Below are 56009 nucleotides of genomic sequence, written 5' to 3' on the forward strand. Positions count from 1 at the left end.
GATCCTGGGCAAGCTGGGCGGCAACGATGAGCTCCTGGACATCGCGATGCGCCTCGAAGAGAAGGCCCTTGCGGACGACTACTTCATCCAGCGCAAGCTCTACCCGAACGTCGACTTCTACACCGGCCTGATCTACAAGGCCATGGGCTTCCCCGAGAAGATGTTCACCGTGCTGTTCGCGATCGGCCGACTCCCCGGCTGGATTGCCCAGTGGCGCGAAATGATCAACGATCCCCAGACGAAGATCGGCCGTCCGCGGCAGCTCTACACAGGAGAGCCGGAGCGCGACTACCCGGCGGTCTAATCCCCGCCGGTGTGGGCCCAGCACGCGGGGTCACTTACAGCCCGTCCCAAGGGACATTATGGGCCGTAAGTGACCCCGCGTTGCACTTTAAGAGCTGTAGCCGAGAGGGTTGTTCTTCTGCCAGCGCCAGTGGTCTTCGCACATCTGGTCCACGGTCTTCGTGGTGGACCAGCTCAGGTCGGCCAGGGCGGAGGAGGCGTCGGCCCAGAACGCGGGCAGGTCTCCCGCCCGGCGGCCCGTGATCTCGTACGGCAGCGGGTGGCCCACGGCCTGTTCGAAGGCGTGGAGCATCTCCAGTACGGACGTGCCTTTCCCGGAGCCAAGGTTCCAGCGGTGAACGCCGGGGCGCTCCGCAACGTAGTCCAATGCGGCGACGTGGCCACCGGCGAGGTCGACGACGTGGATGTAGTCCCGCAGGCAGGTGCCGTCCGGGGTGTCGTAGTCTCCGCCGAAGACCATGAGCTTTTCGCGGCGGCCGACGGCGACCTGGGCGATGTAGGGGACCAGGTTGTTGGGGATACCCTGGGGGTCCTCGCCGATCCGGCCCGAGGGGTGTGCGCCCACCGGGTTGAAATAGCGCAACAAGGCGATGTGCCAGCGTTCGTCCGCGGCGCCGAGGTCCGTGAGGATGTCCTCGATCTGTTCCTTGGTACGGCCGTAGGGGTTGTTCGCCCCGATCTCCATCTTCTCGATGTAGGGGATGGGGTTGTGCTCGCCGTATACCGTGGCGGAGGAACTGAAAACGATCGACCGGACCCCGTGCTTGTCCATGGCGCGGAGCAGGTTCAGCGTGCCGACGATGTTGTTGTAGTAGTAGTTCAGGGGTTCCTGCACGGATTCGCCAACTGCCTTGAGCCCGGCGAAGTGGATGACGGCGTCGATGCTGTGCTGATCGAACACGGCTTCAACCGCGGCCTCGTCCACCAGATCCACTTTATGGAACGCCGCCGTCTTTCCCGCCAGCTCACCGACGCGGCGCAGGGACTCTTCGCTTGAGTTCACGAGGTTGTCCAGCACGACCACTTCGTGTCCGGTTTCCAGCAGGGACAGGACGGTGTGCGATCCGATGTAGCCGGTGCCACCCGTGACAAGAATTCTCATGCAAGCAACGCTAGCCGAACTTGCCAAGGCTCGCTCAGTGTTGCGTGCGCCACAGTCCCGCAGTTCCGGTGCGCCGGGCGGTACCGTTCAAGCACGTTCGTGCTAAAAAGATCTGTGCCCAAGATTGTTGATGCCGAAGCCCGGCGCCAGGAAGTAGTCGAAGCTGTCTTCAGGATCATCGCCTCGGATGGCCTGGAACGTGCCTCCTTGCGGGAGGTGGCCGACGAAGCCGGGCTCGCCGTCGGCTCGGTCCGGCATTACTTTGCCAGCAGCGATGAACTGCTGGTCCACTCCTTTGCCGTGGTCATCGACAGGATCGCCGCGCGGCTTGAGGACGCGTTCGCCGTCGTCGAATCCTTGGATCCGGATTCGGCGGAACACGGCGCCGCCGTCTTAACCCTGGTGGGCCAATTCCTTCCGCTCGACGAGGAACTGGCCGTCGACGCCTGTGTCTGGATGGCATTCCGGCACGCGGCCCGAATCCGGCCAGTACTCGAACAGGAAGCGGCACGCAGCCACCGGGCCGTGGCCGCCGTCGTCGGCCGCTTGGTGATGCGGCTGATGCCCGACGGCGGATCCGGCCAGGAGCGCCTGGTGACCGAGGCCGAGCGCCTTCTGGCCACCCTCGACGGACTGTGCATGCACGCCCTGCTGCAGCCTGAGTGGATGACGGCCGAGGTCTGCCGCGACGTTCTGACCGCGCACCTGCAGACTCTGGTTGCGGTCCCGTCCAACCGTTAACGTCGAGGCTCAACGGGAATAGACTGGAACCCTGAGTGGGCACCTGCCAAGGGAGGCAATCGGATGCATGACACAGGCGGTCAGGGGTGGCGAATCACAATGGACACCTCCGGACCGATGCTCATTGCCTTGTATCTGAGAGACGTTGCTGGATTGGACGGAGCCGGTACGCCAACGTTGTCCCACGCCACACCCAAAGTCAGGCACGCGGACCACACGCACCTCACTGCCGAGGTAGGCGGGGTGCCGGCCCTCAAGACAGAGTGGGAGGCCTGGTGGGAGCAGCTGTTGAGGGCGTATCCGGATGCCGCGCCGGAGCTTTCACCCCCGGGATTCAACGCCTTCGGCAATTCGCCTGCCCTGCGCAGAGTATTGCAGGCACACTTCGGAGCCGCCCTGACCTGGGCCCGTGAGCGCCTTGAAGAGTACGAAAAACTGGAGGCTGAACGCGAAGCGAGCGGCGCCACGTTGCTTCTGGGGGACATGGTGGAGGACCGGCTGCTGGAAGTCGGACGGAGTTCCCGGGACTTCCAGCTGACGATCATCGAGCTACCCCTCAACGAGCCAAGGGCCTGGTATCTTGAGCCGGACAAGATGATCATGAGCCACCGGCTCTTGTCCGAGCCGGATATCTTCCGCAGCTACGTCCAGCCGGTGGTTGAACTACTGGTCTGAGGCCAGGCACCGCCGAGGCCCCGCCCAAAACTAGGTCTTCGGAGCCGAAACCGTGATGGTCACAGACCCCGATGCTGCCGCTGAATCCTGCCAGCCCTTGTGGTCCTGCCGGTTCCAGGTGGCGCCAGCCACGTCAACCTGCGTCACGGAAAGGTCCTTGGCATTCGCCACGGCCCACTGGGCCACAGCCCACGCCTGCGCACCGCTGATGTTCAACTGGACCGTGCGGCCCTGGGCCGCGGCCGGCAGGGCGCCGAACTCCGTGGTCATGGCGGCCACGACGGCGTTCGGGTCGCCGGCGGTGTCCGCGGCCCGGACCGTGCAGTCGAGGGCCCGTTCGGAATGTCCGGTGAGCGCCGACGCATACGCCCGGCCCATGGGTTCCTGCTGCGCGTATGCCTGGGGGTAGGCGGAATGCTGGACCGCTTGCGCCGCATCAGTGATCGCCATTGTTTCGTAGCCGGGTATTTTCACAAGGTGGTCATAGAAAGCGTTCGTCGCGTAGACGGGATCCATGACCTCGGCTTCGGTGCCCCAGCCCTGGGAGGGGCGCTGCTGGAACAGGCCCCGCGAATCGGGGCCAACCTCGTCACCGTGCCCGATGTTGCGAAGCTTGGATTCCTGCATGGCTGTGGCCACGGCGATTGTGGCCGCGCGCGGAGGCAGCCCCCGCTGCACGGCAATGGCGGTGATGAGGGCGGCATTCGCGGCCTGGTCCGTCGCCAGCTCGTACGAGTCCGAGCCCACGACGGCGACGCAGCGTTCCGTAACCAAGGTTTCGGAATGCTGCAGTACAGTCACCACGGCGTAGATGGCACCGGCCACCAAGGCAAGCGCCAGCAACAAGATGATGGTGCGTCGGAGACGGCGCATCCAGGTATCAGCTAGTTGGCGTGGAGGGCTTCGTTGAGTTCCACCGTCTGGCCCTTGCGGGGAAGGACCTCGACTTCGCCAGTTGTGGAATTGCGGCGGAACAAAAGGTTCGGCACGCCGGAGAGCTCAACAGCCTTGATGATGCTGCTGGTGTCTTCCCCGTTGGCGTCCTTCGGGCCGGGGATGCGCACGCGGGTTCCAGCCGTGACGTAGAGGCCTGCTTCGACCACGGAGTCGTCGCCGATGCTGATGCCCACGCCGGAGTTGGCACCCAGGAGCACGCGCTCACCCAGGGCGATCTTTTCCTTGCCGCCACCGGAGAGGGTCCCCATGATGGAGGCGCCGCCACCGACGTCGGTGCCGTCACCGGCAACAACACCTGCCGAGATGCGCCCTTCCACCATGGACGTGCCGAGCGTGCCGGCGTTGAAGTTCACGAAGCCCTCGTGCATGACCGTGGTGCCTTCGGAGAGGTAGGCGCCCAGGCGGACCCGGTCGGCGTCGGCGATCCTGACCCCGGTGGGAACGACGTAGTCCACCATGCGCGGGAACTTGTCCACTCCGTAGACCGTGACGGCGCCGTGCTTACGCAAGCGGGCGCGGGTCAATTCGAAGCCGTCCACTGCTGCGGGGCCGAAGTTCGTCCACACAACGTTCGGGAGCTTGCCGAAGATCCCGTCCAGGTTGATGCTGTTGGGCTTGACGAGCCGGTGCGAAAGCAAGTGCAGGCGCAGGTAGGCGTCAACGGTGTCGGCAGGTGCCTCGTCCAGGTTGATCTGGGCAAAGACCACCTTCTGTTCGGTCCGGCGGTCGGCGTCGTGGCTTTCAGCTGCGAGAGCAGTCAGCGACTCGTCGGCGTGCTCCACGGCGCGCAGGGATGCGGCAGCTTCGCCCAATGCCGGTGCCGGAAACCAGACGTCCAGCACTGTCGCTTCTCCGGCGTCGGAGGTGGCGATGGTGGCCAGGCCAAAGCCGTAGGCGGAGCGATCGTTGTCAGAAGCGCTATCGAGAGCGGCAGAGGCAGCGGTTTCAGTCATGGCGCAAGTCTATCGAGAGCCACTGCTTCCCTTGAAACCGTGTGTGGACCGAGGGGTCGCAATTCGCTCGGGATACAGTGGAGAGGTGACCGTTGAAACTACCCCGATCCTTCTTGACATCAGGCAAGACGTTGCGCTGCTGACCGCGGCGCTGATGGACATCAACAGCGTGTCCGGCAACGAAGCCGCGCTTGCAGACGCCGTTGAATCCGCGCTTCGTACGATCCCCGGCCTGCAGCTTGTGCGGGACGGCGACGCCATCATTGCCCGGACCGAGCTGGGACGCCCGGAGCGCGTGATCTTGGCCGGCCACCTCGATACCGTGCCGTTGCCCACCGTGGAGGGTTCGCTCGGCACCGTGCCCGCCACGTGGGAGTCCGGCGTCCCCGGGACGGGAACCTTGTATGGACGCGGAGCCACCGACATGAAGGGCGGGGTCGCGGTGCAGCTTGCGCTCGCCGCGACAATGTTCGACGGCGGCGCCGAGCCGGGCAAAGACGTCACCTTCGTCTTCTATGACCATGAGGAAGTTGAAGCGGTCAAGAGCGGCCTCGGCCGCTTGGTACGGAACCATGGCCATCTCCTGGAGGGGGACTTCGCGATCCTGCTCGAACCCACGGACGGCACGGTGGAAGGCGGTTGCAACGGCACCAGCCGCTTCGAAGCCACCACGGTCGGGGAAGCGGCGCACTCCGCCCGGGCGTGGATGGGCAGCAACGCCATCCACGCAGCCGCTCCCATCCTGAGCCGCTTGGCCTCCTACGAACCTCGCACCGTCAACGTGGACGGGCTGGACTACCGGGAAAGCCTCAATGCCGTGAAGATCAACGGCGGCACTGCGGGCAACGTCATCCCGGACCGCTGTGTCGTGGAGATCAACTACCGCTTCGCGCCGGACAAGACCCCGGACCAGGCCGAAGCCCACGTCCGGGAACTCTTGGACGGCTTCGACGTCGTCCGCACCGACGCTGCCGCCGGGGCGCGGCCGGGCCTCAACCACCCGGCTGCGGCGTCCTTCATTGCCGCCGTCGGTGCCGAGCCCAAACCCAAGTACGGTTGGACCGACGTCGCGCGCTTCAGCGAGCTAGGCGTTCCCGCGGTCAACTTCGGACCGGGCGATCCGCTTCTTGCGCACAAAGACAACGAACACGTCGACGCCGACGCCATCCGTGAGTGCCTCCGGGCGTTGCGGTCGTGGCTGGCCGACTAGGTGGAGTGACCCTATTTTTGCTTGAGAATGCGGGTGTGGCCCGTGGGCTTGGTTCCGGAACCAAGCCCACGGGCCACACCCACGTTTGCGACGTTCTTGCGACTAGCCCTCGATTGCCACAATCTCCGACTTGGCCACCTTCACCACTTTGACGTTGCGGCGCATCCGGCCTTCAAGCCACTTGGCGATTCCGGCCAGGATCAGGCACATCCCGACGTACAGCACACCGGCAATGATCGCGGAAGGAATGATGGGCGAACCGTACTGGGCCTGGCTTCCGAAGTACTTGGCCTGGAAGAGGATCTCGTTGTAGGTGACGATGAAGCCCAATGCGGTGTCCTTGAGGATGACCACGAGTTGGGAAATGATCACCGGGAGCATCGAGCGGACCGCCTGCGGCAGCAGGATGTTTGTCATGACCGCGCTCTTCGGCAAGCCGATGGCGTAGCCGGCCTCGCTCTGGCCACGGGGGAGCGATTCGATGCCGGCCCGGAAGACTTCCGCGAGCACCGATCCGTTGTAGAGCACCAGGCCCGCAACGACTGCCGTGAAAGGCGTGATCCCCTGGACGCCGAGGGGAGGGAGCCCGTAGTAGAAGATCATCATGAGGATCAGCAACGGAATGGCACGGAAGAGCTCCGTGAACCCATAGCAAGGCAAGCTGATCCACTTGCGGTCGGAGAGCCTCCCGAAGGCCAGGAAGACACCCAGCACCAAGCTGAGCACGGCCGCCGTGGCAAACGCTGAAAGCGTGGCGCCCACGGATTGGATGATGGTCTGCTGGACCAGCGGGAAAGTGAACAAATGCCACTTCTTCTCGTCGAACTGGCCGCTTTGGGCGAAACGAAGGACGATGAATCCGACGATGGCGAGAATGACCAGGGCGGTCACGACGCCGAGAATCCGGTAGCGTGCGCGGGCCTTCGGGCCCGGAGCGTCAAAAAGGACCGAGCTCATCGGGCCACCTTCCATTTCTTTTCAAGCTTCCGCTGGACGAAGGAAAGGATGAAAACGAGCAGAACGAAGATCAGTGCGACCCAGAGCAGCCCGGCCATGGCAGGCTCGCCGCGCTCGGAAAGATTCGATCTGATGGCTCCCGCTTCGGCGACCGAGAAGCCGGCTGCCACCGTTGTGTTCTTGAGCAATGCGATGAACACGCTGAACATGGGCGGGATGACGGCACGGAATGCCTGGGGGAGGATCACCAGGGTCAGGGTTTGGGTGAACGGAAGGCCGATGGCACGGGCAGCTTCGGCCTGGCCGACAGGCACGGTGTTGATGCCGGAGCGCACGGCTTCCGCCACATAAGTAGCGGTGTACAGGCTGAGGCCGACGGTTGCGGCGGTCATGAAATCAATTTCCACGAGACCGAGCTTCGGATAGCCCAAGGCAAAAAAGAACAGGACCAACGTCAATGGGGTGTTGCGCACAACGTTGATGTACAAAGTGGCTGCGGCGCGCATCGCAGGGATGGGGGATACCCTCAGGGTCGCCACGATGGTGCCCAGGATCAGGGCGAAGATCCCGGCAACGACGAAAAGTACAAGGGTGTTCCGGAACCCTGTGATGAACAGGTCCGAATTATTCAGCAGCGTATTCACAGAATGGTCGCTTTCAGCCGATATTCGAGGGAGCGGCCAAGGGCCGCCCCCTCAACATGGGTTTAGTAGTTGTCCACTGCGGGTTGGGTGACCTTGGTGCCGGACTGGCCCAGTGTGGAGTCGTAGATCTTCTGCCACACAGAGCCGCCGTCAGTGAACATCTTGTTCACGAACTTGCGGAAGGCGGTATCGCCCTTCTTCAAGCCAACACCGTACTTCTCAGTGGTGAACGGCTGGCCTACCACCTTGAGGTTGTCGGTGTCCTGGGAGGCGTAACCGATCAGGATTGCCTGGTCGGTAGTCACAGCATCGACCTGGCCGCTCTTGAGCGCCTCGACACACTGTGAGTACGTGTCGAACTCAGTGGTTTTGGTGCCTGGGAAGTTTGCCTTGATGTTCTGGATGGGGGTTGAACCCGTGGCCGAACAGACGTTCTTCCCGCTCAGGTCCTTCTCGCTGTTGATGGTCGTGTTGCTTTTCTTGACCAGCAAGCCTTGACCCGTCACGAAGTAGGGTCCGGCGAAGTCGACCAATTGCTTGCGCTTGTCCGTGATGGAGTAGGTCCCGACGTAGTAGTCAATGTCGCCGTTGGTAATGGCGGACTCGCGGTTGGCCGAAGGAATGGGCTTGTACTCGATCTTGTCCTTCGAGAAACCGAGGGATGCGGCGATCCACTGGGCAACCTGGATGTCAAAACCGCTGTACTCGCCGGTCGCGGCATCCTTGAAGCCCAGGCCAGGCTGATCCTGCTTGACGCCGATCGTGATCTTTCCGTTCGACTTGATCTTGTCGAACGTGGGGCTGCCCGTGATGGATACGTTCTGGGCCACCGTGAACGGCGCGGACTCGCTGCTTGGCGCGGTGGTGGAACCGCCGCCGCCACCGCATGCGCTCAGCGAAAGGGCGAGCGCCGCGCTTGCAGCGACCAGGAGGGATTTCCTCCGGGTGATAAAAGACTTCATGATATTCCTTTCATTGTGCGGCCACCCCCGCGGCCTGGGTGCGGTGAGTGTCAGTGAGTCAGGAGTTTGGAGAGGAAATCCTTGGCACGGTTGCTTTGGGGGTTGGTGAAGAATTCCTCCGGCTTGGCGTCTTCAACAATCTGGCCGTCGGCCATGAAGACAACGCGGTCGGCGGCTTTGCGCGCAAAGCCCATCTCGTGGGTGACCACGATCATGGTCATGCCTTCCTTGGCCAACTGGACCATGACATCCAGGACCTCGTTGATCATTTCCGGATCAAGTGCCGAGGTCGGCTCGTCGAAAAGCATGACCTTCGGCTTCATCGCGAGAGCCCGGGCAATTGCCACACGCTGCTGTTGGCCACCGGAGAGCTGTGCAGGCATCTTGGGTGCCTGTTGCCCGACGCCGACCCGCTCCAACAACGCCATGGCGTCCTTGTCCGCGGTTGCTTTGTCCTGTTTCTTCACCTTGATCGGTCCCAGCGTGACGTTTTCGAGAATCGTCTTGTGGGCGAACAGGTTGAACGATTGGAAGACCATGCCGACGTCGGCCCTGAGAAGGGCAAGTTCCTTGCCTTCCTCAGGCAGCTTCTTGCCATCGATCGAAATCTCGCCCGTATCGATGGTCTCCAAGCGGTTGATGGCCCGGCACAGCGTGGACTTGCCCGAGCCCGAAGGCCCGATGACAACCACAACCTCACCCTTTTTCACTTGGAGGTTGATGTCCTTCAGGACATGTAGTTGACCAAAGTGCTTATTGACGCCATTCAGGGAGACGAGGGCATCGCTGGCGGCTTGAATAGTCATGTGACGAATCTAGCGAAGAAATGATTCAAGTTGAGCCAGCTCACACTAACTTACGTGGATCGTGATTCAACAGATACCTGCTTTGCAGCTATCTGACAGCAAATGATGGGTAGGAAACCCAATACCGCAAACAACAGGCCACGCCGGAACGGCTGCAGCCGCCATCCGCGCTAGCCTAGGTCAATGAGTACCAGCCAGCCCCAAGTTCCTAGTCCAGACGCCAATGGCAAGGCGATGAGCAACGGATCGGCAGCGTCAGCTCCGGCCGTAGCCGCAGAACCGCCAGCCAAGCACAAAGGACCCTTGGAGCTTCGGCGCAAACAGGCCGCCATGCCGATGTCGGACCAGCGACTTCTGGACACCCGGGGAGCCGACCACTTCATTCACACCGACCCGTGGCGGGTCCTGCGGATCCAGAGTGAATTCGTTGAAGGATTCGGTGCACTCGCCGAGCTCGGCCCCGCCGTCAGTGTCTTTGGTTCCGCCCGCACCAAGCCGGGCACCGGCTATTACGATATGGGCGTGCAGGTGGGCCGCCACCTCGCGGAAGCCGGCGTCGCCGTCATCACCGGTGGTGGCCCGGGATCCATGGAAGCCGCCAACAGGGGCGCCGTTGAAGGCAACGGCGTTTCCGTGGGACTGGGAATCGAGCTGCCGTTCGAACAAGGCCTCAACCGCTGGGTGGACCTTGGCATCAACTTCAGGTACTTCTTTGCCCGCAAGACCATGTTCGTCAAGTACGCGCAAGGGTTCATTGTCCTGCCGGGCGGCCTGGGAACCCTGGACGAACTGTTCGAAGCCATGGTCCTGGTGCAGACCCGCAAGGTGACATCGTTCCCCATCGTCCTTCTGGGGGTCGACTTCTGGAGCCCGATGATCGAATGGATCAAGGGGACCCTGGTGGCCGAAGGCATGGTCTCCGCGAAGGACCTGGACCTCATCCAGCTTGTGGACGATCCTGCGGACGCCGTTCACCGCGTCCTGCACGGAATCCCGCGGCCACCCTCGACCAACGGGGACCAGCGCCCGGAGTAGCCTTGCCGTCACTGAGCTCTCAGCTGAGTCTGGCACGATGGTTGTTGTGAGCTTTTTTCTGGTCTTTCTCGCGATTGTCATTATCGGTGCCGTGTTGTTCCTCGGCGCCGGAATGGCGAGATCCTCCCGCGACTCCGGCGCCGGTTTGGACGAACCCGTCCCGAACCTGCCGCCGGTCCTGTTGCCGGCAGGAGCCAAAGCATCCGACGTCGACCGCGTGCGCTTCGCCCTTGGGCTGCGGGGCTACCGGATGGACCAGGTGGATGAGGTCCTCGATGAGCTCCGGGATCAGCTGACCTCGCAGGAGAGGGAAATCGAACGGCTGAAACTGGCCTTGGAGGCAGCCGGGAACCAGGAAGACCCAAAAGAGTGACCCCGTCACTCGAATCGCGGTCCCCGACGGGATTCCTGGTCCGAAGATTGCGCCGCGCCGGAGCCCACGCCGCGGGCTGGCCGTGGTGGGTCCAGGTCTCCCTCGTCTACATCGCCTCGAGGCTTGTCAGCGCTTGCATCTTCATGGCCGCAGCGTTGCAGCAAGGCGTCAATCCGTGGTTTCCGCCGGCACCTGACTACTGGAACTTCATCACCATCTGGGATGGGCGCTGGTACGCCGAAGCGGCGAACAACGGGTACCCCTCTGTTTTGCCGGTCAATGCGAACGGCGGCGTCGCGGAAAATTCCTGGGCGTTCTATCCACTCTTTCCGTACCTTGCCAAGGCGCTCGGTGCACTCACCGGACTGGCGACGCTGCCCGCCCTGACGGTCGTCGCGATGGTGGCCGGGCTTGGGGCGGCCCTGGTGGCCTACAAACTGTTCCGGGAATTCGCCGGGCGGACCACGGCGCTGTGGGCACTGACCTTCTTCTCGATGTTCCCCGTCTCGGCCATCCTGCAGGTCCCCTACGCGGAATCCCTCAATACCCTGCTCCTGGCGGGTTCGCTCCTGCTGCTGGTGCGTCGCAAGTACCTCGCGGCGATGCCCGTGGTCTTGCTCATGTGCCTGTCGCGGCCCACTGGAGTGCCCTTCGCGGCCATGGTGGGCCTACTCCTGGTCCACCACTTGTGGAAGAGGTTCGGGCGCCGCCCGTCAGTGCCAGGCGACGTGCCCGCCGACGTGCCCGCCGCCGGGTCGGTCCCGACGCTCCGGGAGCTTGGATCGCTGGCCGCGCTAGTGGGGGTCAGCGCGGCGGGGGCCCTCGCGTGGCCGGCCATCGCCTGGGCGGTCACGGGGGATCCGCTGGCCTACACCAAGACCGAAACTGTTTGGCGCGGGGACGACCTTGTTCCGTTCAAGCCATGGTTCGAGACCGGCCAAATGCTCTTCGGGCCGGTACTCGGCATTCTCGCGCCGTTCGTCTTCGTCGCGCTCTTTGCCCTGCTGATGTTGAGCAAACCTGTCCGGGCCCTCGGCACCGAACTGAGGCTTTGGTGCACGTGCTACGTGGGGTATCTTCTGGTCTTCCTGCACCCCCAGACGAGCACGTTCCGGATGCTCTTGCCCTTGTTCCCCTTGGCGCTCAGCACGGCCTGGTTGTCCCGCTCGAAGGCTTACCGCGGCACCGTGGTGGTCATGTTCTTCCTCCTCCAGATCGTATGGATCGTCTGGCTGTGGGCGTGGGCGCAGTTGCCGGGCGGCGGCGACTATCCTCCGTGATGCCTCCGCGTCGTTTCGCCAGTTCAAGCGCGATCACGGCCCGGCGGGAAAAGTCCATCAATTAGCTACGGGCGGGTAATTACGAGATAATGGACACAAGCAAGGACAAAGGCACCCTCGGGTGCCCGGCGACGACGACTGAACTGCCATGACTGTCGACGCCGTATATTCCACGCGGAGCCAACCCGGCCGGGTTGGCGGGATTTGGGACAACTGGAGGGGATTTTCCTAATGGCGGCTATGAAACCACGTACTGGCGACGGCCCTATGGAAGTAACCAAAGAGGGCCGCAGCCTGATCATGCGTGTGCCGCTCGAAGGCGGAGGACGGCTGGTGGTCGAGCTCAACGCAGCAGAGGCGGCGAACCTCAAGGAATGCCTCGTAGGCGTTACCGAATAGATTCACTGGGCAGGGCCCCGGCAGAAGAGCCGGCGCCCTGCTTTCATGTTTAAGCCTGAAGGCGAACGAGGGCCAGCTACTTCTTGACCGCTACCAGCAATCCGTCTCCCGTGGGAAGCATCGCTGACGAGAGCCGTTCGTCGTCGCGGATCGCCTTGCCGATCTGGCGCAACACCACGGTGGTGCTGTCCCTGGCAGCCGGGTTGGAAACTTTGTCCTTGTCCAGCGCGTCATTGATGACCAATGTTCCGCCCGACTTGAGCAATCGGATGGCTTGCTGAACGTAACCGGGAAAGTTCGGTTTGTCGGCGTCGATGAACACGAGGTCGTATGCGGAGTCGGTGAGGCGCGGCAAAACGTCGGCCGCACGGCCGGAGATCGTCCGGGTGCGGTTCGCCGGACTGCCGGATTCCAGGAAGGCCTCGCGGGCGGCCTTGAGGTGCTCGACGTCGACGTCGATAGTGGTCAGGACGGCCTGCGGGCTGAGGCCGCGCAGCAGGCACACGCCGGAGACCCCTGCCCCGGAGCCGACCTCCACAACCGTCTGTGCCTTCGACGCCGCGGCCAGGACTGTCAGGACGGCGCCAACGCCGGGGCTGACGGGAGTAACGCCCAGCTCGAAGGAGCGTTCACGGGCGCGAAGCAACACGTCGTCCTCGGCAGGCAGATCTTCTGCATAGGACCAGCTGGTTGACTTGTCGGCACTCATGGGGGTTCGCTTTCCAGGCAGAGGGGTATTCCTTCCAGACTACTGGCTACGGGCCGCCCAGCCCGGATGCCTGCGGCCCGCAATTCTGTGTCTCTCCGGCTTCCTCCGGATGATGTTCGCTCTGCGGGAAAAGCCTGCCTGCGATCAGCAAAATCTCAGGCAACACTGGGATGATGTATATCCAGCCATCCAAGTGAGGGCCGGCAACGAACTCCTGAGTGACCGGCAGGATGACAAACAGTTTGAGGGGAGCGGACGATGCGGGCATCAAGTGCTGCGCCAGTCCAGGCAACGGCAGCAGTCCTGGGTTCCACCGACACGGCCCCGCCAGCCGAAGAATGGGTCAGGCCAAGCTGGGAAGAAGTGGTGGAGAACCACTCCGCCAAGGTCTTCCGCCTTGCCTACCGGCTCACCGGAAACAAGTTCGACGCCGAGGACCTCACCCAGGAAGTCTTCGTCAGGGTCTTCCGTTCGCTCGAAAACTTCAAGCCAGGCACACTCGACGGCTGGCTGCACCGGATCACCACCAATCTCTTCCTCGACCAGGCCCGTCGGAAAAGCCGTATTCGATTCGATGCCCTGGCCGAAGACGCCGAATCCCGGCTGCCTGGACATGAACCCGGTCCCGAGCAGAGCTTCGAGTTGAACAACCTCGATCTCGACGTCCAGCGCGCCCTGGAAGAACTGCCCCCGGACTTTCGCGCCGCCGTCGTGCTTTGCGATCTTGAAGGCCTCTCCTACGACGAAGTTGCCGAGGCGCTCGGCGTGAAGCTGGGAACCGTCAGGTCCCGCATCCACCGCGGCCGGACAATGCTCCGCGAAAAACTGGCGCACCGGGATCCGCGTCCGGTCCAGGCCCGCAAGCCGCGCCTTAAGATGCCGCGCATCGCCGGCCTCCTTTAGTCGCCGATGGGTCTGCTGAAAGGACGACGCGGTGGTTTGACTCGGGGAAATATCCGGCACAGCCGAGCCCCCGGCCACCTGCAGCAATGCTCTGAATGTCACGCCGCTGTCCTGCGGGAACGCCAGTACCTCGAACGGCTTCGCCGTGCCGCCGTTCCCGAGGCGAGCCAGGACTTCACCAACAGGCTGATCGAGCACACCCAGCGGTTGGCGCAATCCGATGTCGACGAGCGCCCGGCGCCCCAGCGAAGCGTATGGCACGGGATCCGGCTCGCCAGCGCCGCGGCCGGCGGGCTCGCCGTCAGCGCCGGAATCCTGGCGGTTGCGGCCTACGCGCTTGGCGGCGAAGTTGCGCCCCAGGCGTCCGACCGTGGCGAACAGGAAGTCCGGACCCTGGTCAGTTCCACCGTGCCCGGAAACGCCGTAGAGCAACTCCCCGTGACGGGTTCGCAGTTGAGCCTGCCCGTCGGCGTTGCCGGGACGGTGAACCTGAGCGAGCAGCAATTGTCCGAACTGCGGACGGACGGCTGGGCATGTCCCGAAATGGCAAGCATGGGTTACCACGTGGTTTCCGCCCGGGCCCTGATGCAGGACGGGCACCCCGCCGTTGAGCTGCACCTCAGTGACGGTGACCACCACGCCACGCTGGTGGAGCAGCACTTGGAGGGCAGCGGCGCTTCGGGGACCCAATTGTCCATTACCCAGGGGGCCCCGTGGCAGGCCGTCTACTCCTCGCCGGTGGCAGTGCTGCGTTATTCCTCCGACATGCCTGCCAGCCAGGCCGCCGGAGCCGTTCCGGAGCTCGTGAAAGCGGGCGACTCGCTGGTGGTTGCCCGGCCCGCCGAAAACAGCACAGGGACCTGGAACGATCGGCTGCAACGGGGACTCCATACCCTGGCGAGCCTCGCAGGTTTCTGAGCGGACCAACGGACAGGGTAATCTTCGATACGTGTTTGGAATCAATGGCTCGGAGTTTCTCATCCTGCTGATCATCGGCGTCATCGTGATCGGCCCCAGCCGTTTGCCTGAATACACGCGGAAGCTGACGAATCTGGTCAAGGAGCTGCGGCGCATGGCGTCCGGCGCGCGTGAGCAGATCAAGGAAGAAGTCGGCATCGACATAGATGAAGTCGACTGGAAGAAGTATGACCCGCGCCAGTACGATCCGCGCCGGATCATCAAGGAAGCGCTGCTCGAAGACGACACGAAGCCCGTCAGCGACGGTGCGCCTGTCGCTGTGGCAGCCGTGGACACTCCGACGAAAGCTCCCGAACGGGTTGTCGAACGGCTTTCCGTCGGTGAAAAAGCGCCCTTCGACGCTGAAGCCACCTAAGAAGGCTATTTCGGCTGGATCCCGAGGGACATTCCGGCCAGGCCGCGGGGCTTGGCATTGAGCTTTCCCGCGATGGCCTGAAGTGCCTGTGCAGCAGCCGTCTCCGGAGCCGTCAACACCACGGGGCGGCCAGCGTCGCCGCCTTCGCGCAGACGGATGTCCAAGGGGATCTGTCCCAAAAGCGGAACGTCGGACCCGACGGCGGCGCTCAGCCGCTCAGCCAGCACCCGCCCGCCGCCGCTTCCGAACAATTCCATCCTGCCGCCGTCGGGCATCTCCAGGAAGGACATGTTCTCCACGACGCCGGCAAGCTTCTGGCCCGTCTGCGTTGCGATGGTTCCGGCCCGCTCGGCAACGTCGGCTGCCGCGGCCTGCGGGGTGGTCACCACGAGGATTTCGGCGTTGGGAAGCAACTGTGCCACCGAGATCGCGATGTCGCCCGTGCCCGGTGGAAGGTCCAGGAACAAGGCATCCAGATCGCCGAAATAGACATCCGTGAGGAATTGCTCCAGGGCACGGTGCAGCATGGGCCCCCGCCAGGCCACCGCTTTGTTCCCGGAAACGAACATGCCAATGGAGATCACCTTCACGCCGAAGGCCACGGGCGGGAGGATCATGTCGTCCACCCGGGTGGGCTGCTGCGTGATTCCCATGAGCGCCGGAACGGAGAAGCCGTGGACATCGGCGTCGACGATTCCCACGCGCAGCCCCTGCGCTGCAAGGGCGCACGCAAGGTTGACCGTCACGGAGGACTTGCCTACACCGCCCTTGCCGCTGGCCACGGCGAAGACCTTCGTCAGGGAGCCCGGCTCGTTGAAAGGTATTCCGCGTTGCCCGCCTGCGCCTCGCAACTGTTCCTTGAGGGCATCGCGTTGCGCTTGTGTCATGACCTTGAGCTCGACATCGACGGCGGTCACGCCGGGAACCCGCGTCAGGGCCGCGGTGGCGTCGGCCGTTATGGTTTCCCGCAGCGGGCAGCCGGCGATGGTCAGCAGCACCGCAACCCGGACGGTTCCGTCCGGACTGGCCTCTACCGAATCCAGCATCCCCAATTCCGTGATGGGCCGGCGGAGTTCGGGATCGATGACGGTTGCCAAGGCAGCGTTGAGGGCCTCGACGGATGGTGTGCTCATGGGGTGGGTGTTCAGCTTTCGGGCTGGGCGGGGGGACCCGGGTTCCGCGTTGGCGACGTGCCGACGGCCGAGAGGTCGGGTTCGGATTGGCTGGCGCTGGAATGCGCCGGATGGATCTTGGGGATCTGCTGGGTGGGAGGATTGCGCTGTTTGTTGCGCTTGTCCTTGATTTTGTCCTTGGCTTTCTCGCCGTTGTTGGAGCCGCCGGAATTGTTCGGCCCCAACTCTTCCTGCGCTTCGAGCAGATCCGACAGCAGCGAGCGGAGTTCGGCGCGCACGTAATCCCTGGTAGCGACCTCGCGCAGGGCGATGCGGAGAGCCGCGACCTCACGGGTCAAGTATTCGGTGTCAGCCAGATTGCGCTCGTCACGGGCCCGGTCCTGCTCGATTGTCACGCGGTCTCTGTCGTCCTGGCGGTTCTGGGCCAACAGGATCAGGGGCGCGGCGTAGGAGGCCTGTGTGGAGAAGAAGAGATTGAGGAGGATGAACGGGTAGGGATCCCACTGGAAGCCGAACAAGCCAATAACGTTGAACGCGATCCAGACGATCACGAAGATCGTCATGTAGAACAGGAAATTCGCCGTACCCATGTAACGGGCGAAGCGTTCGGCAAACCGGCCGAAGGCATCGGGATCGCTGCCGAAATTCGGCAGCATGCGGGAACGCAGCTCGAGCGGGGTGTCCAATCCTCCGCTGGTGGGCTTCTCAGCCAATTCGGCCTCCTAGTTTCCTGATCGGGGCTCCGTCTTCGTGGGTTCGCCAGTCGTCCGGGAGCAAATGGTCTAGGAGGTCATCAACAGTCACCGCCCCTACGAGGCGGCCGGCGCTATTCACGACCGGGAGGGAGTTGAGGTTGTAGGAGGCCATGGTGTGGCTGACCTCGCTGACGCTGGCGTGATCGGAAACCGGCTCCAGGTTCTTGTCCACGATGCTGCCCAGCTGTTCGGGCGGGGCGCTGCGGAGCAATTGCTGGATATGCACGACGCCGAGGAATCGTCCCGTCGGTGTCTCCAACGGCGGGCGGCAAATGAAGATGGCCGAGGCCAGGGCGGGGGAGAGCTCCTCGCTGCGCACATGGGCAAGTGCCTCGGCCACCGTGGCTTCCGGTGGAAGGATGACGGGAACCGGGGTCATGAGGCCGCCGGCGGTGTCCTCGTCATACTGCAGGAGCCTGCGGACATCGTCAGCCTCGTCGGGCTCCATCAGGAGCAGTAGTTCCTCGGCCTTCGCGGAAGGCAGGTCAGCCAACAGGTCTGCGGCGTCGTCCGGGTCCATTTCTTCCAGGACGTCGGCTGCGCGTTCGTTGTCCAAAGCGGACAACAGCGTGACCTGGTCTTCTTCCGGCAACTCCTGGAGCACATCGGCGAGGCGTTCGTCCTGCAGCTCGCTGGCCACTTCGATCCGTCGTTTGTCCGACATCTCCTGGAGTGCGTCGGCGAAGTCGGCCGGCTTGAGGTCCTCGTGCGTGGCGACGAAGTGGCTTGCACCTTGGGGATCGTTCTCGGAGCCCTGCAGCGTGTCCGCCCAGTCCACCAGGAGGGTATGGCCGCGGCGCAACCCCCGGAGCCTGGACGTAGACGTGCCGCGTCGAATGAAAAGCTTGGAGACGAGCCAGTCACCGTTGCGCTGCTGGTCCATGGCGATGTCTTCGATGATGGCGTCGCCGCTGCCGTCCTTGAGGGTCACCTTGCGGTCAAAGAGCTCGCCGACCACCAGTTGCTCGGCACCGCGTTGCTGGAAGCGCCGCAGGTTGACCAGTCCGGTACAGATGATCTGGCTCTGGTCCATGGACGTCAGCCTGGTCATGGGAACGAAGACGCGCTTCTTGCCCGGAACTTCGACGACGATACCCACTGCGTGCGGGGCCCCGCGCAAGCCGCGCGAGAGCACCACGACGTCGCGCAGCCGGCCCAGGCGATCGCCGAGGGGGTCGAAAACGTCGAGGCCGAGCAAGCGCGCAACAAAGATGCGTGAAGGATTTGTGCTCACCCTTACAGGCTACCGAGTCTGCTCTCTTTTAGCTGAATTTCAGCCGGTTCACATGTGTATGGGACAGAATGGGGGTATGGCGAACATTTTCGGTGCCCCTAAGGCCACGGAGGAATCCCGCAGCGTCCCTAAAGGCGACACCGTGGGCTCTTACACTTCCTATCTCGATGCCCAGAAGGCGGTGGATTATCTTGCCGACCAGCAGTTCCCCGTCCAGCATGTCTCCATTGTCGGAAACGACCTCAAAATGGTGGAGCGGGTTACGGGACGGCTCAGTTACCCCAGGGTCGCCTTGTCCGGAGCCCTGAGCGGTATGTGGTTCGGCCTGTTCGTGGGCGTCATGCTTTCGTTCTTCACCCCGGCCGGTGGCCCCTTCTCGATTGTGACGTCGGTCCTCATGGGTGCTGCATTCTTCATGCTCTTTGGGATCGTCACCTACGCAGCACAGCGCGGGAAGCGGGACTTCACCTCCACCAGCCAGGTAGTGGCGACGAACTATGACGTCATTGTCGCCTTGGAGGCATCCCACGAAGCCCGCCGTCTCCTTCACCAGTTGCCGATGAATCCTTCCGAGGCAGCCTTCGGGCGGCCGCCGCAGGCCTACACGCCGCAGGACTACCGGAACCCGCCCGTCCATCCGGGTGCACCACAGGGTCCGGCCCCGGAGCGCCCGGCGTCTTGGCAGGATCCGTATGGCCAGCGTGGACCGGAAGCCGGACAGGCAACCGCCGGCGAGCCCGCCCAGCCTGCTGCGGACGCCGCGGCCCCGGCTGCGGCCGCGCGGCCGACCGCCGGCGTGCGCTACCCGGACCTTCCCGACGGCCGTCCGCAATACGGCGTGCGGGTGAACGAACCAGGAAACGGCGAGCAAGCTGCCACCGGTGAGGATCAGGCGAAGCAGTAGTTATTGCGGGGCCTCACAGCTGCAATCTGGAAGGCGTGCGAGCTGCCGGACGCGCCAGTCCAAGGTGAATAGGTCGAGTTCCCGTACCTGCCCAGACAAGGCAAGCGGCAACCCGAGCAGGATCTTCATAGCCTCCCACGCCGCCAGATTCGCCACCAAGCCCGAAATAGCTGCGATGCTCCCCCCGCTCCTCGTTCGTCCTTTGAGCGGGAGGAAGTCGGCGCGGTTGTGATCATTCATGGTCTGTGAACGGATGCACTGCCAGCACACTGTCTGACCGGGGATGATGCTGGTGCCGGGCACGCCCAGGTTCCCGCCATACGCCCCACCAACGATGTGGGGAACGCGCGCTTCCGTCGCGGCTTCAGCGATGATATCTGAGAGGACGACGACGTCCGGCTCATCGGCGCATCCGACCACCAGGCTGGCATCCCTTAACGCCGATTCGAGATCTGCTGCGGCAACCACTCGGCGACGGTTCGCCGTGACCTGAAGGTTCTCGTCGATCGACGTGAACCGTTCGGCGGCGACGTCCACCTTAGCCAAGCCCAGGTCGCCAGGCTGAAATAGGATCTGCCGGTTCAAATTTGTGAGTTCTACAATGTCCGGATCGAAAATCTCAATTCTGCCGATGCCTGCCGCGACGAGGGATTGCAGTAGCCAGGTCCCGGTTCCGCCGACTCCAACGACCACCACTTTTGAAGTGCGGAGTTTCTCCTGCAGTTGAGTTGGCGAGTTAGTAAGGGAAAACGTGGATGCGAACTCCTGGAACAGCCTCTCTTGACGTTCGAACTTGTTTGCGCTCGGGTGCTCCGGCTGCGGGTACGTATCAAAGAGGCGCTCAGTTTCCATGATGGCCAGGACGTTTTCAAGCGATTTGCAACTGAACCCGGCACTTCCCTCGAGGATCGATTCGATCCTTTCGATGGAATTCGACCCGTCAAGCAAGGGGATCAACTCGATCACAAACGGGGATACGTCGAATTCAAGGACCCTGAGTTCCATGGTGCAAATGAACTGCATTCGACAATCGCGGTTGAATACGAGCACGCTGTCCCGCAGTCTCAACGGGCGGCAGCCCATCTTCGCTCCTCCTCTATCGGCCATCACTCGGCCCTCAGGGCCGCTGCGGGCTCTATTCGAGCCGCCCTGCGGCTCGGTCCTATCGCCGCCAAGCACAATGCAGTCAAGGTGACAATTGCGATTCCACTGAATGCCAGGACGGAAACAGTCGTGCTCAGCGTCACTCCGAGTGCCCCGGCGACAAGCCGGGTTAGTACCCACCCAGCCAACTGACCAACGAGAAGTCCCGAAGCAAGCGCCGCAATTCCGATCAAGATCGCGTCAACCGCAACGAGCCTCGTTATGTCGCCCCGGGTGGCACCAATCGCGCGCAACATCCCGAACTCTTTCTCCCGACGAGCGACGCCGACTGAGAACAGGCCGGCCGCGCCGACTGCGCCGAGACTGAGCGCAAGCACAACGATGCCGAAGGCGGCTCCGGCGTAGGAGCCGAGCTCTGATTCTGCGCGCTCTTTCATTTTTGCGGCCGTGATCACCGAGACGCCAGGGATGTCGGCAACTGAATCAGCGATCGTGTCCCGGAGCGCTGTGACGTCGACACCCGGCCTCGCTTCTACATTCCAGCCGTTGGATCCGGTAATTCCGAGCTCGGCTGCCGCGTCGCGACTCATCACCACCTGATTCCCTGTTGCCAAGGACGCATACGTCCCGACGATGCGAAGCGAGAGGGTCTTGCCTGCCCGATTTAATCTGACGTAGTCGCCCAAGGAAATATCGCGGCTGGCGGCGAGAGCTTCAGGAATGATGACCGCGCCTCCCTTTTCCAGGGCGGCTGGTGCAGATCCGTCACTTCCGTGGCGCCATGGAAGCTGAGCAGTGGCGAAGTAGCTCTTTGGATCGACAGCAAGGATTGCAACCTGGCTCGTGGTGCCTTGGAACTGCAATGCCGCGTGATCCCAAACTGTGTCCGAAACCCGGTTGATCATTTGAATTGACGCCAGACGTTCGTCTAATTTCTCAACGATGGGCGTCGTGGACGATATTTGAATGTCGGCCCCGAATTGACGGCCAATCTGGTCCATCATGGCGCTCCGTACGGAGCCGACCCCGATGACAAGGGCCGCACCCAGGCAGACGACAGTCCCCATGATGGCCGTCGTGGAGTCGAGCGATGCGTGTCTGCGCAGGCGCTGAGCCGCAGCCTTCCCTGTCCATCCTGCGAAGATCTGTAGCCTGGTGCATGCGATGAGAATTGACGGAGCGAGGAAGCCCGCGGCGGCCAGCGATAGGACGAAGCCAACGAGCTTGACGACGAGCGAGTCGAACCAGTAGCTGCCTGCTCCGAATATGAGGAGCATGATGCTGAGGGCGACGCGGAATCTGTTTGAAGACCTGCGCTCTGCGCCTTCAGGCGAGATAGCCGTAAGAGGGGCCTGGCGCAGCACTTTCATGATGGCCCGGGCCGCCCCGGCGCAGCCCGCGGCGACCCCGCTCAGGATGGCAAGCAGAACTTGCCAAAGTTCGACCGCCACGGTGGCTGGAGGTATGTTCCCCATCGACGATAGCCCTTGGTTGAGGATCCAGCTGACACCAAACCCGAGCCCAAGCCCGACCATCGAGCACGCGAACGCGAGCATCAGTGCCTCATAAAGGACGGTGGCCGCCAGCCAGGAACCGCGCGCGCCGACAGCGCGCATGACACCATAAGTCAGCCGGCGGGCATTCACGACTGACTGGAAGGCCGTCGCCGATAGGAGGATCGAGATGCCCAGTACGGTGCCGGAGGCGATCATCAAGATGAGTGAAACAACCGCGATGAGGGGACCGAGGGTCGAATTGAAGGCAGAAGTGTCTTGTACTTTGAACTGAGGAGGCAGGCTGGACGAATACTCGCTCTGCCAGCGTTCAGCGGAGTTCCCGGCCGACAGCTGGATGTCAACCCTTGATACTTGGCCCTGCTGGTTGAATATCGTCTGGGCGTAGGACAAATCGACAAAAATGTTGTCGTACGCCAACGGACCAAGAACCTTGCCATTGAACACCCCTACGACGCGCAGCTGCGTGGTAGCGTCGCTCGACGCGACCACCAGGGAATCGCCTATGTCCACCCCTAAGCGCGAAGCCACATCAGACGGAACCAGTGCCTCAGGGTTGTTTACGGTAGGGAGCCCGCCCCGAAGCTCAAGCCTCATGAGTTGAAGCTCAGTGTTGAACGTCGTGGGGTAACCCGTAACCGTCAGCGGGCGGCCTGTTCCAACGGTTCCCGCAGGCCGGACGCTCGAATTCCGTGCCAGAGTCGGGATCGGCGTCGCAACGCCAGGGAGATCCGCCACGGCCTTGACTGCGCTCTCCGGGACTGTGGTTCCGGGAATAGCAGGCACGACCGCGACGTCGCCTATGCCTGACAGCGAGCCGGCTCCTTGCGACAGCTGGTCGTTGATGCTCTTCGATGTGAGCAGGGTGCCGAAAATGAGCGCAACGCCGAAGACCAATGCAACCGCTGCGACTCCATATCGGGGAAAATCAAAGCGAAGTTGCCGCAAACCACGAGCGAACGCGCTCATCATGGTGAGAATCCCCCTCCCGATCTGGTTCATTGAGGGTCAGGTCAAGCTGATCAACGATCTTCCCGTCCCGCAGGGCGATGATCCGGTCGGCGTAACTCGCAGCATATGGATCATGGGTGACCATCAGCCCGGTCGTGCGACGACCGTCTCCGATCGCGTCGCGAATCAGACGGAGAACAATATCCCTATTCCCGGAGTCGAGGCTTCCTGTCGGCTCATCGGCTAGGACGACGCTAGGAGCCCCGAATACCGCTCGAGCTACGGCGACCCGCTGACGTTGCCCGCCTGACAATTGATCGGGAAACCTCTCGGCATATTCAAACAACCCGAGCTGATCGAGCAGCACCAGAGCATCTGATCGCCAACGAAAGCCTCTTTGACCGGAAACAATCGATGACAACCCGACGTTCTCCACCACCGTCATGCTTGGAACAAGATGAAATGCCTGGAAAATGAATCCAATATTCTCCCGCCGGAAGATTGTCTTCTGTTTTTCATCCATCTCGGAGACCCGGAGTCCTGCTACGTCTATACACCCTGCAGTCGGCGAATCGATTCCACCGACCAATTGGAGCAGGGTTGACTTACCGGATCCAGATGGGCCAATGACGGCAACAAGTTCACCCGGCTGGATCTCGAGTTCATCAATGTCTAGTGCAGCTTTCTCGTTTCCGGCACCGTCGTCATAGTGGCGACGAACGCCTTTAAGGGAAATGGCGGGAAGAGGGGCGACGGTCATGACTCGATAGCCCAGACCTGGGGGAGCATCCGGTCAAATTCGAACCACATTTCCCATTCTCCGACGTCGCCGGCGAGAAGCTCTGACTCAATGACATCCCAAACGGCCAGCAGGGAGCGGCGGCGTTCACCGGGAGATACCGGCGGTGGTATCGCAGGGTGGTATTTGAGTCGAAAGCGGCCGTCGCCGACGGCCCTGAGCGTGAGTGGGACCATAGGGGCGCCGGAAACATGGCTCAGGACAACCGGACCGGTGGGAACCATGATGGTTGTCCCTAAGAAGGGAATTCGGGCATGGTGCTCATCCACTCCACGAGGGTCCAGTTCAGGGAACATGGAGAAGATCCTGCCCTCACGCAGGGCGGTCAGGCCAGAGCGCATCGCCGATGTGCTCCCGAGCCGGATCCCACGGAAGTCTAAATCAGGAAAGGACGCTGCGCGGATCTCGTCAAAATTCATCCGGTTGTAGAGCGTCGTCGTCGGCATTTCATAAGCGAGCATGGGAATGGCAGCATATGAGGGTCCGAGATGGAGCGGGAGAGCGATTACCCCTCGGCCACTGGACGCCGCCTCGTGAAGGTGGCGGGGCCCATCGACAGCCACAACGTCCCGAAACAGCGTCTCAGTGTCCTTCATCCACAGATTGATGAAGGTCGATTCAAACTGCAGCTTCGGTCCGTACCCAGCAAAGCTCCTGGCGTGCAATTCCTTGTCGAAGCCATCAAGCCCAGGGACTGCATTCATGAAATCCAGGGCCCGGGCCTTCAAGACGTCGAAATTATCTACGTCTGGTTGGTTTGCCCGGTAGATGGGTCGATCGAGGGCGTCGAGCACCTTCATAAGGTTCCACGCGCCAACTGGCCCCGCAGCATGAATAGCCTCATAGAAATTCTTGTGCTTTGGAAAGTCGAAAATATTGAACAGTGGCAAGCGCACGCTGCCCCCGAAATTCAGTGTTGTTCGTATCCTTGCTATCTCACTTGGCTCGTTGGTGGCGAAGCACAAGCGTCGCCACCAACGAACCGAGCGCTAAATCAGGTGCACATGCACCCGCTGCTACAGGCCAGGGTGGCTCCCGCCTCCAGCACATCTTCTGAGACCATCTCCATTGTGTTCACCTCCTCCTTTTGACCGATTCGAAGATAGAGAAATACCACTTTGTGGTATGGCAACGGCACCAAACGGGGGGATCGTCTATCGGTGCTGCGCCTAGGAGGAGGGTACAAGTGCCTCGGGGCGTCTCCGTGTGGATTTCGTCAATCTCAGTGGTCAAAACGGCAAATCTCAGTGTAAAAAACCCGAAATTAAGTGGACGGAAGCCGGCGTCTACGTGTTTTAACGAAAGAGGAGGGCTACCGGATCATCAAAATCCGGTAGCCCTCCTCGTGCGTTTTGCCTCGGTGGTTAAGCTTCGGCGTCCTGGTAGATGCCCGCCATCCAGGATTCGACGTCGTCGGCCTTGCGGGGGAGGGCGGCGCTGAGATTGACGGGACCGTCTGCCGTCATCAGGATGTCGTCCTCGATCCGGACGCCGATTCCACGGTATTCCTCGGGAATGGCGAGGTCCTCTGCCTTGAAGTAGAGCCCGGGTTCGATGGTGAACACCATGCCCTCGGTGAGTACGCCGTCCAAGTAGAGATCACGCTTGGCCTGGGCACAGTCGTGGACGTCCAGGCCAAGGTGGTGGCTGGTGCCGTGCGGCATCCAGCGGCGGTGCTGCTGGCCTTCGGTACTGATGGCTTCGTCCACGGAGACCGGCAGCAGGCCCCACTCGGCAAGGCGTTCGGCGAGGACCGTGGTTGCGGCGGTGTGGATGTCGCGGAACTTCACGCCCGGCTTGGCCGCGGCGAATCCGGCGTCGGCGGCGTCGAGGACGGCTTCATAGACCTTGCGCTGGACGTCCGAGAACTTTCCGTTGGCCGGAATGGTACGCGTGACGTCGGCGGTGTAGAGCGAATCTGCCTCCACGCCGGCATCCAGCAACACGAGTTCCCCTGCGTTGACCTTGCCCGTGTTCCGGGTCCAGTGCAGCACCGTGGCGTTGTTTCCGGCGGCCGCGATGGTGTCGTAGCCGAGCTCGTTCCCTTCCTCACGGGCACGCGCGAAGAAAGCGCCTTCAATGACGCGTTCGCCGCGGTGGTGGGTCATGGCGCGGGGGAGGGCACGGACGACGTCGGCGAAACCCTCCACGGTCGCGGCCACGGCGATCCTCATCTGCTCGATTTCCCAGTCGTCCTTGAGCAAGCGCAGCTCGGAGAGCGCCTCGCTGAGCAGTTCGTCCAGTGCATCGAGTTCCCCGAGGTCCAGGTTCTCCGGATCCTTGGCGGTGTTGTAGCGGGCCGTGTCCACGAGGGCATCAATGTTCTCGTCGACTTTGCGGACCAGGCGGATGGAGATGCCGCCGATTTCCGGGGCACCGACGTTCTTGGTGATGGCCATCTCGAGTTCGTCGAGGTGCGCCGTCCTGAGTCCGAGGCGCGCTTCGAATTCTTCGAGCGTGGGACGCGCGCCGATCCAGAACTCACCGGAACGCGAGTCGGCGTAGAACTGTTCGGTGTCCCGGCCGGCCAGCGGACGGAAGTAGAGCGTCGCGAGGTGGTTGCCGCCGTCGTCGCCGGTTCCTTCCTCGACAGGTTCCAGGACCAGCACGGCATCGGGCTCGTGGTCCAGGCCCAAGCCCGTGAGGTGGGCGAAGCCGGAGTGGGGGCGGAAGCGGTAGTCGCAATCGTTCGAGCGGACCTTGAGCGGGCCGGCCGGTAGGACGAGGCGCAAGCCCGCGAACTTGTCGGAGATGGCCCGACGACGTGTGGCGGCGCGGTCTGCGACAGCGTCACGTGCAGGGGTCACCTGCGGCGCGGGCGCCCAATTGCTGGCCATGAACGCCTTGAAGGCATCGGATGTGGGCCGCTGGGAGCGGTTGTTGACGCGCTCCTCCAGTGGCTGGGAGGCTGTGGGTTCACCGTTTTGGGTGTTTTCTGCATCGTTCACCGTCCCATCGTCCCATCAAGGCCGACACTAGGCCAACGCCGAAACGGTCCAAGCCGTCCCCAATCAAATACGCTTGGAAAGTGAAGATCGACCTGCACGCGCACTCCAATGTTTCCGACGGGACCGAGGCTCCCGCGGGAGTGATCGCTTCAGCGTCCGCGGCGGGTCTGGACGTGGTGGCCCTGACCGACCACGACTCCACCGACGGATGGGAGCAGGCCTCCGTCGCGGCACTGGAATTCGGGGTGGCCTTTGTGCCGGGGATAGAGATCTCGTGCCGCACCCGGGAGGGGATCAGCGTCCATCTGCTCAGCTACCTCCACGATCCCGCGCACCCCGGCTTGCTTGAGGAGATCACCAAGGCGAAGGACGCGAGGCTCACCCGTGCCAAACGCATGGTCACGCTCCTGGCAGAGGACTACCCCTTGAGCTGGGACGATGTCATCCATCATGTGGCTCCGGGCGCCACCGTGGGCCGGCCCCACATTGCCGACGCCCTCGTCGCCGCCGGTGCGGTGGCGAGCCGCTCCGAAGCGTTCACTGCCATCCTGACCTCGCACTCGCGCTATTTCGTGCAGCACTACGCACCGGACCCGGCGCTCGCCGTCGAGCTCGTCCGCGCGGCGGGCGGTGTCCCCGTCTTCGCGCATCCGGTGGCCTCGGCCCGCGGCCGGGTGGTCGGGGAACGGACCTACCGGGAAATGATCGACGCCGGCCTCTTGGGGCTGGAAGTGGAGCACCGCGACAATCCCGAGGAAGGCCGCGTGTTCCTGCGGCGACTGGCTGCCGAACACGGTTTGTTCATGACCGGATCGTCCGACTACCACGGAACCGGCAAACCCAACCTGCTCGGGGAGAACCTGACGTCCCCCGACGTCCTGGCCCGCATCGAGGAGCTGGGCACGGGTAGTTCGGTAGTCCGCTAGACGGGGTAGAAGGTGGCCTTGCCGTCCAGGCGCTTGCGCATCACATCGATGGCCGGGGCGTTCTGGTCCACGCACACGAACCTGCGGTCGAGTTTCGCCGCGACTGAACCAAGCGTGCCGGAACCCGCGAAGAAGTCGAGGCACCAGTCTCCTGGCCGGCTCGATGCCGTGACGATCCGCCGGACCAGGCCTTCCGGCTTTTGCGTCGGGTAGCCGGTCTTTTCCTTGCCGGTCGGGGAAACGATGGTGTGCCACCAAACGTCCGTGGGAAGCTTCCCCAGTTCGCGTTTGGCCGGAGTCACGAGGCCCGGCGCCATGTACGGCTCGCGGTCGACCTCGGCGTTGTCGAAGTGGTACTTGGCGGGGTTCTTGACGTACACGAGGATGTTGTCGTGCTTGGTGGGCCAGCGGTTCTTGGCGCGTGCGCCGTAGTCGTAGGCCCAGATGATCTCGTTCAGGAAGCACTCCCGGCCGAAGATCGAGTCCAGCATGACCTTGGCATAGTGGACTTCGCGGTAGTCCAGATGCAGGTACAAAGTGCCGTCGTCGGCGAGGAGGCGCCAGGCCTCCACAAGCCGGGGTTCCAGGAAGGACCAGTAGTCGCTGAACGCGTCGTCGTAGCGGTGCAGGGCGCCCTTGATGGTGTCATACGAGCGTCCCTTGAAGCCGACGCGGTCGCCGTCGCCGTCGGCGTTGCGGACCATGCGCGTTTCCTGGCGGCTCTGGACCCGGCCCGTATTGAAGGGCGGGTCCACGTAAATCAGTGTGAAGGCGCCGTCCGGCAGCGTCGGGAGGAAATCCGCGTTGTCCGCGTGAACCACCAAGTTGCTGCCGTCCGGCGCCCAAACAGTGTCAGTCATTGAGGCCGTTAAGCCTCGGTGCTCTCGCCGGACGCACCGGAAGCCGAGACCACTTCGCCGTTGCGGCGGCGGGTGCGGGAACGGCGTGCGCGGGCGGGCTTGTCCGAGCCCTCGCCGGACTGCGGCTCGGCAGACTGGGCCGTTGCCTGAGCGGGGGCTGCTTCGCCTTCGGACGTACGACGGCGGCGCGTGCGGTTGCGGCCGCCCTCACCGTCGCCGTCGCGGGCCGGGGCCTCGGCGGACTTGGGACCGCGGCGTGCACCGTCCCGGCCGCTGTCACGGCCGGAGCGCCCACGACCGGAATCGCCGCCGGAACGGGAGTTCTTCTTGCCGGTCTCGCCCAGGTCCTCCAGGACTTCGGCGTCGACGCCGGCAAGGGTGCGCTGGTTGCGGGGCAGGCGGCCCTTGGTGCCTTCCGGAATATCCAGGTCGGCGAACAAGTGCGGGGACGAAGAATACGTCTCCACGGGCTCGGGAGAGCTCAGGCCCAGGGCCTTGTTGATGAGGGCCCAGCGGGGGACGTCGTCCCAATCGACGAACGTTACCGCGGTGCCCTTGTTGCCGGCACGGCCGGTGCGGCCAACGCGGTGCAAATAGATCTTTTCGTCTTCGACACACTGGTAGTTGATGACGTGCGTGACGTCGTCCACGTCGATGCCACGGGCGGCGACGTCCGTGGCCACCAGGACGTCGACCTTGTTGTTGCGGAAGGCGCGCAGGGCCTGCTCGCGGGCACCCTGGCCGAGGTCGCCGTGGATGGCCGCGGCAGCGAAGCCGCGATCGACGAGCTCCTCGGCTACCTTGGCGGCGGTGCGCTTGGTCTTGGTGAAGATGATGGTCCGGCCGCGGCCGCGGGACTGCAGGATGCGGGCGACAACCTCGATCTTGTCCATGCTGTGGGCACGGTAGATGAGCTGGCGGATGTCGCGCTTGGTCAGGCCTTCGTCATTCGGGTCTGCGGCACGGATGTGCGTGGGCTGCGTCATGTAGCGGCGGGCCATGGCAATGACCGGTCCGGGCATGGTGGCCGAGAAGAGAAGCGTCTGGCGGACGGCGGGAGTGCCGGCAATCAAAGTCTCGACGTCCGGAAGGAAGCCGAGGTCAAGCATCTCGTCCGCTTCGTCGAGGATGACCATGCGAACGTTCTTGAGGTTCAGGTGCTTCTGCTTGTAGAGGTCGATCAAACGGCCGGGCGTGCCGACAACAACCTCGACGCCCTTCTGCAGGGCTTCGATCTGGGGCTCGTAAGCGCGGCCGCCATAGATGGTGGCGATACGGGCGTTGCGCTTCCGGGATGCCGTCTGGAGGTCATTGGCCACCTGGACCGCGAGTTCGCGGGTCGGAACAATCACGAGAGCCTGGGGTGCACCCGGGACAGCGAGCTTGTCGTGACCGGCGTCGCCCGGTCCGACGACGCGCTGCAGCGCAGGAATGCCGAAGCCGAGGGTCTTTCCGGTACCGGTCTTGGCCTGGCCGATGATGTCGTGACCGCCCAGGGCCACCGGCAGGGTCATGGCCTGGATGGGGAAGGGATGGGTGATTCCGGCGTCGGCGAGGGACTCGACGATGTCGGCGCGGACGTTGTAGTCGGCGAAGGACTTTTCCGCGATCTCGTGGGGTGTTTCGTCCGAGGAAATGGTTTCCTCGGGTTCGATCGTTTCGGTTCCGTCTGTCAGAACTTCATGGGTGTGCAATTCACTCACAGTGGAGTTTTCCTTATTCATTTGGGCTGCGCTGCGTGCTCAACGGTTGTGGCAGGGCCGTTCCGGAGCACGGACGGGCGCAAGCAAATCCAGTGGAAGCCGATCGCGGGCTATCTAAATACTGGCACTGGGGACCAGCTGGTGTATCTCAAGATCGCGTAGGGGCGGGCTTGTTGATGTCAAAAAATTAACTGAATCAACGACCGGGCATCCATTACTACTCACACAGTCTAGCGTCTGGGCGCAATAAACCCCGGATCTCGGCCGCGGTCCTGTGAACTGATTGCGCTACTGGAGCAGTTCGAAGGTGATTTGGCGGGTGGCAATGTCCGCGTCAAGCAGTTTCACGCGGACCTTCGTACCGGACTCCATTTCGCCATCGCAACGAGCGGTGACCGCCGGCTCGGCGATCTGGACGATGCCGGAGGGGCCGTGGGAGTTGCCGTTCCCATTCCCATTCCCGTTGTGGCCGTTGGTGCTGTTCCCGTTCCCGTTTCCGTTGTTCTTGGCAGGCTTCGATCCGGAAATCACCACGGCGTCGAATTCCTGTCCGACGTGGTTCACCAGGAGTGCGGCCTCCACCGTGTCCAAGGCGAGGCGCTCCATTTTGGCGGCAAGCTGGTCGGATGACGCCATGATCTCCGGCAGGCTCGGCAAAGCATCCCGGGCCCATGCAGGGATCTCCGTTCCGTTGCTCAGTGCTTCGCAGATGACCAGGACAAAACGATCGACCAGCCGGCGCAACGGCGCAGTGGTGTGGGCATATGGTGCGCCGATGGCTGACTGCATGACGCTGCCCGGTACTTCGCCGTCGAAAGGCGTGTAGCCGGCGCCCCGGAAAAGCAGCCCCGCGGAATGGAGAATGGCCAATTGCCGGGGGTCTTTGCCGTCGAGGCTCCGCAGGTACTCGCCGTAGCTGGTCCCCTCGGTCCAAGGCTTGCCGAGCGCCCCGGCCTGCCGTTTGAAATGGAGCAGCGAGCGCTCATCGGGAGCGGGCATGGTGCGCAGGATTCCAACCTTGCCGTCTAGCATCAGCTGGGCCGCCGCCATCCCGGTCATGAGCGAAATCTGGGCGTTCCAGTCCTCGACGGGCAGCGAGGGAGCTGCGACGATCCTGTACCCCCCGCCGTCGGGCAGTTGGACGATTTCTTGTTCAGGCATGTTCAGGCTCGCTCCGCCGCGGCGGCGTTCGAGTTCCACCCGTTTGAGCCCGACCTCCTTGAGCAACTGCAGGACGGGATCAGTTGTCCCGGAATCGATCGCGGACTGGACGCCCTTGTAGTTGAGCTTGGCGCGGCTGCGTACGCTTGCCCGGCGAACTGAGACGGTGCGGAACTCTGCTTCGGCATCGAGTTCGAAGTCCCACACGAACGCTCCGCAGTCCTGGCCCGCCAGCAGGCTTCCGGCGTGCTCGCTGATGATCTCGGGGTGCAGCGGTATGCGGCCGTCCGGCGCATAGTACGTCTGTCCCCGGTGGCGGGTCTCGGCGTCGAGCGCTCCTCCCGGTGGCACAAAGGAGGGCACATCGGAGATGGCGTAGAGAACCCTGTAACCATTCCCGGACCGCTCAATGAAGAGGGCCTGGTCGAGATCCGTGGAAGAGGCCGGGTCGATCGTGATGAACGGAACGCCCGTGAGGTCCTGCGCCGGCAGCCTGTGTCCTGAAACCGCGGCCTCCGCGTCGCGCAGTGCTTCAGCGGGATAACCCGCGGGCAGCTCGAGTTCGGTCCGAAGCGCCGCCAGTGCTTCCGCGAGCTGGTTCGACGTTTCAGAGACGTTCGGGGCTATGCGCTGATGTGACACGAAAGTCAGGGTAACTCCAAAATCTCCCGGCGTCTCGCTAGGCCGCCGCTGCGTCCAGTGCGGCCAGGAGTGCCTGGGCTGCCGCCGTCGGATCCCCGGCCTCGGTGATGGCGCGGACCACAACAATGCGGCTGGCGCCGGCCCTCACTACGTCTTCCACGTTGCTGAGATCGATGCCGCCGATCGCAAACCAAGGAAGCACTACGCCGCCGACGGTCTCTTCGTCTGCCTGCTTCACCGCATTGGCAGCGTACTTCACCAGATCGAGCCCGACGGCGGAGCGTCCAGGCTTGGTGGGCGTGGCCCACACAGGCCCGACGCAGAAGTAGTCCAAGCCGCTGCGGCCAGGCGACGCGGCGATGGCTGCGTCAATCTGCTCCGGCGTGTGCGTGGAGAGGCCGATGATGGTGGGGTCGTGGAGCAGCTTCCGGGCCGAGCGCAGCGAAATGTCCTTTTGGCCGATATGGAACACCGGTGCGCCGGCGAGGGACGCTACGTCCGCGCGGTCGTTGACTGCCCAGAGGCGCCCGTGACGGTGCGCCACGGATTGCAGGATCTCCAGGAGTTCCAGTTCCTCGGCCGCTTCAATGGTCTTGTCGCGCAGCTGGATGATGTCCACGCCGCCTTCGAATGCGGCATCGACAAACTGCTCAAAATCACCCTGTTGCTTGCGGGCGTCGGTGCAGAGGTACAGGCGGGCGGTGGTGTGGACATCGTGCGGGGTCATGGAAACAGAGTAGTTCCTCTAAACTGGGCAGGTACCGCGGGAGCCGCGGCGGCAGTCACAATCGCCGCGCGGCTGAGAGGGCTTCAGCGCCGACCGCTTGACCTGATCCGGCTAGTACCGGCGTAGGGAAGGACTCCATGGACGAAGTAAACACCCAGCACGGGCCCCTGCGTGCAGACGTGGCGGTGATCGGGGGCGGCGTCATTGGCCTGGGCATCGCGTGGGAAGCCCGAAGGTCGGGCCGCTCGGTTGCCCTGATCGATCCCGCGCCGGCCAGCGGCGCTACTTTCGCGGCGGCGGGGATGTTGGCACCAGTCAGTGAACTGCACTACCAGGAAGAGGACCTCCTGGAGCTCATGCTCGAATCGTCGGCGTTGTGGCCGGACTTCGAACACAATGTGACCGGCTCACGAACCGGACGCAGCACGGGTTACCGGACGACGCCGACCCTCGCCGTGGGTGCGGACGCAGCGGACCGCCGGGCGCTCGCCGATCTTCGGGACGTCCAGCTGGCCCATGGCCTGGTGGTGGAATCCGTGCCGTTGCGCGAAGCACGGGAGCGTGAGCCGCTCTTGAGCCCGCAGATTTCCTGTGCCTTCGACATCCCGGGCGACCACCAAGTGGATCCTCGCCGGCTTTCGGCCGCGATTCTAGGCGCTTTGGCAGACCACGAGCCAGGTAGCTCCAGTTGGATTCCGGGGGCCGAAGGCGGTTTCGCGGTCCGGGACATTGCGGCGGGCCTCCTGTGGGAGGACGGGCGCGCCGTCGGGGCCGTGCTCGGCTCAGGCATCGAAGTGCTTGCCACGGAAACGGTGGTAGCCAACGGACTCGATGCCGCCCGCGTGAAAGGACTGCCGGATGGATTGTCGCTCCCGTTGCGTCCCGTCTACGGCGACATACTGCGGCTGCGCGTCCCGGACCACCTGCAACCGCTGGTCACCGCCACGGTCCGGGGAATGGTGCGCGGAGTGCCCGTCTACATCGTTCCCCGCGATGACGGGACCGTCGTGATCGGCGCGACGCAACGTGAGGACGGATTGTCGTCGTCCGGGGGATCGGCCAACCCGGTGTCAGCCGGCGGCGTCTACCAATTGCTCCGCGACGCCCAGGTATTGGTTCCGGCCGTTGCCGAGCTGGAATTCGTTGAAGCAACTGCCCGGGCCCGTCCTGGCACCCCGGACAACGCACCGCTGCTGGGCCGCGTCGAAGGTCGGGAAGGAACCGTGCCCGGCCTCATCGTGGCCAGCGGCTTCTTCCGCCATGGCGTGCTCCTCACTCCGGCAGCGGCAAAAATCTGCGTTGGACTCATGGATGGCACCGCCGATTCCCGGTGGAACAAATTCCGCCCGGACCGCTTCTCCCGCCCGCTCTCAGCAGCAAGGGCTTCCGCAGACGGCCCATCGGCCGATACCTTAAATCCCCTTCTGAAGGACCACGCATGAACATCAAATTGAACGGCGCAGACCACACGCTGAGCGACGACGCTTCCGTCACCACCCTCGTCAGCCACATCACCGGACGCGTTGTGGATTCCAGCGGCCAAGCGGCCGACGGACGCAAGATCGGCGTCGCCGTCGCACGCAATTCCGAAGTGGTGCCGCGCAGCCAGTGGGCTGCTACCGCGCTCGCAGAGGGCGATGAACTCGAAATCGTTACCGCAGTACAGGGAGGCTGAACCATGACCACAGCAAGCACTCACGAAGCAGGCACCCGAACCGATGCCCTGGTGATCGACGGTGTTGAGTTCGGCTCGCGCCTCATCATGGGAACCGGCGGAGCTCCGAGCCTCGACGGCCTCGGGGCAGCCTTGCTGGCTTCCGGCACAGAACTCACTACCGTCGCAATGCGGCGGTACTCACCGACGGAAACCGGTTCGCTGTTCCAATTGCTCGTAGACCACGGCATCCGTGTCCTGCCCAACACCGCCGGCTGTTTTACCGCCAAGGATGCCGTCATGACAGCCGAGCTAGCCCGGGAGGCATTGGAAACGGATTGGGTGAAGCTCGAGGTCATCGCCGACGAACAGACGCTGCTGCCTGACGCCGTGGAGTTGGTGGATGCGACGGAGAAGCTGGTGGACCGCGGCTTCAAGGTCTTCGCCTACACCAACGACGACCCCGTACTTGCGCTTCGCCTGGAGAACCTCGGGGCAACTGCGGTGATGCCGTTGGGCGCGCCTATCGGCACCGGCCTGGGCATCCTGAATCCCCACAACATCGAGCTGATTGTGTCCCGCGCTTCGGTGCCGGTAGTGCTCGACGCCGGCATCGGCACCGCGTCCGACGCCGCACTGGCCATGGAGCTCGGCTGCGACGCCGTGCTGCTGGCCACCGCGGTGACCCGCGCGCAGAATCCGGTGCAGATGGGCGAGGCCTTCAAACACGCGGTCATCGCCGGTAGGCTGGCGAAGCAGGCGGGCCGCATCCCGCGCAGGGAACACGCCCTGGCCTCCTCGGCCATGGAAGGCCGGGCCGAGTTCCTCTAGCGGCCGACGCTGGCCGCTCCGGGGATTCCTGCGAAGATTCCGCGTCTGTGAAGGAGCCCCGAATGGCCGGCAAGGACGACATTCTTTCCAGGTCCACTATTGACGACGCCCTGGCGGAGCTGCCGGACTGGCGGTATCGCCAGGGCGCCCTCGTCACCGCCTACAAGTGCCCGACGTCGGCTGCCGCACTCGAGTTGATTGCCGCCGTCGGGCGCATTGCCGAACAGCAGAACCACCACCCGGACCTGGACTGGCGCTACAACCGGGTGTTCATCCGCTACACGTCCCACGATGCCGGGAGCGAGCTAACGCAGCGCGACGTCCGGGCGGCTAAGAGCGTCAGCGAAGCGGCCGCGGAAGCCGGGGCAGTTGCCAAACCGGAAGCCACGCCATGAGCCGGATCTGCAGATAGAGCCGCAGCGCTGGTTAGAGCCTCAGCGCCGCGGTCAGCTGGGCGGTGTCGTGCCGCTTCCGATGGCGGCCCAGGAAGTAGGACGCCACGGCGGCCGCCGCGGTCCCCAGAATGATGGGCAGGACCCACGGGATCCACGTCACGCCAGGCTGGTAGCCAAAGCCAAGTTGGATGAAGATCACCCAACTCAGCATGGCGACGGCGACCGAAACGCCGGCGGGCAGGGTGATTCCGTACGTTCCACGGTGTTTGTCAGTTCCCCAGACAATGAAGCCTGAAGCGATGGTGGCTAGCGCCACGATGACAAGTGAGAGCATGCGGACTCCTGGCTCGCTGGTGTTCTTGCCTGTTGCTTAGAGGGCGCCGAAGCCGACCCGGCGTACTTCCTCGGCGCCGATCTCCACGTATCCGAGGACATTGCCGGGAACGATGACCTGGCGGCCCTTTTCGTCGGTCAGGCGCAGGTCCGTGCCGTTGGCAATGGCCTCGCTCACGATCTTGGCAACAGCCTCGGCGTCGAGAGCGGACTCAAGCGCGATCTCACGGCCAACATTCTGAATGCCGATCTTTACTTCCACAGCGGGGCCTCCCAGCCAATCAAAAAAATACTCAGTCCTCTATTTGTAGTCTAGGACTCTTTCGGGAAGCGACTGATTCCGCGCCAAGCTAAACGGTAGATCAGGTCGCTGGCGACATCGAGGTCCAAATCGCCGTCGGTTTCGAGCCAATACCGCGCGCTGACCTGCGCCATTCCCGCCAGGCCCCGGCCCAGCAGCTGGGCCTCCAGCGGGGGCAGCTTGGTGTCTTCGGCGATGACCTTGGCGACGGCGTCGGCGAAGGTGCGGTTGAAAGTCTCCAGCCGGGAGCTGACGTCCGGGTCATTGATGAGATCGGATTCGAAGACGAGCCGGTGGGCTTGGTCATCGCCCGCGATGAAACGGTAGTAGGCGCGCATGACGGCCTGGACGCGCTCCTTGTTGTCCGACGTCGAATTCAGCGCCGTGAGCATCTGGTCCGTGAGCGTGGCCAGGTGGCTGTCGAGGAGGGCCATGTAGAGCTCCCGTTTCGACGGGAAGTGTTGGTACAGCACCGGCTTGCTGACATGGGCGGTCTCGGCGATTTCGTCCATCGCCGCACCGTGGAAGCCGTTGGCAACGAAAACTTCCAAGGCGGCATTCAAGAGCTGGGCCCGGCGCTCATCGCGTGGCAACCTGGCCGAACGGGGCGTACCGGTCCGATCTTGCCTGACCTGCGCCTCTTGTTTGATACGTGCACTCTCGGCCACTTGTCTGCCGCCTTTCCCCTTGCAGTTATGACCACAATACTGCGCAGTAATATGACCGGGCGGCACCTGCGGGGATACTTTGAAGTATGGCCACTACTTTTGCTGCCCAAACGTTGCCGTCTTCGCTGCCGCCACTCGTGGAACCGGCCGCGGGACTGACCACCGAAGAGGTGGAACGCTACTCGCGCCACCTCATTATTCCCGAAATCGGAGCGGCCGGTCAGCGTCGGCTCAAGAATGCCAAAGTCCTCGTGATCGGAGCCGGCGGACTGGGCTCTCCGGCGTTGCTCTACCTCGCCGCCGCCGGGGTGGGGACGCTCGGAATCGTGGACGACGACGACGTCGACCTCAGCAACCTGCAACGCCAGATCATCCACCGCGTGGGCGATGTGGGACGGCCGAAAATCGAATCGGCGCGTGACGCCATCAAGGAACTCAACCCGCTCGTCAGCGTGCAGCTGCACAACGTGCGCCTGGACTCCTCCAACGCTTTGGAGATTTTCTCGGGCTACGACCTCATCCTGGACGGCGCGGACAATTTCGCCACCCGGTACCTGGTCAACGATGCTGCCGCGATTCTCGGCAAACCGTACGTCTGGGGATCCATTTTCCGCTTCGACGGCCAGGTCAGTGTGTTCTGGGAGAAGCACGGACCCAGCTACCGCGATCTCTACCCGGAGGCCCCTCCCGCCGGCTCGGTCCCGTCCTGCGGCGAAGGCGGCGTGTTCGGCATGCTGTGCGCCGCTGTCGGCTCGCTCATGGTGACCGAGGCAGTCAAGCTGATCACCGGCGTCGGGCGCTCCATGCTGGGGCGCGTGGCGCTCTTCGACGCGCTCGGCGGCAGCTGGCGCGAAATCAAGGTTTCGAAAGACCCGGAGGCCGAGCCGATCACCGAATTGACCGACTATGAGGCTTTCTGTGGCATCACCCCTGCGCCCGCAAGCGACTCGGTTCCGACCGTCACGCCCACCGAACTTTCCGGAATGCTCGAAGCCCGCGCAGCAGGGGAACGCGACTTCGAACTGGTGGATGTCCGCGAGATCGGCGAACACGAGATTGTGAGCATCGACGGTTCGGTGCTCATCCCACAGGGACGCATCCTGGCGGGAGAGGCCTGGACGGAACTCCCGCAGGACAAAGAGATCGTCTTCCACTGCAAGGGAGGTACCCGTTCCGCGGCTGTGCTCGCGGCTGCACAGCGTGCCGGCTACACACGCGTGAGCCACCTCGACGGCGGGATCCTGGCGTGGGTGCACGACGTCGAGCCAAACAAGCCGGTTTACTGACCCCACAACGCCCGTGAACACGAAAGGTCCCGATATGAGCGAGGAATCCATGACCACACCGCAATATCCCATCGGATCGGGCTTCGGCCATGGCTCCACGGCATCTGACGTTGTGGCGGGGTTGGACCTTCACGGTAAGACGGCAATTGTCACGGGCGGCTATTCCGGGCTCGGCCTGGAGACGGTGAGGGCGTTGTCCTCCGCTGGCGCCCGGGTCGCGGTTCCCGCCCGGCGTCCCGAACATGCCAAGGAGGTCCTCGGCGCGGCCGGCCTGGCGAAAGTGACCGTGGAGGGCCTGGATCTATCCGATCAGCAAGCAGTGAAGGATTTTGCGGCACGCTTCCTGGAATCGAACCCAACGCTGGACATCCTGATCAACAACGCGGCGATCATGGCCAGCCCGGAACAACGTGTGGGTCCGGGCTGGGAATCGCAATTCGCCACCAACCACTTGGGCCATTTCACGCTTCTCAACACGTTGTGGCCCGCGTTGGCAGCTGCCGGCTCGGCCCGCGTCGTGTCCTTGTCCTCCACGGGGCACAAACTCTCGCCCATCCGTTTCGAGGACCTCAACTTCGAGAACGGCTACGACAAATGGAAGGCTTACGGCCAGGCGAAGACGGCCAACGCACTGTTCGCCGTCGAGCTTGACCGTCTGGGGCGCTCCTCCGGGGTGCGGGCCTTCGCGGTCCACCCCGGCGGCATCATGACCGAGCTCCAGCGCTACCTGCCCCGCGAAGAGATGGTCGCGGCGGGCTGGATGGACGACGCGGGCAACGTCAGGGAGGGTTTCAAGACTCCGGAGCAGGGAGCCGCCACGTCCACCTGGGCAGCCACGTCCCCGGCCCTGGCAGGCATGGGCGGGGTGTATTGCGAAGACTGCGACATTGCCAAGCCCACGGACCCGGCTTCGCCGCTCGCCCGGTACCAGGGAGTGGATGCGCACGCAGTGGACCCGCAAGCCGCAACGAAGCTGTGGGCCGTGTCTGCCGAAATGACGGGCGTCAACGCGTTCGCCTAGGGCGGGGTCGCGGAAGCTAGGCGCTTTCAGCCTGCTGAGGTGCTTGGCGGTGGTCCACAGGGCACTCTGCTGCGGGTGACGCAGCCGGCTGCTCCACCTGGATGCCATACAAGGCCTCGAGCGCGGCCACGTACTCGTCTTGCTGGCCGTTTGCGGCGAGTTCGCGTGCGCGGACCGTGGGGATGTGGAGCAATTGCTTGACCATGCGGCGGAGCGCGAACTCGACCTCTTCGGCCGCGGCGGTGCAGCCGTGCCGGGCCCGGACTTTCTCCATCTCGGCGTCGAGCACGTTCATGGTGTGTCGGCGCAGCGCCACAATGGCCGAATCGACGGACCGGGCTTCGCGCTCCTGCTCGAAGGCTTCTGCCGCGCCGGAAACAATGGTGCTCGCTTGTGCCAGCGACTCCGCTTGTTCCTGGGGCGCCGCGAGCCGCACGGATTCGAGCGTCAGGAGCTCGACGCCGTCGAGCTCGCCCACTGCGGGGTCGAAGTCGTGGGTGAGGGCGAGGTCGATCGCGATGAGGGTCTGGGTGGACAAAGCGCGGACCTTGGCGAGCTCTTCGGCCTCAACGCGGGTGTCCGATCCGCTGCAACCGATCATCACATCGGCGGCAGCGACGGCGGCAGGGAGGGTTTCGGCGTCGAGCGCGGTTCCGCCGCGGGTTGCTACGAAAGCCTCGGCGCGGCCGGAAGACGAGTAGACGGAGACGTCGGTGCAGCCGCGATCGCGAAGCAGCGACATCGTGGCTCCGGCGTAGGCCCCGGTCCCGAAGACAACTACCTTCTTGGTGCTCCAGTCGGCATTCTCGGAGAGGTCGGTGGCGAGGTCCAGCGCAACTGAAACGATGGACAGGCCCCGCGAACCGAGTGCGGTCTGGGCTCCGACGTCCTTGGCCGTCTTGGAAGCGGCCTGGAACAAGCGGACCAGTCCGGAACTCGCGGTTCCTTCGTGCTGGGCAGTGATGAGGGCGCGACGCACCTGGCCGGCGATTTCGCGTTCGCCGACGACGGCGGAGTCCAGTCCGGCGCTGACGGCGAAGAGGTGCCTGCTGACCTCAGGGCCGGTGCGGGTGCTGAAGGCGCGCGAGACGAGTTGCTCGTTGAGTCCGCTCAGGCCGCTGATCTGCGAGACGAGCGCCGAGCGGGCCGCTTCGAGATTCTCTGCGTGCGGAGTTTCGCCGTAGATTTCGTAGCGGTTGCAGGTGGCCAGGACCACGGCGCCGGAGACAAGTTGGGAATCGGCCAAGGCGGACGAGGCAACCTCGGATGAACCGTTGCTCAACTGAGCGACGGTCTCAAGATCGATGTCGGCGTGTGTAGCCACCAATGAGAAAAGAACCACAGCAAAGCAATCATAGCTTTTTCGGCGCCATGTAGAACAACGCGGGTCAGTGGTTCTCCGCACTGCCGGGAGTGATGCCCGTCACCACGGATGGTGGGGGACAGGCTGTCGTTATCTTTTGGCCCCGATCTTCGGCACAATCGAAGGCATGACTTCCAGCTCCGCACTGCCTCATTCTGTGCCGGCCAACGGCACTTCCGGCACCGCCGCCTCAAGCCTTGATGCAAGCCACCCGCTGATGGATGGCCGCACCGCAGACTCCCCGCTGATCCAGGCGTACCGCGGAGGCAAGCCGTCCCGCCGTCCGGTGTGGTTCATGCGACAGGCAGGCCGCTCGTTGCCGGAATACCTCAAAGTCCGTGAAGGCGTGGCGATGCTGGACTCCTGCCTGCGTCCCGAACTCGCCTCCGAGATCACTTTGCAGCCGGTTCGCCGCCACGACGTCGACGCGGCAATCTTCTTCTCCGACATCGTCATCCCCCTCAAGCTGGCGGGCGTGGGCGTGGACATTGTGCCCGGCATCGGTCCTGTCCTGGACAAGCCCGTCCGCACCGCTGCCGACGTGGCCGCCCTGCCGCAGCTGACCTGGGAAGCCCTCGAACCGATCCGCGAGGCCGTGCGCCTGACGGTCGCTGAGCTCGGCACCACGCCCCTGATCGGCTTTGCCGGCGCGCCGTTCACGCTCGCCGCATACATGGTGGAAGGCAAGCCTTCCCGCGACCACCTCGGTCCGCGCACCATGATGCACGCCGATCCGGAAACCTGGACCGCCCTGGCCAATTGGGCAGCCGACGCCTCCGGCATGTTCCTGCGCGCGCAACTGGAAGCAGGCGCCTCCGCAGGGCAACTGTTCGACTCCTGGGCAGGTTCCCTTGGCCTGGCCGACTACGCCAAGTACGTTGCACCCGCCTCGACCCGCGCCCTTGACCACGTCCGCCACCTCGGCGCGCCGCTGGTCCATTTCGGTACGGGAACGTCCGAGCTGCTCGTCGCGATGCGCGATGTCGGCGTGGACGTCGTCGGCGTGGACTACCGACTGCCTCTTGACGAGGCAAACCGACGGCTGGGCGGCACCGTGCCCTTGCAAGGCAACATCGACCCCGCGCTGCTCTCCGCGCCGTGGGAGGTCCTTGAAGCCCATGTCCGCGAGGTGATCGCAGCCGGATCCGCGGCCCCGGGCCACGTCCTGAACCTCGGCCATGGCGTGCCCCCGGAGACAGACCCCGCGGTCCTGACCCGGGTAGTGGAACTCATCCACTCGATCCCGGCAGGATAGCGAGCATGAGCCGCGGGCACCCACAGTCCGAACAAACCCGGCCCGAACGCGCACTTCCCGGGCATTCGGCAGCCGGCCTCGCCGCCGTCGTGGTGGGCGGTGGCATTTCCGGCCTGCTCGCTGCCCGGGGACTGGCCAAGGCCGGATTCGGTGTCACCGTGCTCGAAGCGAGCGACGCGTGGGGCGGTTGCGTGGGAAGCCACACTGTTGGCGGCCTTGGGCTGGACAGCGGAGCCGAGTCATTCGCCACGCGCTCCACGGCCGTGGCCGATCTAGCCCGCGATCTTGGGCTCGGTGGCAACATCGTGGCGCCGCATCCTGGGGGTGCCTGGGTGCAGTTGCCGGATGGCCCGCAAGAGCTCCCCAAGACCGGGGTGCTCGGAATTCCCGCGAATCCCTGGGACCCCGAGGTCCGCCGCTCCTTGGGCTTCGCAGGCTCCTTGCGGGCCTCGCTTGACCGCTACTTGCCCACATCGGTGGGCAGCTCTGCCGACGTCACCAGCGTCGCAACCTTGGTGCGGGCGCGGATGGGCAAGCGGGTGCTCGAACGGCTCGTCGCACCCGTCGTCGGGGGTGTGCACTCCGCCGATCCGGGACTGCTCGATGTCGACATGGTGGCCCCCGGCTTGCGCGCGGCATTGCGGAAGCACGGATCATTGGCCGCGGCCGTGGCCAGCCAGCGCGCAGCCGGTTCAGGACAAACTGCTTCAAAGCAAAACGGGACCGGAACGGCGAAGGCCGGATCCGCCGTCGGCGGCTTGAAAGGCGGAATGAACACCTTGGTCTCCGCCCTCGTGGCGGAGCTGCGTTCGCAGGGCGTCGCCCTGGTTTCCGGCGCCCGCGTGGATGCGATCAGCCGCACTGAAAGCGGTTGGCAGGCCAGCGCTGCGGGCACAACGTACGACGCCGTGCGGCTGGTGGTGGCGCTCGACGGTCCGGCCGCCGTCGGGTTGCTGGAGGGGGCGCTTCCGGAGCTGTCCGCGCTGCGCCCCGCCGCGGGTCCCTTGGTGAGCCTGGTGACCTTGGTGGTGGACGTGCCTGAACTGGACCGTCGTCCCCGCGGCACCGGCATTCTCGTCGCCCCGCAGACCGCCGGGATCGAGGCGAAGGCGCTCACGCATGCCACGGCAAAATGGGATTGGCTGGCGGAAGAAGCCGGACCCGGTACGCACGTGCTGCGCCTGTCCTATGGGCGCGCCGAAGGGGCGGACGCCCCTGGATCGGCGGCCGCGCAATCCGTCGCCTCACTCAATGACGATGCTCTGCTCGACGCTGCGCTCCGCGACGCCTCGACCTTGCTGACCGTGCCGATTGTCCGCGAAGACGTGCTCGATTGGGACGTCGTCCGTTGGGCGGGGGCCTTGCCGTTCGCCGCCGTCGGTCACAAACAGCGCGTTGCTGAGGTGCGCCGCATCTGCTCCGGAGCCGACGGCTTGACCGTGGTGGGAGGCTGGCTCGCCGGAAACGGCCTGGCCGCCGTGGTTGCGGACACCTCCGCGCAAATCGACGCAGTTTTGTGAAATGCATCACTTCTACGTCTTGTAGAAGTGATGCATTTCGACTTAGCGGCATCGACGGGGCAGACTTGTACCATGAGCCACACTTCTGCCGAATCTGTCACTAAAACTGCCGAATCCGAAGAGCAGTTCTTTACGCTGTGGACCGTGTTCAAGCGGTCGGGCGATGTCCTGCGCAGCGCCGACGCTGTGCAGGATTTCGAGCAGCTGGCTGCCAAGCTCGCCGAGGACGGCGTGGTCCTCCGCGGAAGCTACGACGTCTCCGCCATGCGCTCCGACGCCGACATCATGGTGTGGCTCCACGGCGCCAAGCCTGAGGCCCTGCAGCAGGCCGTCCGCGACATCCGCCGCAGCGCGCTCTTCGTAGGCACCGAGATCGTCTGGTCCGCCATGGGCGTCCACCGCGAAGCCGAATTCGCCAAGAACCACGTTCCGGCCTACGCCCGCGGGGTCGAGCCCAGCACCTGGCTGTGCGTATACCCCTTCGTCCGCTCCTACGAGTGGTACATCCTGCCGGCCGAAGAGCGTGGAAAGATGCTGCGCGATCACGGCATGCTGGGCCGCGACTTCCCCCAGGTCATCTCCAACACCGTGTCCTCCTTCGCCTTGGGCGACTGGGAATGGATCCTCGGCCTGGAAGCACCCGAACTCGTTGACCTGGTGGACCTCATGCGCCACCTGCGGGCCACCGACGCCCGCAACCACGTCCGCGAGGAAATCCCGTTCTACACCGGCCGCCGCATCACCGCCGCGGAGATCGCCGAGGTCCTCGCGTGAGCGGCCGCCACTCCGCGGGCCCGGCCAGCCTCACCGAGGTCAATGACGTCACCGAGGCCGGACGCATGGCTCCCAAAGAGTACGACGCCGTCCTCCTCGCCTCCTTCGGCGGGCCGGAAGGCCAGGACGACGTCATTCCCTTCCTTCGCAATGTGACCCGTGGCCGCGGGATCCCGGATGAGCGCCTCGAAGAGGTGTCCCACCACTACCGCGCTTTTGGTGGCATCAGCCCCATCAACCAGCAAAACAGGAACCTCAAGGCCGCCCTCGAAGCGGAGTTGGCATCGCGCGGCATCAGCCTGCCCGTGCTGTGGGGCAACCGCAACTGGGACCCCTACATCCCGCAAACGCTCCAGGAAGCGTACGACGCCGGCCACCGCAAGCTGCTGATGGTCACCACGAGCGCCTACTCCTGTTACTCCAGCTGCCGCCAGTACCGCGAGGACATCGGCATCGCGCTGACCGAGACCGGCCTCGACGGCAAACTCGAAGTGGACAAGGTACGCCAGTACTTCGACCACCCAGGTTTCGTCGAGCCCTTCGTGGAAGGAACGGCTGCAGGACTTGCTGAGGTCCAGGAGAAACTGGCAGCGGACGGCCTCCAGGGCGCGCCGGTGCACATCCTGTTCGCGACGCACTCCATTCCGACCCGTGACGCCGAGGCCGCCGGACGTTCGGACGGCGAGCCCCGCGACTTCGAGCAGGACTCGGCCTACGTGGCACAGCACCTGGCTGCCGGCGCCGAAGTTGTCCGGCGGGTTGAATCCGAATCCGGGCTCACCGCGCCGTGGTCCTTGGTGTACCAGTCCCGCTCGGGCGCCCCGCACGTTCCGTGGCTTGAGCCGGACATCAACGATGCCATCGAGGAACTGGCTGGCCAAGGGATCAAGGGCGTCGTGATCGTACCCCTTGGCTTCGTCTCCGACCACATGGAAGTGGCCTGGGACCTCGACACCGAGGCCCTGGAAACGTGCAAGAACCTCGGCCTCGCCGCAACACGGGTTCCCACGCCTGGAACCCACCGCAAGTTCGTTTCCGGCCTGGTGGACCTCATTTGCGAGCGGACGGTGGCCAACAACATCGCCGATCGCCCCGCCATGACCGGGCTGGGCCCGTGGTACGACATCTGCCGTCCGGGCTGCTGCGCCAACTTCCGCGGAGAGAAGCCCACGATTGCGGGTGCGGACACCACAGTCGGCACCGGACACGATGCCTACCCCGCAGGAGAAAGCGCGAAATGACCGTTCGGATCGGTACCCGCGCGAGCAAACTCGCGCTCACCCAGAGCCAGCAGGCCGCGGACCAGCTGGCCGCCGTCGGTGGCTTTCCCGTTGAACTGGTGCGCATCAAGACTGAAGGCGATGTCCGGACGGGTTCCCTGTCCCAGATGGGCGGCACCGGAGTGTTCGTCGCCGCGCTTCGCGACGCGCTATTGGAGAACGCTTGCGACGTTGCTGTGCACTCCTTGAAGGATCTCCCCACGGGCGCGGCACTCGGACTCACCATCGCCGCAACGCCCAAGCGCGTCGACGTCAGGGACGCTTTGTGCGCCCGTGACGGGCTCAAGCTGGCGGACCTTCCGGCCGGCGCCAAGGTCGGCACCGGATCGCCGCGTCGCGCCGCCCAGTTGCGCGCCGCCCGCCCGGATCTCGACGTCGTGGACATCCGCGGCAACGTGGACACCCGGCTGGGCCGTGTTCCGGGGCTCGCCGGGAATGCAGAAGACGCACCCGGCGACCTCGACGCCGTCGTCCTCGCCGCCGCGGGACTGGAACGGATCAGCAGGCTCGACGTCGTGACGGAGTTCTTTGAGACCGACATCATGCTTCCTGCCCCCGGACAGGGTTCACTCGCGATCGAGTGCCGCACGGCCGACGCACCCGGGCAGTCCGGCTCCGGTGAAGGTTCCCAGGGGGCACTCGCCCAGGCCCTGGCCGCGCTCAACGACGAAGACACCCGGCTTGCCGTCACTGCGGAGCGGGCCGTCCTGGCCCGCCTCGAAGCCGGCTGTGCTGCGCCCGTGGGCGCCTACGCTTACCGCAAGGGCAGCATGCTCTACCTGGAAGCGGTCGTCTGCGCTGTGGACGGGAGTAAGTCGGTGCGTGAGAAAAAAGCCACGGACGGGCTCACTGAGGTGGGCGCCACGTTGCTGGGAATCGAAGTCGCCGAGCTCCTGCTTGCCGCGGGTGCCGCGGACATCACAGATCTTGCAGCTTCCCGATAACCGGAGCCAACAGGAGACCATGGGACGGCACAGCGCGGTGAAGTCGGGAGAGGCCCGGGTCCTTGAAGGCGCCCGGATTCTTGTGACGCGCAGCCCGGATCGTGCCGCCCCGCTGGTCAGCGCCCTGCGCGAAGCCGGCGCGGAGCCGCTCCTGTTGCCGTTGATCGACTTCGAGCGTGCCCGAGACCAGCATTCCCTTGAGGTCGCCTTGGACGCGCTCCGTGCGGGAGCGTACAGCTGGCTGGTGGTCAGCAGCATCACCACTGTGCGTGCCCTGAAGGAAAAGGCAGCAGAGCGGCGCTTGGAGCTGAAGGAGCTGATTCCGGAGTCCGTCCGGATCGCGACGATCGGTCCGTCGAGCAGGCGGGTCCTCGAGGCGGAAGGCATTCCGGTGGACCTCGCGCCGGAGGACGTCCAGTCGGCCGCAGGACTCGTCTCCGCCTGGCCGACAGGCCCGGCCAACGTTCTGTTGCCCCAAGCGGACATTGCCGACGCGATGTTGTTGGACGGTATCGAAGCCAAGGGGGCCTCGGTCCAGGCAGTGACGGCCTACCACACCGTGGACTACCCTGCGGCCCCCGAACGCCGGCTGACTGCCGCCTTGGCAGCAGCGAACGGCTGGCACGCGGGCGGGGCCGGGGCGCCGGAGCTCACCCCGGAAGCCGCGAAGGCCGAGCTTTCCGGCGGACGGCTCCACGCCGTCGTCGCCGCTTCACCCAGCGCTGCCCGCCGCATCCGCGCCTCATTGGCGCCGCTGCGGGATTGCCGCTTCATTGCGATCGGGCGCTCGACGGCGGCAGAGGCGGCCGCCCTCGGCATCCCGGTCGCGGCAACCGCCAAGGAACCCACACCCGCCGGCATCGTGGCCGCCCTACGCACCGTATTCGACACCGAAGGGAACGAAAGTTGAGCTTTCCAAACCACCGGCCCCGCCGGCTCCGCACCACCCCCGCCATGCGCCGGATGACCGCCGAACACCGGCTGGCTCCCGCCGACCTCATCCTGCCCGCCTTCATTCGCGAAGGACTCAGCGAACCGGCTCCGATCAGTTCCATGCCCGGCGTCGTGCAGCACACCACGGACTCGCTCAAACGCGCCGCTGCCGAAGCCGTGGAATTGGGTGTCAGCGGAATCATGCTGTTCGGTGTTCCGGCAGTCCGCGATGCCCGCGGCACAGCTTCCCTGGATCCCGACGGCGTGCTGAACAAGGCCATCCGCGACGTCCGCGCAGAAGTCGGCGATGACCTGGTGGTCATGGGCGATGTATGCCTCGACGAATTCACCGATCACGGCCACTGCGGTGTCCTGGACGCCAACGGCTACGTGGACAACGACGCCACCCTCGAAATCTACGCCCAAATGGCAGTAGCGCAGGCCGACGCCGGTGCCCACGTCCTAGGGCCGTCCGGGATGATGGATGGCCAGATCGCCGTGATTCGCCAGGCCCTTGAAGAGGCCGGACATCAGAACACCGCGCTCCTGGCCTACGCGGCGAAGTACGCCTCCGCTTTCTATGGCCCCTTCCGCGAAGCCGTGGACTCACAGCTCAAGGGTGACCGCCGGACCTACCAGATGGATGCCGCCAACCGCCGGGAAGCCATCATCGAGGTGGAACTCGACCTCGAAGAAGGCGCTGACATGGTGATGGTCAAGCCGGCCATGAGCTACCTGGACATCCTCGCCGACGTCGCAGCCATGAGCCCGGTACCCGTGGCGGCCTACCAAATCTCCGGTGAATACGCCATGATCGAAGCGGCCGCCGCGAACGGCTGGATCGATCGCCGCGGCGCCATCACAGAATCCGTGCTCGGCATCAAGCGGGCCGGCGCCGACATGGTGCTGACGTACTGGGCCTCCGAACTTGCCGGCTGGCTTAAGGAGTCCTGATGACCGATACCGCTTCCACTCCCACGGCCCCTGTCGGAGCCGCGGAGATCCTCCTCGGGCTGAATACTTTCGGTGACGCCGGGGTGGACGCCGACGGCAACCCGAAACAGCATGCCCAGGTCTTGCGGGAGCTGCTGGCGGAAGCGGAGCTGGCAGACGCCGTCGGGCTTCACTCCTTTGGGGTGGGGGAGCACCACCGGCGCGACTTCGCCGTCTCGGCGCCCGAAGTTTTCCTCGCGGCCGCGGCAGCCCGGACATCGCAGATCAAGCTCGGTTCGGCCGTCACCGTGCTCAGCTCCGACGACCCCATCAGGGTCTTCCAGCGCTTCTCCACCGTTGACGCGCTCTCCAATGGTCGTGCGGAGGTGATGCTGGGCCGCGGCTCGTTCGTGGAATCGTTCCCGCTGTTCGGCCTGGATCTGGCCGACTACGAAGTCCTGTTCGAGGAGAAGCTGGAACTCTTCGACAAGGTCCGGGCGCAGAAGCCGGTGCATTGGGAAGGCCGCACCCGGCCGAACGTGAACGGAATGAGCGTCTTTCCGCCGCTGGAACACCACTTGCTGCCAACGTGGATCGGTGTGGGCGGTACTCCAGAATCAGTGTTGCGCTGCGCCCAATACGGCTACCCCATCATTTTCGCCATCATCGGCGGGGAACCGCGCCGCTTTGCCCCGCTCGTGGAGCTCTACCGCGAGGCAATGGAAAAATACGGGCACCCCATGCAGCAAATTGCCACGCACTCGCCTGGCTATGTTGCCCCAACCGACGAGCAGGCCCGGGAGGAACTCTTCCCGCATTGGCTGGCCCAGCGAAACCGCATCGGCGCGGAACGCGGCTGGGGACCGGCAAGCCGGGGCGAGTTCGACGCCATGTGCGGACCCGAAGGAGCCCTGTATGTCGGTTCCCCGGAAACGGTCGCCCGGAAGATCGTCCTGCTGAAGCGGAACCTCGGCGTTGACCGTTTCGACCTCAAATACAGCAACGGAACCCTGCCCCACGAATCCATGATGCGTTGCATCGAACTCTTCGGCACTGTGGTGGCCCCACTGGTGGCCGAGCAGCTTGCCGACGCCTGAGCCCACTTTTCCGGTGCCTGAACCGTCCCGAATCCCTGAAAGAATGGACACCATGACTTCAAACACCCCTGTCTCCGACCAGCTGTTCGACCGCGCCCGATCCCTGATGCCCGGCGGCGTCAACTCTCCGGTGCGCGCCTTCGGCTCCGTCGGCGGCACCCCGAAGTTCATGGTTTCGGCGAAGGGTCCCTACCTCACCGACGCAGATGGCCGCGAATACGTCGATCTCGTCTGCTCATGGGGTCCGGCGCTCCTGGGTCACGCACATCCGGCAGTCCTCGACGCCGTCCATGCCGCCGTCGACCGCGGTTTGTCCTTTGGTGCCTCGACGCCCGATGAGGCAAACCTCGCCGCGATCGTCAAGGAACGCGTCTCCGCCGTCGAACGCATCCGCATGGTGTCCACGGGCACCGAGGCCACCATGACCGCCGTTCGCTTGGCCCGTGGGTTCACTGGCCGCAACCTGATCGTCAAGTTCGCCGGCTGCTACCACGGTCACCTCGATGGGCTGCTCGCCGCGGCTGGCTCGGGCCTTGCGACCATGGCTCTGCCCGGTTCAGCCGGTGTCACCGAAGCTGCCGCCGCTGAAACCTTCGTCCTGCCGTACAACGACCTCGGTGCGGTGGAAGCCGCTTTTGCTGCGCACGGCAACAACATCGCTGCCGTCATCACCGAAGCCGCTCCCGCCAACATGGGCGTGGTCACGCCGAACGACGGCTTCAACGCAGGCCTGTCCCGCATCACCCGCGAACACGGCGCGCTGTTGATCCTGGACGAAGTGCTCACCGGCTTCCGCACCGGCTACGCGGGCTACTGGGGCCTCACAGGCCGCCAGGAAGGCTGGACGCCGGACCTGCTGACCTTCGGCAAAGTCATCGGCGGCGGGATGCCGACGGCGGCGCTCGGCGGACGTTCCGACGTCATGGATTACCTTGCGCCCCTTGGCCCGGTGTACCAGGCAGGAACCTTGTCCGGGAACCCTGTGGCAATGGCCGCCGGCGTCGCCACCTTGACGCTCGCGACGCCGGAGGTCTACAGCTTCGTGGATGCCCGCTCGCTGGAACTCTCGGCGGCACTCTCATCGGCGCTGGACACCGCAGGCGTGGACCACTCGATCCAGCGCGCAGGGAACCTTTTCTCGGTGGCCTTCGGTACGTCGGTCAACGGAGTCCACAACTACGCCGACGCCCAGGCCCAGGACGTCTTCCGCTACGCACCGTTCTTCCACTCCATGCTGGACTCCGGTGTCTACCTGCCGCCGTCGGTCTTCGAGGCGTGGTTCCTTTCCGCTGCCCACGACGATGCCGCGATGAACCGGATTTTCGACGCCCTTCCCGCTGCGGCCAAGGCGGCCGCGGAGGCCGCAGCCTGACCTACGGCGCTTTTCCGATGCTTTGCAGCCTGTTCCTTGCGCCCACTGCCGGCCGGGGAGCAGGCTGTGGGCAACGATCGAATCGACAAGGCGATGATTCATCTGCTCAAGCCGTCCAGAATTCCACTGTTCATCTTTTTCGCCCTGATGGCCGGGGCATTCGCCGGAATTGCGCATGCCGATACCGCTGACGGCGGTTTGGTGGGGGCCGGGGACCCGCCCGCCACGCCAACTGCCCCACAGGCCGTCCCGACGCCTGGTTTTTCCAGCTCGCCGCCCGCGGGATCGCCGCCTGCTTCTGCTACTCCCGCCGGGCCCACTGACTTGCCGCCGCCTCCACACCCGACGCCGGAACAGCGGCTCGCGGGCCTGACCCTGGAACAAAGGGTAGGGCAGTTGTTCATGGTGGCGGCCAAGGCCGACGGAAGCGATTCGAGCGCGGTGGCTGACCTCCTGAACAACCACGTGGGCAATATCTATCTGGCGGGACGAAGCCAGGCAGGGGTCGCGGCGACGGCATCAGTTGTGGCAAAGCTGAGGGCGGGCATTTCGCCGGCCTCAAGCCGTGGCTTGCCGCTGTCCGTCGCGACGGACCAGGAAGGCGGCTCTGTTCAAGTCCTCCGGGGACCCGGGTTCCTGCCTATTCCCGCAGCCTTGGACCAAGGGAATTCGAGCCCGGAACAACTTCGCGCCGACGCCCGGAACTGGGGGTCCCAACTTTTGCAGGCCGGAGTGAATGTTGATTTGGCACCCGTACTGGATACGGTGCCCAGCCCCGAATTTGCACCCTCGAATAAGCCCATTGGGGCGTTCAAGCGCGAATACGGCTTCAATCCGGCGGCGGTGTCCGAGCATGGGAACGCGATGGCGGACGGATTGCGGGACGCAGGGGTGGCGCCGGTGGTCAAGCATTTTCCGGGAATGGGGCGCGTCAGCCTGAACACCGACGTCAGCGCGAACGTCCACGACACCGAAACCACCCGGACGGATCCCTACGTGATGCCGTTCAAGGCAGCGATCGACCGGGGACTCCGGTGGGTCATGATTTCGAACGCCTACTACGACAAGATCGATCCCGACCATGTGGCGCCGTTTTCATCGGTGATCATGCGCACCATGTTGCGGACGGACGCAGCGTTCACCGGCGTCATCGTGTCCGATGATCTGTGCAATGCCGTGCAGCTGTCGCCCTGGAGCATGGGGGACAGGGCAACGAATTTCATCGGGGCGGGCGGCACCATGGTTCTGTGCGCGGACACTGCTTCAGTTCCGGCGATGTATGCCCAGGTGCTGCAACGGGCGCAGACCGATCCTGGATTCCGCGACTCAGTGGATGCCGCGGCCTTGACTGTCCTTCAGGTGAAGGCCGGGAAGTAGCTCCGGCCACGAAAAATCCCCGGCTACCGGACGGCTCACCACGAGGGGTGTTTCGTCTGAAAGCCGGGGATTCCCCGTTGCTAAGGCCTAGAGCACGTCCGAAAGGAAGCCCTTCAGGCGCTCGGTCCGCGGCTCGGTGAAGAGTTGTTCCGGCGAACCCGTCTCTACGACGACGCCTGCGTCCATGAACGTCACGGTGTCGGAGACGTTCCTTGAGAAGCCCATCTCATGGGTTACCACCACCATGGTCATGCCGCCCTTGGCCAGATCGGTCATGAGCGCGAGCACGCCCTTGACCAGTTCAGGGTCCAGGGCCGATGTTGCCTCGTCGAAGAACATCACCTCGGGCTTCATGGCAAGCGCGCGGGCAATGGCCACTCGCTGCTGTTGCCCGCCGGAGAGGTTGGCTGGCCGGACGTCGGCTTTGTGCTTGAGCCCTACGAGGTCCAGTTGGGCCAAGGCGTCTTCCCGTGCCTGCTCCTTGGACATGCCACGGAGCTTCCGCAAGGCCAAGGAGACGTTCTCCGCCACCGTTTTGTGCGGGAACAGGTTGAACTGCTGGAAGACCATGCCGATCCGCCGGCGCAGTTCATCCGGGTTGTCCTTGAGTACCGAACGGCCATCGAGCAAAATGTCGCCCTGCTCGGGTTCGATGAGCCGGTTCATAACGCGCAGGAGCGTGGATTTCCCTGAGCCGGAAGGGCCGATCACGGAAGCCGTGGTGCCCTTCTCGACGTGCAGGTCGATGCCGCGCAGGACATGGTTCGACCCGAAGGACAAGTGGATGTTCTTGGCCGTCAGGGTTCCTGAAGCGAATTCGCTCATGCCTGGGCTCCCTTCCCGACGACGGCGGCTGCCTCGTCCGGTTCCTTCTTTTCCGGCCGGCCTGTCCTGAGGCGGCGGTCAATCCAGTTCACGAAGTGCGTCAATGGAATGGTCAGCGCCAGGTAGAAGATTGCTGCCGCTACATAGGGCGACAGATTTCCGCTCGTGGAGGCCGCATCCTTGCCAATCTGGAAGATCTCGCGCTCTGAGGCCAGCAAGCCAAGGAGGAAGACCAACGACGACTCCTTGATCAACGCAATGAATTGGTTGACCAGCGCCGGCAGGACCCGCCGGACGCCCTGGGGAACCACCACAAGCCGCATGGCAGGGCCGTAGCCGAACCCCAGGGCACGCGTTGCCTCTAGCTGACCCTTGTCAACGCTCTGGATACCGGAACGGAAGATCTCGCCGATGTACGCCGCCGACATCAGGGACAGCGCCGCGACGGCCAACGGATACGGACTCGTGGAGCCGCTCAGCTGACGGATGATGGGGCCGAAGCCGAGGCCGATCACGAGGATGGTGAGGACGGGCGGCAGCCCACGAAGGACGTCGGTGTATATGCGGGCTATCCACCGGGCCACGGGGTTCCGGGAGATCCCCATCAAGGCGAGCGCCATGCCGAGCACAGTTCCGATCACGCCCGAGGTGACGGCCAAGACAATGGTATTCGGCAAGCCGACGGCGAACATCTTGGGGATGACTTCGCCTATCGCCTTCCAATCGAGGAAGGTCTCACCGAGTTGCTTGAGGATTTCCTGGAGATCCATGGAACGCCTGGGTTACTTGGCCGGGATCTGGACGGCCTTGCTGCCCGGCTTCCAGCCCTGAGGGGTCTGCTCCGCCTGGGTCGGGCGGTCCTTGTACCACTCGGCCGTCAGCTTGGTCCAGGTACCGTCTGCGATCACGGCGTCAAGGCCGGAGTTGAGGGCGTCGATCAGGGGCTGGTTGTCCTTGTTCACGGCCCAGGCAGTGAAGTTCTGGGTGTTGACGACCTTTTCGGCGATCTTCGTGTTGTCGCCGTCCTTGACCTGGCCGGTTGCCTGCTGCGACGGGGCGACCCAAGCGTCAACCTGGCCGCTCTTTACGTTGGCGTAAACCGTGTTGTAGTCCGGGAAACGGACAGGCTCAAGCTTGAGCGTGTTGGTGACGTAGTCGTCCTGGACGGTGCCCTGGACGACGCCGATGCGCACGTCGGACTTGAGGTCCGCGAAGCCCTTGACCTTGGAGTCGGTCTTGGTCACGACGGCCATGTAGCCGAAGTCGTAACCATTGGTGAAGCCGACGGTCTCGCGGCGCTTGTCCGTGGTGGAGATCGAGGAGGATCCGACGTCGAACTGCTTGTTCTTGACCTGGGAGAGCAGCGCCGAGAAGTCAGTGGAGGCGAACTCGACCTTGAGGCCCAGCTTGGCGCCGACGGCGCGCAGGAGTTCGTTGTCATAGCCGGTGAACTTGCCTGAGGGATCGATGAAGATGTTCGGCGGGGCGTCCGAGAGCGTGCCGACGCGCAGGGTGCCGTCGGTGATCAGGCCCAGCTTGGACTTGTCGATCTTGTCCACCGGAGTGACGTCCTTGGTGGTGTACTTGTCCAGCGTCTTCTGGTCGCTGCCTTGGAGGGCGTCGGTCGGCGAGGCGCTGCTGGTGCTGCCCGCTCCGCCACCGCAGGCGGCCAGGGAGACGGCGAGAACTGCAGCCACAGGGACAGCAGAGAACCACTTCAGGGCTTTGATTTTCATCAAGCAAATCACTTTCATCGGGGAACACGCGTTCGTATCGAGACGGGCGGGGAACGCAGCCAAAGCAGGTTTGGGCCGCAATATCAGAACTCGACCCGCCAAACTTAATTATGTCATCCACTCATTCAGCTATAAATTGACGACGATAAGGCGTGCGATTCCCGGAAACTCCGAATTAAATTCAGCGAAGTGTGGAAAGTGCCCTTGAGGTGCCGCGTCACTCGGGTATCGTGGGGAATTCGTGACTGACGTCCAGCTGGCTTTCAGGCAGCAACAGCGATGTGACGTGCGTCCCATCATGCGGACGCCGGAAAAGCGTCCGGTACGTGGACGGGCGTTTTGAAAGTCCGGAAGCCTTAGAAGTCTCCGCGGCTGGCATCTTCCGGGGGAAGAACCGGCCAATTGCCTTCGATGACTGCCGTTGGTTTGGTCTTGCGCAGGTAGCTCTGGAAATCGGCGGCCTGTGCGGCTGCCCAATCAACCTGGAGGTGATGCAGCTTGGAGGCGGGCATTTGCAGCTTCGGGAACTTGCCGGCCATGGCATCAAGGACGCGCAAGGTGGCGAGGGCGTCCGCAGCGGAGGTATGGGCGTTATCGAGGTTCACCCCGTATTCCTCGCACAAAGCGGTCAGGGTCCGCTTGCCCTTGCGGTACCGGTCGACCTGCTTGTTCATGACGTAGGGGTCAAGCACGGGGAAACGGCTCAGTTGCGGCACGCCGTAGCGGGCGGATTCGGCGGCCAAGACCGTGAAGTCATAGCTCGCGTTGAACGCAATGACCGGCACGCCGTCGTCGAACAGTTCCTGGAGTGCGGCGGCAACTTCGCGCGTCACTTCTGCTGCCGGTCGGCCCTCGGCCCTCGCCTTTTCCGTGGTGATGCCGTGGATCTCGCTGGCCTCCAAGGGAATCTCGATACCAGGATCCGCCAACCATTCGAGTTCCTTGATGACGCCGCCGTCGTCGTCCACTACGGTGATCGAAGCGGTGACGATCCTCGCGGAACGGGAGTTCCGTCCCGTGGTCTCAAGGTCGAACGCGGCGCGGGGGAGGGTATTCCAGGAGCTCATGCTTCAACGCTACCGGCGCCCTCCGACAAGAACCGGAGCGACACTCCTTCTGCGCCGATCCGGCGGCCCATGCCGATAGGCTGGGGGCATGCGGATGGAGTTTGTGACGGCGGTGCTGGCCGTCGTGGATCTCATGCCGCCCGGCGTTGCCGTGTCCTATGGGGATGTTGCCGAGCTTCTGGGCTCGGGCGGTCCCCGGCAGATCGGATCGGTCATGAGCCACCACGGAAGCACCGTGGCTTGGTGGCGCGTACTGCGTGCCAGCGGCGAGGCGCCCCCAGGCCTTGAGTCGGAAGCGCTGCACCACTACGTGGACGAGGGAACGCCGCTGCACGGCGCCT

58 protein-coding genes and 1 riboswitch (1 of these 59 running past the window's edge) are annotated in these 56009 nt (G+C 64.1%); of the genes, 30 read left to right on the forward strand and 28 right to left on the reverse strand.

The genetic code is table 11. The features are described 5' to 3' along the window. Positions 1-304, forward strand: a 304-nt coding sequence (locus tag AC3WJU_RS09945; RefSeq protein ID WP_492259769.1) for a citrate/2-methylcitrate synthase, incomplete at its 5' end; no start/stop codon positions are given. Positions 305-391: 87 nt separating this feature from the next. Here the strand turns inward: AC3WJU_RS09945 and galE are convergent. After that, positions 392-1405, reverse strand: coding sequence for a UDP-glucose 4-epimerase GalE (gene galE / locus AC3WJU_RS09950; protein ID WP_284991428.1), 1014 nt, complete (start codon positions 1403-1405; stop codon positions 392-394). 114 nt (positions 1406-1519) lie between these two features. On the opposite strand from galE, the gene AC3WJU_RS09955 reads away from it, so the two are divergent. Together AC3WJU_RS09955 and AC3WJU_RS09960 are read left to right on the forward strand one after the other, a co-directional pair. After that, positions 1520-2146 carry a TetR/AcrR family transcriptional regulator gene (locus AC3WJU_RS09955; RefSeq protein ID WP_307052564.1) on the forward strand — a complete coding sequence of 209 codons (627 nt, stop codon included), beginning with the start codon at positions 1520-1522 and terminating at the stop codon, positions 2144-2146. A gap of 63 nt (positions 2147-2209) precedes the next feature. Next, entirely contained in the window at positions 2210-2821 is a 612-nt protein-coding gene (locus tag AC3WJU_RS09960; RefSeq protein WP_332601976.1) for a hypothetical protein, read from the forward strand. A 30-nt stretch (positions 2822-2851) separates the two neighbouring features. On the opposite strand, the gene AC3WJU_RS09965 is transcribed toward AC3WJU_RS09960, so the two are convergent. Both AC3WJU_RS09965 and dapD read right to left on the reverse strand, forming a co-directional pair. After that, positions 2852-3694, reverse strand: a complete 843-nt coding sequence (locus AC3WJU_RS09965; protein WP_492259770.1) for a transglycosylase SLT domain-containing protein — start codon at positions 3692-3694, stop codon at positions 2852-2854. Between the two features lie 11 nt (positions 3695-3705). After that, positions 3706-4731, reverse strand: a complete 1026-nt coding sequence (gene dapD, locus AC3WJU_RS09970) for a 2,3,4,5-tetrahydropyridine-2,6-dicarboxylate N-succinyltransferase (RefSeq protein ID WP_492259771.1) — start codon at positions 4729-4731, stop codon at positions 3706-3708. 85 nt (positions 4732-4816) lie between these two features. Between dapD and dapE the strand changes: the two genes are divergently transcribed. Next, a complete protein-coding gene (dapE, locus tag AC3WJU_RS09975) occupies positions 4817-5941 on the forward strand; it encodes a succinyl-diaminopimelate desuccinylase (RefSeq protein ID WP_492259772.1) in 1125 nt (374 codons plus the stop codon). Between the two features lie 102 nt (positions 5942-6043). Here the strand turns inward: dapE and AC3WJU_RS09980 are convergent, their stop codons facing one another. From AC3WJU_RS09980 to AC3WJU_RS09995, 4 genes are all read right to left on the reverse strand, one after another. After that, on the reverse strand, positions 6044-6898 hold the full coding sequence (locus AC3WJU_RS09980) for an amino acid ABC transporter permease (RefSeq protein WP_059387483.1): 855 nt from the start codon (positions 6896-6898) through the stop codon (positions 6044-6046). Continuing rightward, positions 6895-7542: an amino acid ABC transporter permease gene (locus AC3WJU_RS09985; RefSeq protein ID WP_059387484.1), complete on the reverse strand. Its 648-nt coding sequence runs from the start codon at positions 7540-7542 to the stop codon at positions 6895-6897. Before AC3WJU_RS09985 ends, AC3WJU_RS09980 begins: the two co-directional genes overlap by 4 nt. 62 nt (positions 7543-7604) lie before the next feature. Continuing rightward, positions 7605-8504 carry a glutamate ABC transporter substrate-binding protein gene (locus AC3WJU_RS09990; protein WP_059387485.1) on the reverse strand — a complete coding sequence of 300 codons (900 nt, stop codon included), beginning with the start codon at positions 8502-8504 and terminating at the stop codon, positions 7605-7607. Positions 8505-8554: 50 nt separating this feature from the next. Then, entirely contained in the window at positions 8555-9310 is a 756-nt protein-coding gene (locus tag AC3WJU_RS09995; protein ID WP_059387486.1) for an amino acid ABC transporter ATP-binding protein, read from the reverse strand. Positions 9311-9544: 234 nt separating this feature from the next. On the opposite strand from AC3WJU_RS09995, the gene AC3WJU_RS10000 reads away from it, so the two are divergent. The 4 genes from AC3WJU_RS10000 (at position 9545) to AC3WJU_RS10015 (ending at position 12397) form a co-directional block, all read left to right on the forward strand. Beyond that, the gene (locus tag AC3WJU_RS10000) at positions 9545-10345 is read left to right on the forward strand and encodes an LOG family protein (protein WP_059387487.1); all 801 of its coding nucleotides are present in this window, start codon (positions 9545-9547) and stop codon (positions 10343-10345) included. A gap of 37 nt (positions 10346-10382) precedes the next feature. Next, a complete protein-coding gene (locus AC3WJU_RS10005) occupies positions 10383-10718 on the forward strand; it encodes a DivIVA domain-containing protein (protein WP_492259773.1) in 336 nt (111 codons plus the stop codon). Then, positions 10715-11998 carry a hypothetical protein gene (locus tag AC3WJU_RS10010; RefSeq protein ID WP_492259774.1) on the forward strand — a complete coding sequence of 428 codons (1284 nt, stop codon included), beginning with the start codon at positions 10715-10717 and terminating at the stop codon, positions 11996-11998. Before AC3WJU_RS10005 ends, AC3WJU_RS10010 begins: the two co-directional genes overlap by 4 nt. A gap of 231 nt (positions 11999-12229) precedes the next feature. Further along, positions 12230-12397: a DUF3117 domain-containing protein gene (locus tag AC3WJU_RS10015; RefSeq protein WP_009357720.1), complete on the forward strand. Its 168-nt coding sequence runs from the start codon at positions 12230-12232 to the stop codon at positions 12395-12397. Positions 12398-12473: 76 nt separating this feature from the next. Here AC3WJU_RS10015 and AC3WJU_RS10020 read toward each other — a convergent pair whose 3' ends face one another. Further along, a complete protein-coding gene (locus tag AC3WJU_RS10020) occupies positions 12474-13106 on the reverse strand; it encodes an O-methyltransferase (protein WP_059387489.1) in 633 nt (210 codons plus the stop codon). A gap of 258 nt (positions 13107-13364) precedes the next feature. On the opposite strand from AC3WJU_RS10020, the gene sigE reads away from it, so the two are divergent. Genes sigE through AC3WJU_RS10035 form a run of 3 tightly spaced genes read left to right on the forward strand, consistent with a single transcriptional unit; the run spans position 13365 to position 15342 of the window. Then, positions 13365-14009, forward strand: a complete 645-nt coding sequence (gene sigE / locus AC3WJU_RS10025; RefSeq protein WP_059387491.1) for an RNA polymerase sigma factor SigE — start codon at positions 13365-13367, stop codon at positions 14007-14009. A 36-nt stretch (positions 14010-14045) separates the two neighbouring features. Continuing rightward, positions 14046-14927, forward strand: a complete 882-nt coding sequence (locus tag AC3WJU_RS10030; RefSeq protein WP_492259775.1) for a hypothetical protein — start codon at positions 14046-14048, stop codon at positions 14925-14927. A 31-nt stretch (positions 14928-14958) separates the two neighbouring features. Beyond that, positions 14959-15342, forward strand: coding sequence for a twin-arginine translocase TatA/TatE family subunit (locus AC3WJU_RS10035; RefSeq protein ID WP_492259776.1), 384 nt, complete (start codon positions 14959-14961; stop codon positions 15340-15342). A 5-nt stretch (positions 15343-15347) separates the two neighbouring features. On the opposite strand, the gene AC3WJU_RS10040 is transcribed toward AC3WJU_RS10035, so the two are convergent. Genes AC3WJU_RS10040 through AC3WJU_RS10050 form a run of 3 tightly spaced genes read right to left on the reverse strand, consistent with a single transcriptional unit; the run spans position 15348 to position 18464 of the window. Then, positions 15348-16475, reverse strand: a complete 1128-nt coding sequence (locus AC3WJU_RS10040; protein ID WP_492259777.1) for an Mrp/NBP35 family ATP-binding protein — start codon at positions 16473-16475, stop codon at positions 15348-15350. An 11-nt stretch (positions 16476-16486) separates the two neighbouring features. Then, positions 16487-17131, reverse strand: coding sequence for a DUF1003 domain-containing protein (locus tag AC3WJU_RS10045; RefSeq protein WP_307055270.1), 645 nt, complete (start codon positions 17129-17131; stop codon positions 16487-16489). Positions 17132-17180: 49 nt separating this feature from the next. Beyond that, positions 17181-18464: a magnesium transporter MgtE N-terminal domain-containing protein gene (locus tag AC3WJU_RS10050; RefSeq protein WP_236812034.1), complete on the reverse strand. Its 1284-nt coding sequence runs from the start codon at positions 18462-18464 to the stop codon at positions 17181-17183. Between the two features lie 76 nt (positions 18465-18540). Between AC3WJU_RS10050 and AC3WJU_RS10055 the strand changes: the two genes are divergently transcribed. After that, positions 18541-19368 (forward strand): YflT domain-containing protein, encoded by an 828-nt coding sequence (locus AC3WJU_RS10055; RefSeq protein WP_492259778.1) that lies wholly within the window; start codon positions 18541-18543, stop codon positions 19366-19368. Here the strand turns inward: AC3WJU_RS10055 and AC3WJU_RS10060 are convergent, their stop codons facing one another. From AC3WJU_RS10060 to AC3WJU_RS10080, 5 genes are all read right to left on the reverse strand, one after another. After that, positions 19369-20373, reverse strand: a complete 1005-nt coding sequence (locus AC3WJU_RS10060; RefSeq protein ID WP_492259779.1) for a HesA/MoeB/ThiF family protein — start codon at positions 20371-20373, stop codon at positions 19369-19371. Positions 20374-20474: 101 nt separating this feature from the next. Next, a complete protein-coding gene (locus AC3WJU_RS10065) occupies positions 20475-22883 on the reverse strand; it encodes an FtsX-like permease family protein (RefSeq protein WP_492259780.1) in 2409 nt (802 codons plus the stop codon). A 31-nt stretch (positions 22884-22914) separates the two neighbouring features. Then, positions 22915-23697: an ABC transporter ATP-binding protein gene (locus AC3WJU_RS10070; protein WP_059387497.1), complete on the reverse strand. Its 783-nt coding sequence runs from the start codon at positions 23695-23697 to the stop codon at positions 22915-22917. Then, positions 23694-24632 (reverse strand): lysophospholipid acyltransferase family protein, encoded by a 939-nt coding sequence (locus AC3WJU_RS10075; RefSeq protein ID WP_059387498.1) that lies wholly within the window; start codon positions 24630-24632, stop codon positions 23694-23696. Before AC3WJU_RS10075 ends, AC3WJU_RS10070 begins: the two co-directional genes overlap by 4 nt. 468 nt (positions 24633-25100) lie before the next feature. Then, entirely contained in the window at positions 25101-26684 is a 1584-nt protein-coding gene (locus tag AC3WJU_RS10080) for an aminopeptidase P family protein (protein WP_492259781.1), read from the reverse strand. An 80-nt stretch (positions 26685-26764) separates the two neighbouring features. Between AC3WJU_RS10080 and AC3WJU_RS10085 the strand changes: the two genes are divergently transcribed. Next, entirely contained in the window at positions 26765-27610 is an 846-nt protein-coding gene (locus AC3WJU_RS10085; RefSeq protein ID WP_306964279.1) for a PHP domain-containing protein, read from the forward strand. Here the strand turns inward: AC3WJU_RS10085 and AC3WJU_RS10090 are convergent. The 4 genes from AC3WJU_RS10090 to thiE form a co-directional block, all read right to left on the reverse strand. Beyond that, complete coding sequence (locus AC3WJU_RS10090) at positions 27607-28470, reverse strand: DNA-methyltransferase (protein ID WP_284991457.1); 864 nt, start codon at positions 28468-28470, stop codon at positions 27607-27609. The two genes, AC3WJU_RS10085 and AC3WJU_RS10090, sit on opposite strands and share 4 nt — an antisense overlap. An 8-nt stretch (positions 28471-28478) precedes the next feature. Beyond that, on the reverse strand, positions 28479-30173 hold the full coding sequence (locus tag AC3WJU_RS10095) for a DEAD/DEAH box helicase (protein WP_492259782.1): 1695 nt from the start codon (positions 30171-30173) through the stop codon (positions 28479-28481). A gap of 288 nt (positions 30174-30461) precedes the next feature. Continuing rightward, the gene (locus tag AC3WJU_RS10100) at positions 30462-31976 is read right to left on the reverse strand and encodes an RNB domain-containing ribonuclease (protein ID WP_492259783.1); all 1515 of its coding nucleotides are present in this window, start codon (positions 31974-31976) and stop codon (positions 30462-30464) included. Between the two features lie 37 nt (positions 31977-32013). Next, entirely contained in the window at positions 32014-32703 is a 690-nt protein-coding gene (thiE, locus tag AC3WJU_RS10105) for a thiamine phosphate synthase (RefSeq protein ID WP_306964285.1), read from the reverse strand. A 26-nt stretch (positions 32704-32729) separates the two neighbouring features. Next, positions 32730-32849, forward strand: a riboswitch (TPP riboswitch). Here thiE and thiO point away from each other — a divergent pair. The 4 genes from thiO to AC3WJU_RS10125 all read left to right on the forward strand — a co-directional run bounded on the left by thiO (position 32841) and on the right by AC3WJU_RS10125 (position 35583). Then, entirely contained in the window at positions 32841-34145 is a 1305-nt protein-coding gene (thiO, locus tag AC3WJU_RS10110; protein ID WP_492259784.1) for a glycine oxidase ThiO, read from the forward strand. Its footprint overlaps the riboswitch before it by 9 nt. Beyond that, positions 34142-34378, forward strand: a complete 237-nt coding sequence (thiS, locus tag AC3WJU_RS10115; protein WP_269992862.1) for a sulfur carrier protein ThiS — start codon at positions 34142-34144, stop codon at positions 34376-34378. Before thiO ends, thiS begins: the two co-directional genes overlap by 4 nt. Positions 34379-34381: 3 nt before the next feature. Continuing rightward, positions 34382-35188, forward strand: coding sequence for a thiazole synthase (locus AC3WJU_RS10120; protein WP_284991470.1), 807 nt, complete (start codon positions 34382-34384; stop codon positions 35186-35188). 62 nt (positions 35189-35250) lie between these two features. Continuing rightward, positions 35251-35583, forward strand: coding sequence for a 4a-hydroxytetrahydrobiopterin dehydratase (locus AC3WJU_RS10125; protein ID WP_492259785.1), 333 nt, complete (start codon positions 35251-35253; stop codon positions 35581-35583). 31 nt (positions 35584-35614) lie between these two features. Here the strand turns inward: AC3WJU_RS10125 and AC3WJU_RS10130 are convergent, their stop codons facing one another. From AC3WJU_RS10130 to AC3WJU_RS10140, 3 genes are read right to left on the reverse strand one after another with little or no spacing between them, the layout of a single operon-like run. Beyond that, positions 35615-35917: a hypothetical protein gene (locus AC3WJU_RS10130; protein ID WP_492259786.1), complete on the reverse strand. Its 303-nt coding sequence runs from the start codon at positions 35915-35917 to the stop codon at positions 35615-35617. Positions 35918-35953: 36 nt separating this feature from the next. Beyond that, on the reverse strand, positions 35954-36178 hold the full coding sequence (locus tag AC3WJU_RS10135; protein ID WP_059387503.1) for a DUF3107 domain-containing protein: 225 nt from the start codon (positions 36176-36178) through the stop codon (positions 35954-35956). Positions 36179-36228: 50 nt separating this feature from the next. Then, positions 36229-36867, reverse strand: a complete 639-nt coding sequence (locus tag AC3WJU_RS10140; RefSeq protein ID WP_306964333.1) for a TetR/AcrR family transcriptional regulator — start codon at positions 36865-36867, stop codon at positions 36229-36231. Between the two features lie 104 nt (positions 36868-36971). Here AC3WJU_RS10140 and moeB point away from each other — a divergent pair, with 104 nt between their 5' ends. After that, positions 36972-38171 carry a molybdopterin-synthase adenylyltransferase MoeB gene (moeB, locus tag AC3WJU_RS10145; RefSeq protein WP_059387504.1) on the forward strand — a complete coding sequence of 400 codons (1200 nt, stop codon included), beginning with the start codon at positions 36972-36974 and terminating at the stop codon, positions 38169-38171. A gap of 34 nt (positions 38172-38205) precedes the next feature. Then, positions 38206-39192, forward strand: coding sequence for an SDR family NAD(P)-dependent oxidoreductase (locus AC3WJU_RS10150; protein ID WP_492259787.1), 987 nt, complete (start codon positions 38206-38208; stop codon positions 39190-39192). A 16-nt stretch (positions 39193-39208) separates the two neighbouring features. Here the strand turns inward: AC3WJU_RS10150 and AC3WJU_RS10155 are convergent, their stop codons facing one another. Beyond that, on the reverse strand, positions 39209-40534 hold the full coding sequence (locus AC3WJU_RS10155) for a glutamyl-tRNA reductase (RefSeq protein ID WP_307055300.1): 1326 nt from the start codon (positions 40532-40534) through the stop codon (positions 39209-39211). Positions 40535-40682: 148 nt separating this feature from the next. Here AC3WJU_RS10155 and hemE point away from each other — a divergent pair, with 148 nt between their 5' ends. The 10 genes from hemE (at position 40683) to AC3WJU_RS10205 (ending at position 52040) form a co-directional block, all read left to right on the forward strand. Further along, positions 40683-41810 carry a uroporphyrinogen decarboxylase gene (gene hemE / locus AC3WJU_RS10160; protein WP_332601960.1) on the forward strand — a complete coding sequence of 376 codons (1128 nt, stop codon included), beginning with the start codon at positions 40683-40685 and terminating at the stop codon, positions 41808-41810. Between the two features lie 5 nt (positions 41811-41815). Further along, complete coding sequence (gene hemG, locus AC3WJU_RS10165) at positions 41816-43330, forward strand: protoporphyrinogen oxidase (protein ID WP_492259788.1); 1515 nt, start codon at positions 41816-41818, stop codon at positions 43328-43330. Between the two features lie 72 nt (positions 43331-43402). Beyond that, a complete protein-coding gene (gene hemQ / locus AC3WJU_RS10170; RefSeq protein ID WP_284991488.1) occupies positions 43403-44104 on the forward strand; it encodes a hydrogen peroxide-dependent heme synthase in 702 nt (233 codons plus the stop codon). 65 nt (positions 44105-44169) lie between these two features. Then, positions 44170-45345: a ferrochelatase gene (locus tag AC3WJU_RS10175; protein WP_284991564.1), complete on the forward strand. Its 1176-nt coding sequence runs from the start codon at positions 44170-44172 to the stop codon at positions 45343-45345. Beyond that, entirely contained in the window at positions 45342-46328 is a 987-nt protein-coding gene (gene hemC / locus AC3WJU_RS10180) for a hydroxymethylbilane synthase (RefSeq protein ID WP_284991490.1), read from the forward strand. Before AC3WJU_RS10175 ends, hemC begins: the two co-directional genes overlap by 4 nt. Positions 46329-46347: 19 nt before the next feature. Beyond that, a complete protein-coding gene (locus AC3WJU_RS10185; protein ID WP_441437173.1) occupies positions 46348-47238 on the forward strand; it encodes a uroporphyrinogen-III synthase in 891 nt (296 codons plus the stop codon). Then, positions 47235-48215 carry a porphobilinogen synthase gene (gene hemB / locus AC3WJU_RS10190; RefSeq protein ID WP_284751590.1) on the forward strand — a complete coding sequence of 327 codons (981 nt, stop codon included), beginning with the start codon at positions 47235-47237 and terminating at the stop codon, positions 48213-48215. The genes AC3WJU_RS10185 and hemB overlap by 4 nt, the downstream gene beginning before the upstream one ends. Continuing rightward, positions 48215-49291 (forward strand): LLM class flavin-dependent oxidoreductase, encoded by a 1077-nt coding sequence (locus AC3WJU_RS10195; RefSeq protein ID WP_492259789.1) that lies wholly within the window; start codon positions 48215-48217, stop codon positions 49289-49291. The genes hemB and AC3WJU_RS10195 overlap by 1 nt, the downstream gene beginning before the upstream one ends. A gap of 52 nt (positions 49292-49343) precedes the next feature. After that, the gene (hemL, locus tag AC3WJU_RS10200) at positions 49344-50663 is read left to right on the forward strand and encodes a glutamate-1-semialdehyde 2,1-aminomutase (protein ID WP_492259790.1); all 1320 of its coding nucleotides are present in this window, start codon (positions 49344-49346) and stop codon (positions 50661-50663) included. Between the two features lie 66 nt (positions 50664-50729). Beyond that, positions 50730-52040 (forward strand): glycoside hydrolase family 3 N-terminal domain-containing protein, encoded by a 1311-nt coding sequence (locus AC3WJU_RS10205; protein ID WP_492259791.1) that lies wholly within the window; start codon positions 50730-50732, stop codon positions 52038-52040. 87 nt (positions 52041-52127) lie between these two features. Here the strand turns inward: AC3WJU_RS10205 and AC3WJU_RS10210 are convergent, their stop codons facing one another. The 4 genes from AC3WJU_RS10210 to AC3WJU_RS10225 form a co-directional block, all read right to left on the reverse strand. After that, a complete protein-coding gene (locus AC3WJU_RS10210; protein WP_306964309.1) occupies positions 52128-52865 on the reverse strand; it encodes an amino acid ABC transporter ATP-binding protein in 738 nt (245 codons plus the stop codon). Then, positions 52862-53635 (reverse strand): amino acid ABC transporter permease, encoded by a 774-nt coding sequence (locus tag AC3WJU_RS10215; RefSeq protein WP_059387509.1) that lies wholly within the window; start codon positions 53633-53635, stop codon positions 52862-52864. The genes AC3WJU_RS10210 and AC3WJU_RS10215 overlap by 4 nt, the downstream gene beginning before the upstream one ends. Before the next feature lie 12 nt (positions 53636-53647). Further along, entirely contained in the window at positions 53648-54601 is a 954-nt protein-coding gene (locus tag AC3WJU_RS10220) for an ABC transporter substrate-binding protein (protein WP_284751584.1), read from the reverse strand. A 356-nt stretch (positions 54602-54957) separates the two neighbouring features. Beyond that, on the reverse strand, positions 54958-55668 hold the full coding sequence (locus AC3WJU_RS10225) for a 3'-5' exonuclease (RefSeq protein WP_059387510.1): 711 nt from the start codon (positions 55666-55668) through the stop codon (positions 54958-54960). Between the two features lie 88 nt (positions 55669-55756). Between AC3WJU_RS10225 and AC3WJU_RS10230 the strand changes: the two genes are divergently transcribed. Further along, positions 55757-56009: the 5' portion of an MGMT family protein gene (locus AC3WJU_RS10230; protein ID WP_307055319.1), read on the forward strand. 164 nt of this gene lie beyond the right edge of the window; only the first 253 of its 417 coding nucleotides appear in the window; its start codon is at positions 55757-55759; its stop codon lies off the right edge, out of view.

This window comes from Arthrobacter sp. FW306-1B-F12A, from assembly GCF_058781865.1.

Coding starts and splice junctions, on each gene's coding strand:
- galE (WP_284991428.1), bottom strand. CDS start 1,405: ATGAGAATTCTTGTCACGGGTGGCACCGGCTACATCGGATCGCACACC.
- AC3WJU_RS09960 (WP_332601976.1), top strand. CDS start 2,210: ATGCATGACACAGGCGGTCAGGGGTGGCGAATCACAATGGACACCTCC.
- AC3WJU_RS09965 (WP_492259770.1), bottom strand. CDS start 3,694: ATGCGCCGTCTCCGACGCACCATCATCTTGTTGCTGGCGCTTGCCTTG.
- dapD (WP_492259771.1), bottom strand. CDS start 4,731: ATGACTGAAACCGCTGCCTCTGCCGCTCTCGATAGCGCTTCTGACAAC.
- AC3WJU_RS09980 (WP_059387483.1), bottom strand. CDS start 6,898: ATGAGCTCGGTCCTTTTTGACGCTCCGGGCCCGAAGGCCCGCGCACGC.
- AC3WJU_RS09990 (WP_059387485.1), bottom strand. CDS start 8,504: ATGAAGTCTTTTATCACCCGGAGGAAATCCCTCCTGGTCGCTGCAAGC.
- AC3WJU_RS09995 (WP_059387486.1), bottom strand. CDS start 9,310: ATGACTATTCAAGCCGCCAGCGATGCCCTCGTCTCCCTGAATGGCGTC.
- AC3WJU_RS10000 (WP_059387487.1), top strand. CDS start 9,545: ATGAGCAACGGATCGGCAGCGTCAGCTCCGGCCGTAGCCGCAGAACCG.
- AC3WJU_RS10005 (WP_492259773.1), top strand. CDS start 10,383: ATGGTTGTTGTGAGCTTTTTTCTGGTCTTTCTCGCGATTGTCATTATC.
- AC3WJU_RS10015 (WP_009357720.1), top strand. CDS start 12,230: ATGGCGGCTATGAAACCACGTACTGGCGACGGCCCTATGGAAGTAACC.
- AC3WJU_RS10020 (WP_059387489.1), bottom strand. CDS start 13,106: ATGAGTGCCGACAAGTCAACCAGCTGGTCCTATGCAGAAGATCTGCCT.
- sigE (WP_059387491.1), top strand. CDS start 13,365: ATGCGGGCATCAAGTGCTGCGCCAGTCCAGGCAACGGCAGCAGTCCTG.
- AC3WJU_RS10040 (WP_492259777.1), bottom strand. CDS start 16,475: ATGAGCACACCATCCGTCGAGGCCCTCAACGCTGCCTTGGCAACCGTC.
- AC3WJU_RS10045 (WP_307055270.1), bottom strand. CDS start 17,131: ATGCTGCCGAATTTCGGCAGCGATCCCGATGCCTTCGGCCGGTTTGCC.
- AC3WJU_RS10055 (WP_492259778.1), top strand. CDS start 18,541: ATGGCGAACATTTTCGGTGCCCCTAAGGCCACGGAGGAATCCCGCAGC.
- AC3WJU_RS10060 (WP_492259779.1), bottom strand. CDS start 20,373: ATGGAACTCAGGGTCCTTGAATTCGACGTATCCCCGTTTGTGATCGAG.
- AC3WJU_RS10070 (WP_059387497.1), bottom strand. CDS start 23,697: ATGACCGTCGCCCCTCTTCCCGCCATTTCCCTTAAAGGCGTTCGTCGC.
- AC3WJU_RS10090 (WP_284991457.1), bottom strand. CDS start 28,470: ATGACTGACACTGTTTGGGCGCCGGACGGCAGCAACTTGGTGGTTCAC.
- thiE (WP_306964285.1), bottom strand. CDS start 32,703: ATGACCCCGCACGATGTCCACACCACCGCCCGCCTGTACCTCTGCACC.
- thiO (WP_492259784.1), top strand. CDS start 32,841: ATGGACGAAGTAAACACCCAGCACGGGCCCCTGCGTGCAGACGTGGCG.
- thiS (WP_269992862.1), top strand. CDS start 34,142: ATGAACATCAAATTGAACGGCGCAGACCACACGCTGAGCGACGACGCT.
- AC3WJU_RS10120 (WP_284991470.1), top strand. CDS start 34,382: ATGACCACAGCAAGCACTCACGAAGCAGGCACCCGAACCGATGCCCTG.
- AC3WJU_RS10125 (WP_492259785.1), top strand. CDS start 35,251: ATGGCCGGCAAGGACGACATTCTTTCCAGGTCCACTATTGACGACGCC.
- AC3WJU_RS10130 (WP_492259786.1), bottom strand. CDS start 35,917: ATGCTCTCACTTGTCATCGTGGCGCTAGCCACCATCGCTTCAGGCTTC.
- moeB (WP_059387504.1), top strand. CDS start 36,972: ATGGCCACTACTTTTGCTGCCCAAACGTTGCCGTCTTCGCTGCCGCCA.
- AC3WJU_RS10150 (WP_492259787.1), top strand. CDS start 38,206: ATGAGCGAGGAATCCATGACCACACCGCAATATCCCATCGGATCGGGC.
- hemE (WP_332601960.1), top strand. CDS start 40,683: ATGACTTCCAGCTCCGCACTGCCTCATTCTGTGCCGGCCAACGGCACT.
- hemG (WP_492259788.1), top strand. CDS start 41,816: ATGAGCCGCGGGCACCCACAGTCCGAACAAACCCGGCCCGAACGCGCA.
- hemQ (WP_284991488.1), top strand. CDS start 43,403: ATGAGCCACACTTCTGCCGAATCTGTCACTAAAACTGCCGAATCCGAA.
- AC3WJU_RS10175 (WP_284991564.1), top strand. CDS start 44,170: ATGGCTCCCAAAGAGTACGACGCCGTCCTCCTCGCCTCCTTCGGCGGG.
- hemC (WP_284991490.1), top strand. CDS start 45,342: ATGACCGTTCGGATCGGTACCCGCGCGAGCAAACTCGCGCTCACCCAG.
- AC3WJU_RS10185 (WP_441437173.1), top strand. CDS start 46,348: ATGGGACGGCACAGCGCGGTGAAGTCGGGAGAGGCCCGGGTCCTTGAA.
- AC3WJU_RS10195 (WP_492259789.1), top strand. CDS start 48,215: ATGACCGATACCGCTTCCACTCCCACGGCCCCTGTCGGAGCCGCGGAG.
- hemL (WP_492259790.1), top strand. CDS start 49,344: ATGACTTCAAACACCCCTGTCTCCGACCAGCTGTTCGACCGCGCCCGA.
- AC3WJU_RS10210 (WP_306964309.1), bottom strand. CDS start 52,865: ATGAGCGAATTCGCTTCAGGAACCCTGACGGCCAAGAACATCCACTTG.
- AC3WJU_RS10215 (WP_059387509.1), bottom strand. CDS start 53,635: ATGGATCTCCAGGAAATCCTCAAGCAACTCGGTGAGACCTTCCTCGAT.
- AC3WJU_RS10220 (WP_284751584.1), bottom strand. CDS start 54,601: ATGAAAATCAAAGCCCTGAAGTGGTTCTCTGCTGTCCCTGTGGCTGCA.
- AC3WJU_RS10225 (WP_059387510.1), bottom strand. CDS start 55,668: ATGAGCTCCTGGAATACCCTCCCCCGCGCCGCGTTCGACCTTGAGACC.